The organism is Brevibacterium moorei (assembly GCF_024580735.1).
Classification (GTDB): domain Bacteria; phylum Actinomycetota; class Actinomycetes; order Actinomycetales; family Brevibacteriaceae; genus Brevibacterium; species Brevibacterium moorei.
On the sequence record NZ_JANIJX010000009.1, the window covers coordinates 57,672 to 114,371 of the forward strand.

At 67.0% G+C, this 56,700-nt stretch carries 56 protein-coding genes and 1 pseudogene (2 of these 57 running past the window's edge); 25 read left to right on the forward strand and 32 right to left on the reverse strand.

What is annotated here, in order from left to right; translation table 11 throughout:
* On the forward strand, positions 1–165 hold the 3' end of the coding sequence (locus NQ034_RS07765; protein WP_257048097.1) for a TRAP transporter large permease. The gene continues 1,116 nt to the left of window position 1, outside the view; only the last 165 of its 1,281 coding nucleotides appear in the window; the start codon falls outside the window, past its left edge; its stop codon occupies positions 163–165.
* 110 nt (positions 166–275) lie between these two features.
* Here the strand turns inward: NQ034_RS07765 and NQ034_RS07770 are convergent, their stop codons facing one another.
* Positions 276–542 carry an FCD domain-containing protein gene (locus NQ034_RS07770; protein WP_257048098.1) on the reverse strand — a complete coding sequence of 89 codons (267 nt, stop codon included), beginning with the start codon at positions 540–542 and terminating at the stop codon, positions 276–278.
* A 181-nt stretch (positions 543–723) separates the two neighbouring features.
* On the opposite strand from NQ034_RS07770, the gene NQ034_RS07775 reads away from it, so the two are divergent.
* Positions 724–1,989: an MFS transporter gene (locus tag NQ034_RS07775; protein WP_257048099.1), complete on the forward strand. Its 1,266-nt coding sequence runs from the start codon at positions 724–726 to the stop codon at positions 1,987–1,989.
* Positions 1,990–2,007: 18 nt separating this feature from the next.
* Here NQ034_RS07775 and NQ034_RS07780 read toward each other — a convergent pair whose 3' ends face one another.
* Both NQ034_RS07780 and NQ034_RS07785 read right to left on the reverse strand, forming a co-directional pair.
* Positions 2,008–2,445, reverse strand: a complete 438-nt coding sequence (locus tag NQ034_RS07780) for a hypothetical protein (protein WP_257048101.1) — start codon at positions 2,443–2,445, stop codon at positions 2,008–2,010.
* Positions 2,446–2,476: 31 nt separating this feature from the next.
* Positions 2,477–3,373, reverse strand: a complete 897-nt coding sequence (locus tag NQ034_RS07785) for a LysR family transcriptional regulator (protein ID WP_257048102.1) — start codon at positions 3,371–3,373, stop codon at positions 2,477–2,479.
* 96 nt (positions 3,374–3,469) lie between these two features.
* Here NQ034_RS07785 and NQ034_RS07790 point away from each other — a divergent pair, with 96 nt between their 5' ends.
* From NQ034_RS07790 to NQ034_RS07820, 7 genes and pseudogenes are all read left to right on the forward strand, one after another.
* Positions 3,470–4,801, forward strand: a complete 1,332-nt coding sequence (locus NQ034_RS07790) for an MFS transporter (RefSeq protein ID WP_257048103.1) — start codon at positions 3,470–3,472, stop codon at positions 4,799–4,801.
* Between the two features lie 36 nt (positions 4,802–4,837).
* Positions 4,838–7,192 (forward strand): annotated as a pseudogene (locus NQ034_RS07795) (arylsulfatase).
* Between the two features lie 8 nt (positions 7,193–7,200).
* Positions 7,201–8,175, forward strand: coding sequence for a formylglycine-generating enzyme family protein (locus NQ034_RS07800; protein ID WP_306439911.1), 975 nt, complete (start codon positions 7,201–7,203; stop codon positions 8,173–8,175).
* A 9-nt stretch (positions 8,176–8,184) separates the two neighbouring features.
* Positions 8,185–9,507, forward strand: coding sequence for an alkyl sulfatase dimerization domain-containing protein (locus NQ034_RS07805; RefSeq protein WP_257048106.1), 1,323 nt, complete (start codon positions 8,185–8,187; stop codon positions 9,505–9,507).
* A 105-nt stretch (positions 9,508–9,612) separates the two neighbouring features.
* Positions 9,613–10,422: an ABC transporter ATP-binding protein gene (locus NQ034_RS07810; RefSeq protein ID WP_257048108.1), complete on the forward strand. Its 810-nt coding sequence runs from the start codon at positions 9,613–9,615 to the stop codon at positions 10,420–10,422.
* Positions 10,422–11,462, forward strand: coding sequence for an ABC transporter substrate-binding protein (locus tag NQ034_RS07815; RefSeq protein ID WP_257048109.1), 1,041 nt, complete (start codon positions 10,422–10,424; stop codon positions 11,460–11,462). The genes NQ034_RS07810 and NQ034_RS07815 overlap by 1 nt, the downstream gene beginning before the upstream one ends.
* A gap of 10 nt (positions 11,463–11,472) precedes the next feature.
* Entirely contained in the window at positions 11,473–12,375 is a 903-nt protein-coding gene (locus tag NQ034_RS07820) for an ABC transporter permease (protein ID WP_257048111.1), read from the forward strand.
* A gap of 44 nt (positions 12,376–12,419) precedes the next feature.
* Here the strand turns inward: NQ034_RS07820 and NQ034_RS07825 are convergent, their stop codons facing one another.
* Positions 12,420–14,150 (reverse strand): HNH endonuclease signature motif containing protein, encoded by a 1,731-nt coding sequence (locus NQ034_RS07825; protein ID WP_257048112.1) that lies wholly within the window; start codon positions 14,148–14,150, stop codon positions 12,420–12,422.
* A 229-nt stretch (positions 14,151–14,379) separates the two neighbouring features.
* Positions 14,380–15,255 carry a phosphodiesterase gene (locus NQ034_RS07830; protein WP_257048113.1) on the reverse strand — a complete coding sequence of 292 codons (876 nt, stop codon included), beginning with the start codon at positions 15,253–15,255 and terminating at the stop codon, positions 14,380–14,382.
* Between the two features lie 141 nt (positions 15,256–15,396).
* Here NQ034_RS07830 and NQ034_RS07835 point away from each other — a divergent pair, with 141 nt between their 5' ends.
* The 6 genes from NQ034_RS07835 (at position 15,397) to NQ034_RS07860 (ending at position 22,621) form a co-directional block, all read left to right on the forward strand.
* The gene (locus NQ034_RS07835; protein WP_257048115.1) at positions 15,397–16,797 is read left to right on the forward strand and encodes an MFS transporter; all 1,401 of its coding nucleotides are present in this window, start codon (positions 15,397–15,399) and stop codon (positions 16,795–16,797) included.
* Positions 16,798–16,849: 52 nt separating this feature from the next.
* Entirely contained in the window at positions 16,850–18,370 is a 1,521-nt protein-coding gene (locus tag NQ034_RS16400) for an FGGY family carbohydrate kinase (RefSeq protein ID WP_257048117.1), read from the forward strand.
* Positions 18,371–18,446: 76 nt separating this feature from the next.
* Positions 18,447–20,138 (forward strand): glycerol-3-phosphate dehydrogenase/oxidase, encoded by a 1,692-nt coding sequence (locus NQ034_RS07845; protein ID WP_257048118.1) that lies wholly within the window; start codon positions 18,447–18,449, stop codon positions 20,136–20,138.
* Entirely contained in the window at positions 20,138–21,655 is a 1,518-nt protein-coding gene (locus NQ034_RS07850; RefSeq protein ID WP_257048119.1) for an FAD-binding oxidoreductase, read from the forward strand. Before NQ034_RS07845 ends, NQ034_RS07850 begins: the two co-directional genes overlap by 1 nt.
* Before the next feature lie 45 nt (positions 21,656–21,700).
* Complete coding sequence (locus tag NQ034_RS07855) at positions 21,701–22,264, forward strand: glycerol-3-phosphate responsive antiterminator (protein WP_257048120.1); 564 nt, start codon at positions 21,701–21,703, stop codon at positions 22,262–22,264.
* Between the two features lie 42 nt (positions 22,265–22,306).
* Entirely contained in the window at positions 22,307–22,621 is a 315-nt protein-coding gene (locus NQ034_RS07860) for a putative quinol monooxygenase (protein ID WP_257048121.1), read from the forward strand.
* Positions 22,622–22,656: 35 nt separating this feature from the next.
* Here NQ034_RS07860 and NQ034_RS07865 read toward each other — a convergent pair whose 3' ends face one another.
* From NQ034_RS07865 to NQ034_RS16205, 9 genes are all read right to left on the reverse strand, one after another.
* Positions 22,657–23,754: a pyridoxal-phosphate dependent enzyme gene (locus tag NQ034_RS07865; RefSeq protein WP_257048122.1), complete on the reverse strand. Its 1,098-nt coding sequence runs from the start codon at positions 23,752–23,754 to the stop codon at positions 22,657–22,659.
* An 80-nt stretch (positions 23,755–23,834) separates the two neighbouring features.
* Positions 23,835–25,088, reverse strand: a complete 1,254-nt coding sequence (locus NQ034_RS07870; protein ID WP_257048123.1) for an ATP-binding protein — start codon at positions 25,086–25,088, stop codon at positions 23,835–23,837.
* A 119-nt stretch (positions 25,089–25,207) separates the two neighbouring features.
* Positions 25,208–26,170, reverse strand: a complete 963-nt coding sequence (locus NQ034_RS07875) for a sugar kinase (RefSeq protein ID WP_257048124.1) — start codon at positions 26,168–26,170, stop codon at positions 25,208–25,210.
* Positions 26,167–26,802: a bifunctional 4-hydroxy-2-oxoglutarate aldolase/2-dehydro-3-deoxy-phosphogluconate aldolase gene (locus NQ034_RS07880; RefSeq protein ID WP_257048125.1), complete on the reverse strand. Its 636-nt coding sequence runs from the start codon at positions 26,800–26,802 to the stop codon at positions 26,167–26,169. Before NQ034_RS07880 ends, NQ034_RS07875 begins: the two co-directional genes overlap by 4 nt.
* A gap of 39 nt (positions 26,803–26,841) precedes the next feature.
* The gene (locus NQ034_RS07885) at positions 26,842–27,747 is read right to left on the reverse strand and encodes a cyclase family protein (RefSeq protein WP_257048126.1); all 906 of its coding nucleotides are present in this window, start codon (positions 27,745–27,747) and stop codon (positions 26,842–26,844) included.
* Complete coding sequence (locus tag NQ034_RS07890; protein ID WP_257048127.1) at positions 27,747–28,916, reverse strand: pyridoxal phosphate-dependent aminotransferase; 1,170 nt, start codon at positions 28,914–28,916, stop codon at positions 27,747–27,749. Before NQ034_RS07890 ends, NQ034_RS07885 begins: the two co-directional genes overlap by 1 nt.
* Before the next feature lie 12 nt (positions 28,917–28,928).
* Positions 28,929–29,450 (reverse strand): VOC family protein, encoded by a 522-nt coding sequence (locus NQ034_RS07895; RefSeq protein ID WP_257048129.1) that lies wholly within the window; start codon positions 29,448–29,450, stop codon positions 28,929–28,931.
* A 10-nt stretch (positions 29,451–29,460) separates the two neighbouring features.
* Positions 29,461–30,186 (reverse strand): amidohydrolase family protein, encoded by a 726-nt coding sequence (locus NQ034_RS16200; protein ID WP_373567199.1) that lies wholly within the window; start codon positions 30,184–30,186, stop codon positions 29,461–29,463.
* The gene (locus NQ034_RS16205) at positions 30,072–30,830 is read right to left on the reverse strand and encodes an amidohydrolase family protein (RefSeq protein ID WP_373567198.1); all 759 of its coding nucleotides are present in this window, start codon (positions 30,828–30,830) and stop codon (positions 30,072–30,074) included. The genes NQ034_RS16200 and NQ034_RS16205 overlap by 115 nt, the downstream gene beginning before the upstream one ends.
* Before the next feature lie 169 nt (positions 30,831–30,999).
* On the opposite strand from NQ034_RS16205, the gene NQ034_RS07905 reads away from it, so the two are divergent.
* From NQ034_RS07905 to NQ034_RS07925, 5 genes are all read left to right on the forward strand, one after another.
* Positions 31,000–31,419, forward strand: coding sequence for an ATP-binding cassette domain-containing protein (locus NQ034_RS07905; protein WP_257048130.1), 420 nt, complete (start codon positions 31,000–31,002; stop codon positions 31,417–31,419).
* Positions 31,389–31,811, forward strand: coding sequence for an ABC transporter ATP-binding protein (locus NQ034_RS07910; protein ID WP_257048131.1), 423 nt, complete (start codon positions 31,389–31,391; stop codon positions 31,809–31,811). The genes NQ034_RS07905 and NQ034_RS07910 overlap by 31 nt, the downstream gene beginning before the upstream one ends.
* The gene (locus NQ034_RS07915; RefSeq protein WP_257048132.1) at positions 31,808–33,349 is read left to right on the forward strand and encodes an ABC transporter permease; all 1,542 of its coding nucleotides are present in this window, start codon (positions 31,808–31,810) and stop codon (positions 33,347–33,349) included. Before NQ034_RS07910 ends, NQ034_RS07915 begins: the two co-directional genes overlap by 4 nt.
* Entirely contained in the window at positions 33,346–34,128 is a 783-nt protein-coding gene (locus NQ034_RS07920) for an ABC transporter substrate-binding protein (protein ID WP_257048133.1), read from the forward strand. The genes NQ034_RS07915 and NQ034_RS07920 overlap by 4 nt, the downstream gene beginning before the upstream one ends.
* Positions 34,129–34,206: 78 nt before the next feature.
* Entirely contained in the window at positions 34,207–34,422 is a 216-nt protein-coding gene (locus tag NQ034_RS07925) for a hypothetical protein (protein WP_257048134.1), read from the forward strand.
* Positions 34,423–34,456: 34 nt separating this feature from the next.
* On the opposite strand, the gene NQ034_RS07930 is transcribed toward NQ034_RS07925, so the two are convergent.
* From NQ034_RS07930 to NQ034_RS07955, 6 genes are read right to left on the reverse strand one after another with little or no spacing between them, the layout of a single operon-like run.
* Positions 34,457–34,858, reverse strand: coding sequence for a PIN domain-containing protein (locus tag NQ034_RS07930; protein ID WP_257048136.1), 402 nt, complete (start codon positions 34,856–34,858; stop codon positions 34,457–34,459).
* Complete coding sequence (locus NQ034_RS07935; RefSeq protein ID WP_257048137.1) at positions 34,852–35,103, reverse strand: type II toxin-antitoxin system Phd/YefM family antitoxin; 252 nt, start codon at positions 35,101–35,103, stop codon at positions 34,852–34,854. The genes NQ034_RS07930 and NQ034_RS07935 overlap by 7 nt, the downstream gene beginning before the upstream one ends.
* A 52-nt stretch (positions 35,104–35,155) precedes the next feature.
* Positions 35,156–36,115 carry an Lrp/AsnC family transcriptional regulator gene (locus NQ034_RS07940; protein ID WP_257048138.1) on the reverse strand — a complete coding sequence of 320 codons (960 nt, stop codon included), beginning with the start codon at positions 36,113–36,115 and terminating at the stop codon, positions 35,156–35,158.
* A 42-nt stretch (positions 36,116–36,157) separates the two neighbouring features.
* Positions 36,158–36,586, reverse strand: a complete 429-nt coding sequence (locus NQ034_RS07945) for an immunity protein CdiI family protein (RefSeq protein ID WP_257048140.1) — start codon at positions 36,584–36,586, stop codon at positions 36,158–36,160.
* A gap of 11 nt (positions 36,587–36,597) precedes the next feature.
* A complete protein-coding gene (locus NQ034_RS16405; RefSeq protein ID WP_257048141.1) occupies positions 36,598–37,212 on the reverse strand; it encodes a PaaI family thioesterase in 615 nt (204 codons plus the stop codon).
* Positions 37,213–37,230: 18 nt separating this feature from the next.
* Positions 37,231–39,048: an ABC transporter family substrate-binding protein gene (locus NQ034_RS07955; RefSeq protein WP_257048142.1), complete on the reverse strand. Its 1,818-nt coding sequence runs from the start codon at positions 39,046–39,048 to the stop codon at positions 37,231–37,233.
* A gap of 154 nt (positions 39,049–39,202) precedes the next feature.
* On the opposite strand from NQ034_RS07955, the gene NQ034_RS07960 reads away from it, so the two are divergent.
* From NQ034_RS07960 to NQ034_RS07970, 3 genes are read left to right on the forward strand one after another with little or no spacing between them, the layout of a single operon-like run.
* On the forward strand, positions 39,203–40,201 hold the full coding sequence (locus tag NQ034_RS07960; protein ID WP_257048143.1) for an SIS domain-containing protein: 999 nt from the start codon (positions 39,203–39,205) through the stop codon (positions 40,199–40,201).
* Positions 40,202–40,220: 19 nt separating this feature from the next.
* The gene (locus NQ034_RS07965) at positions 40,221–41,087 is read left to right on the forward strand and encodes a PfkB family carbohydrate kinase (RefSeq protein ID WP_257048144.1); all 867 of its coding nucleotides are present in this window, start codon (positions 40,221–40,223) and stop codon (positions 41,085–41,087) included.
* 32 nt (positions 41,088–41,119) lie between these two features.
* On the forward strand, positions 41,120–41,845 hold the full coding sequence (locus NQ034_RS07970; RefSeq protein ID WP_257048146.1) for a GntR family transcriptional regulator: 726 nt from the start codon (positions 41,120–41,122) through the stop codon (positions 41,843–41,845).
* 7 nt (positions 41,846–41,852) lie between these two features.
* Here the strand turns inward: NQ034_RS07970 and NQ034_RS07975 are convergent, their stop codons facing one another.
* Positions 41,853–42,452, reverse strand: coding sequence for a PaaI family thioesterase (locus tag NQ034_RS07975; RefSeq protein ID WP_257048147.1), 600 nt, complete (start codon positions 42,450–42,452; stop codon positions 41,853–41,855).
* Positions 42,453–42,495: 43 nt separating this feature from the next.
* Positions 42,496–43,107, reverse strand: a complete 612-nt coding sequence (locus tag NQ034_RS07980) for a DUF4352 domain-containing protein (RefSeq protein ID WP_257048149.1) — start codon at positions 43,105–43,107, stop codon at positions 42,496–42,498.
* Between the two features lie 139 nt (positions 43,108–43,246).
* On the opposite strand from NQ034_RS07980, the gene NQ034_RS16410 reads away from it, so the two are divergent.
* Together NQ034_RS16410 and NQ034_RS07990 are read left to right on the forward strand one after the other, a co-directional pair.
* Positions 43,247–44,503: a sensor histidine kinase gene (locus NQ034_RS16410; protein WP_257048150.1), complete on the forward strand. Its 1,257-nt coding sequence runs from the start codon at positions 43,247–43,249 to the stop codon at positions 44,501–44,503.
* Between the two features lie 18 nt (positions 44,504–44,521).
* Entirely contained in the window at positions 44,522–45,199 is a 678-nt protein-coding gene (locus tag NQ034_RS07990) for a response regulator transcription factor (protein WP_257048151.1), read from the forward strand.
* A gap of 27 nt (positions 45,200–45,226) precedes the next feature.
* Here the strand turns inward: NQ034_RS07990 and NQ034_RS07995 are convergent, their stop codons facing one another.
* The 10 genes from NQ034_RS07995 to NQ034_RS08040 all read right to left on the reverse strand — a co-directional run.
* Positions 45,227–45,907: an AroM family protein gene (locus NQ034_RS07995; protein WP_257048152.1), complete on the reverse strand. Its 681-nt coding sequence runs from the start codon at positions 45,905–45,907 to the stop codon at positions 45,227–45,229.
* Entirely contained in the window at positions 45,907–46,854 is a 948-nt protein-coding gene (locus NQ034_RS08000; protein WP_257048154.1) for a DUF1177 domain-containing protein, read from the reverse strand. The genes NQ034_RS07995 and NQ034_RS08000 overlap by 1 nt, the downstream gene beginning before the upstream one ends.
* A 46-nt stretch (positions 46,855–46,900) precedes the next feature.
* The gene (locus NQ034_RS08005) at positions 46,901–47,974 is read right to left on the reverse strand and encodes an S-methyl thiohydantoin desulfurase domain-containing protein (RefSeq protein WP_257048156.1); all 1,074 of its coding nucleotides are present in this window, start codon (positions 47,972–47,974) and stop codon (positions 46,901–46,903) included.
* Between the two features lie 3 nt (positions 47,975–47,977).
* A complete protein-coding gene (locus NQ034_RS08010; protein ID WP_257048158.1) occupies positions 47,978–49,618 on the reverse strand; it encodes an OPT/YSL family transporter in 1,641 nt (546 codons plus the stop codon).
* A gap of 101 nt (positions 49,619–49,719) precedes the next feature.
* On the reverse strand, positions 49,720–50,937 hold the full coding sequence (locus NQ034_RS16415; RefSeq protein ID WP_257048159.1) for a helix-turn-helix domain-containing protein: 1,218 nt from the start codon (positions 50,935–50,937) through the stop codon (positions 49,720–49,722).
* A 1-nt stretch (position 50,938) separates the two neighbouring features.
* Positions 50,939–52,252 (reverse strand): M18 family aminopeptidase, encoded by a 1,314-nt coding sequence (locus tag NQ034_RS08020; protein ID WP_257048160.1) that lies wholly within the window; start codon positions 52,250–52,252, stop codon positions 50,939–50,941.
* 129 nt (positions 52,253–52,381) lie between these two features.
* Complete coding sequence (locus tag NQ034_RS08025; protein ID WP_257048161.1) at positions 52,382–54,427, reverse strand: LPXTG cell wall anchor domain-containing protein; 2,046 nt, start codon at positions 54,425–54,427, stop codon at positions 52,382–52,384.
* A gap of 205 nt (positions 54,428–54,632) precedes the next feature.
* Positions 54,633–55,037 carry an META domain-containing protein gene (locus NQ034_RS08030; protein ID WP_257048162.1) on the reverse strand — a complete coding sequence of 135 codons (405 nt, stop codon included), beginning with the start codon at positions 55,035–55,037 and terminating at the stop codon, positions 54,633–54,635.
* Between the two features lie 57 nt (positions 55,038–55,094).
* A complete protein-coding gene (locus tag NQ034_RS08035) occupies positions 55,095–56,414 on the reverse strand; it encodes an MFS transporter (protein ID WP_257048163.1) in 1,320 nt (439 codons plus the stop codon).
* 47 nt (positions 56,415–56,461) lie between these two features.
* Positions 56,462–56,700, reverse strand: the final stretch of a protein-coding gene (locus tag NQ034_RS08040) for an FMN-binding negative transcriptional regulator (protein ID WP_257048164.1). 373 nt of this gene lie beyond the right edge of the window; the window shows 239 of its 612 coding nt (coding positions 374–612); its start codon lies beyond the right edge, outside the window; its stop codon occupies positions 56,462–56,464.

Here is a 56,700-nt window from a genome sequence, read left to right on the forward strand (position 1 = left end):
GTGGGGCTGGTGCTGTTCGTGCTGTCATCGGTCACGAAGTATCCGGTGACGACCGTGATCAAGGGCGCCGTGCCGTTCTTCATCCCGATGCTCGTGACCCTGTGCCTGATCTCCTTCATCCCGATGATCAGCCTGTGGCTGCCCGGGACGCTGGGACTGGGGTAGGGCCGAGCTGAGCACATCCCATACGGAAACCTGCAGGCCATACGCGTATACGCGTATGGCCTGCAGGTTTCCGTATGTTCTGGGCTCCGCGCGGGGCCCCACGCCCCGGCTCAGCGGATGCTGGCGATCGAACGGTCCCTGACATTGTCGATATGGGCGGCGATGGCAGCCATCGCGGTCGCCGTATCCCCGGCGCGCAGCGCACGCAGGATCGCCTCGTGCTCGATGACCGCCTCCCTGACGTCATCGGGCCCGCTGTGGGCGCTTTGGCGCATCCGATTGGTCAGCGCGCCGATTCCGGTGCCGGAGAAGGTGGCCAACTGCTGCTTCGGCGGGGCGGACGGGACGACGCTGTACATCTGCGCCTCGACCAGCATCTACCGCATCCGCACGAACGCGCGGGACGCGCGCACGCTGGCCTACGGATGAGGCGGGGCCCGACACGTACGGGCCCGGCGGGTGCATAATAGTCGGTGGCCCTCATCCGGTGGGGTGCGTACGAGCCAGCCCTCCGGCGGCTGAGCCCATTTCCGCATTCCGACCGTGAAAGGCCCCCGCATGCCCACGCCCGAACCCGCCGCCACCGAAGCCCGGCCCCCGGCGAGCACACCCATCGTGCACGATCCGAAGTACCAGCGCAAGGCCATCGTCGCCGCGGCCGTCGGCTATGGCCTCGACGGATTCGACCTGATGATCCTGAGCTTCGCGCTCTCCGGCATCATCGCCTCCTTCGGCCTGACCGACGTCCAGGCCGGTTCCCTGTCGACCATCACCCTGCTGGGCGCGGTGGTCGGCGGCGTGGTGTTCGGCGCCCTGGCCGATCGCCTGGGCCGGGTCAAGGTGCTGACCTGGACGGTCCTGCTGTTCGCCGTGTTCACCGGCCTGTCCGCCGTTGCCCAGGGCTACTGGGACATGGCCGCCTACCGATTCGTCGCCGGGATCGGGATCGGCGGTGAGTTCGGCATCGGCATGGCCCTGGCCGCCGAGGCCGTGGCCAGCCACCAGCGGGCCCGCGGCACCTCCTGGGTCGGGGTGGGCTTCCAGCTGGGCGTGTTCGTCGCCGCCATCGCATCCGGTCCGGTCATCGCCCTGTGGGGCTGGCGGGCCCTCTTCGTCATCGGCATCCTGCCGGCGATCGCGGCCTTCTTCATCCGCCGCGGGGTCGATGAGCCGGAGCACTTCACCCAGGCCAAGGCCGCCGGAGAGCTGGGCGGGGCGTCGTTCGCCCACCAGGTGGGGGAACTGTTCAAGGACGCGCGCACCACCCGGATCACCATTGCGATGATCATCCTGACGACCGTGCAGAACTTCGGGTACTTCGGCATCATCACCTGGCTGCCGAACTACCTGGCGACCTCCCTGGGCCTGGGCGTGACCAAGGGATCGCTGTGGACCGCTGTGACCGTGGCGGGGATGCTGTGCGGCATCCTGATCTTCGGGGTGCTGGCCGACAAGCTGGGCCGCCGACCGGCGTTCTGGATCTTCCAGGCGGGCGCGATCGTGTCCATCCTGGTCTACAGCCAGCTGACCGGTCCCACGGCACTGCTGGTGGGCGGCTTCTTCATGGGCGCCTTCGCCAACGGCATGCTGGGCGGTCACGGGGCCCTGCTGGCAGAGCTCTATCCCACGCACGTGCGGGCGCTGGCGCAGAACCTGCTATTCAATGTGGGCCGGGCCCTGGGCGGGTTCGCCCCTGTGGTCATCGCGCTGCTGGCCGGTTCGGTGGGCTTCGGCGCGGCACTCGCCTTCCTACCGATCATCTACGTTGTGCAGTTCCTGGCCATGTTCATGCTGCCCGAGCGCAAGGGCCAGACCCTGGCCTGAGGACTGCATCCGGGGTGTCTAGTCCTCCGCGGTCTTGGACTCCAACGCCTCCTGTGCCACACCGAGGAGGCCCGCCCCGGCAACCATCCACGGGCGTGGCCGGCGAACCCCGGCGCGGCGCAGTCCGTGTTCGATCCAGCGGTCGAGGTAGACCGTCAGCAGCGTGCCTCCGGCGCCCAGGACGGACCCCATCCCGGCTGCCACGGCAATGATGACGGGGGAGGGTATCGGCCGTTCCCCGGACGGTTCGGTTTGAGGGGAATCGGGCGTGGGGGACTTCTCCCAGGACTTATCCGGGTTCACATAGGCCACTGTCCCGGCGAGGGCTGCTCCGCCCATGGCCCCCACCGCCGCGGCCAGGGCCAGGCGGCGACCGCGGAGCCGTCCGAAGGGGATCATGGTCGAGGCCGCATAGGCGGAGCCGACGACCAGGGCTTTCGTCGTTCGTCCACTCACGTGCATGCTCCGACCCTAACAATCCGGGCGCTTATTCCAAGAGGTGTGGGGCTATCGCCTCGCGCACCAGGTCGCGGAACCAGACATTGGGTCGGTGTGCGTCGAGGATAGTGGGCCACACCAGGGAATAGTCGATGAGCGTGTCCTCCATCGGCAGGTCGACGACCTTGATCCGCGGCGAGGACCGGGCGCCGTGCCAGCTCAGCGCCACTAGGTTGTTGCCCGTTACCAGTGAGTGCAGTGCCGGTGTCGTCTCCAGGACGATCCGGGTGTTCAGAGTCAGTCCCAGGGCGGCGAGCTCGGCATCGATGAGTTCGTGGATGAGGGCCCTGCGGATGACGATATTGGGCAGGGCCGCGAACGCCTCGATGCTCAGTCCTGCATGGACGCGCGCGTCGTCGATGCCGGCCATGAGGCGGAAGCGCACAGTGCCGATTCGTGCGCTCGACATGCCGTTGGGCACACGCCTGGTGGGGACCATGGCCACGCCGAAGTTCTTCCGGTCGAGGAATCGGACCATATTGGCATCTGTCAGCGTCGACGGGGCCAGGGTCGCCGCCGGAGCGAGTTCGTGCAGGCGGGTGTAGATGTCGTGCAGGGTCACCGCATTGATGAAATCGGGCAGCAGCAGATTGAACTCCCCGGATTCCGTGGCAGGGTCGAAGTCGTCGGCCAGCAGGCGGTTCTCCACGGTCCCCATGAGTTCCTGAGCGATGGGCAAAAGGCGTTCGGCCTCGGGGGTTAAGACCATGACCCGCCCGGAGCGGTAGAGCAGTTCATCGGCGAATACGGAGCGCAGACGGCCAAGTGCGTGTGAGCAGGCGCCCTGGGTGATCCCCAGGCGCACGGCCGCTGCAGTGACGCTGCGTTCCTCCAGCAGGGCGTGCAGGGACCGGATGAGGTTGAGGTCCAGATTCGATACATGCATTCAGTACATACTAGCTATTAACTATATGCACTGGTTTTATATGTAGTCCGCTCCTAGTCTGTGGTTATCCAATTTCTTCAACGACGCAGGATTGAGATGACTTCCGTGCAGAGTTCCACCGGTGCCATGCGTGCCCGGACCACTTCCGCCCCGGCTCCGGCCAGGCCCGTGAGCATGGGCAGGGCCTGGGCCGTGACCGTCATGGTCGTATTGCTCATGATGATCAACTTCGGCGACAAGGCCGTCCTGGGCCTGGCCGCAGCCCCTATCATGAAGGAGCTGGGGATCAGCGCCGCCCAGTTCGGCGCGATCTCCTCCAGTTTCTTCTTCCTCTTCAGCCTCTCCGCCCTGTTCGTCGGCTGGCTGTCCAAGCGCTTCTCGACCTTCTGGATCCTGCTGGTCCTGGCCCTGCTGTGGTCGATCACCGCGACCCCGATCATCTTCGCCGCAAGCCTGCCGATGCTCTACCTGAGCCGGATCTCGTTGGGTGCGGCCGAGGGGCCCACCAGCCCGATGACGGTCCATGCGGTGCAGAAGTGGTTCCCCGCCCGCAGCCGCGGCCTGCCGACTGCGATGACCCAGATCGGTTCGGCGCTGGGCGTCGCGATCGCCTCGCCGGTCCTGGGATACTTCATCGCCGTCCACGGCTGGCGCAGCGCCCTCGTCGTCCTGGCCATCGCCGGCGTCGTCTGGGCTGCGGCCTGGCTGTTCATCGGCAAGGAGGGGCCGCTGGAGACCCTGGCCGCCGCGGATTCAGGCGATGTGGCCAAGGACGCCCAGGCGGACGTCCGCGTGTCCTTCTGGAAACTCCTGTTCAACCGCACCACGGTGGGCCTGATGCTGGCCGGGATCGGCTGCTACTGGTTGGTCGCCGGCGGCATCGCCTGGATGCCCAGCCTGCTGGAGGCCAAGGGCTTCGACTTCACCCACGCCGCGCTCATCGCCGGCCTGCCATCGGTGGTCTCCGCCGCCTCCATGCTCATCATCCCGCCGGTCCTGGACCGGATGGTGTTCCGCGGGCGCAGCCAGCGGGCCTGCTACGGCGGCGGCCTGGCCGTGGTCATGGTGATCTCAGCGCTGTGCCTGTTCCTGGCCCCGGCCCTGACCGGCGGCGCCCTGGTGGCAGCACTCGTCATCGCCTTCGGCATCGGCGGGGTGACATTCCCGCTGACCTTCCTGGTGCTGGCCCAGTACAGCCCGGTCAAATCCCGCGGCGCCCTGCAGGCCACGACCACGGCGGTCGTCACCTTCACCGGCGTCATCGCCCCCGCCGCGATCGGCGCACTGCTGACCTCGGCCGGGTCCATGGCCGCGGGCGCGAACACCGTGTTCCTGGTCTCCGGGGTCCTGGTCGCCGTCTGCACCGCCATCGGCGTTCCCTTGATCCATCCCGCTGCCACCATCGCCAAGCTGGGCGTCAAGGCCTGACCGGCACCCACCGTACAAACAAGCGAAAGGCAATCCGTGTCCAATCTCAAACACATCGCGCCCGCCCCGGCCGAGGCCCGCAAGCACCTGCCGATCGCCGATGAATGGGGCCCGGTCAACACCTCGCGGGACCTCGCCGGGGCGCAGACCGTCGGCCTGGGCTCGGCCGCCCGTGACCACGCCGGACCCAATGTCCTCATCGTGCTGCTCGACGATATGGGTTTCGGCGCCAGCTCGCCCTACGGCGGGCCCTGCCGGATGCCCACGGCCGAACGCCTGGCCGAGTCCGGCCTGCGCTACACCCGGTTCCACACCACCGCACTGTGCTCGCCCACCCGGCAGTCTCTGATGACCGGGCGGAACCATCACGCGGTCAATATGGCCGGCATCACCCATATGGCCACCTCGGTCCCCGGCTACACCTCCGTGCGGCCCAACACCGCGGCGACTCTGCCGGAAGTGCTACGCCTCAACGGTTACGCCACCGGGGCGTTCGGCAAAATGCACCAGACCCCACAGTGGGAATCGACCCCGGCGGGGCCCTTCGACCGCTGGCCGACCGGGGAGGGCTTCGAGAGGTTCTACGGTTTCCTCGACGGGGAATCCGACCAGTACAACCCCCTGCTCTACGACGGCACCGTGCCCGTGGAGAAACCGGACGACCCGGACTACCACTTCAGCGTCGACATCACCGATCACGCGATCGACTGGGTGCGGATGCAGAACACGCTGGCCCCGGACAGGCCGTTCTTCTGCTATCTGTCCTTCGGCGCCACCCACGCCCCGCACCACGCCCCGCAATCCTGGATCGAGAAGTACCGGGGCCGCTTCGACGCCGGCTGAGACGCCGAACGCGAACGCATCCTTGACTCCCAGCAGGCGCTGGGCGTGGTGCCCGAGGCCGCGGAACTCACTACCCGCCACGCGGAGATCCCCGCCTGGGCGGACTTAAGCGACAAGGAGCGGATGGTCGCCGCCCGGCTGATGGAGGCCTACGCCGGCTTCGCCGAACACACCGACCACCAGGTGGGCAGGCTGCTCGATGCTCTCGAAGGGATCGACCGGCTGGAGAACACACTGGTCTTCTACATCCTGGGCGACAACGGGGCCAGTGCCGAGGGCGGGATCCACGGCACCATCAACGAGAAGGCCTCGCTCAACGGCGTCCACCATTCGCTGGACGAGGTGATCGAACGGCTCGACGAGATCGGTTCCGAGACCTCGTTCAACCACTATCCGGCCGGCTGGGCACACGCCATGGACACCCCCTATCAGTGGACCAAGCAGGTCGCCTCCCGCTGGGGCGGCACCCGGGTGGGGATGATCGTGCACTGGCCCGCCGGGATCGGGCAGGTGGGCGGGGTGCGCAACGACTGGCGCCACGTCAACGACATCTATCCGACCGTGCTCGAGGCCCTGGGTCTACCCGTGCCGGAAACGGTCGCCGGAGTGTCCCAGCAGCGCCTCGACGGCACCAGCATGACCGGTACCTTCGCCGCGGACACAGTGCGGGAATCCGGGGTGGTGCAGTACTTCGAGATGTTCGGCAACCGCGGCATCTACGCCGACGGCTGGTCGGCCTGCACCAAGCACGGCACACCCTGGTCCAGTGCGGACACGCCCGCCTTCGACGATGACCGCTGGGAGCTCTACGCCCCAGACGACTGGACCCAGGCCCACGACCTGGCGCAGGAGATGCCGGAGAAACTGCGGGAACTCCAAGAGTTGTTCGACCGCGAGGCCGTGGCGAACAAGGTCTACCCGCTCGACGACCGCCGCAAGCAGCTGTTCAATCCCGATATCGCCGGCCGGCCCGATCTGGCCCGCGGCCGAACCCGGATGCGCCTGCACCCGGGGATGCGCCGGCTCCCGGAATCGGCGATCCCCAATGTCAAGAACAAGTCCTTCGCCGTCACCTCGACCGTCACCGTGGGTGAAAGCGCGGACGGGGTACTGCTGAGCCAGGGGGACCGGTTCGGCGGCTGGTTGTTCCACCTGGACGCCGGCCGGCCCGCCTATACGCACAATTACTTCTCCACCGAGATCTTCACCGTCGCAGCCGAAACCGTGCTGGCGCCGGGCGAGCACGAGTTGCGGATGGACTTCACGGTCGATCCCGACCCCGGGTTCGGCCGCGGTGGCACCGTGGTGCTCACCGTCGACGGTGCCGAGGCCGCACGCGGGCGGGTGCCCAAGACCGTCCCGTTCATCTTCTCCGGCACCACCGATGTGGGTTGCGATACCGGTAGCGGGATCATCTCCGGCTACCGGAGGGCCCAGGGCGGTTTCACCGGGTACATCGAATACGTGGACGTTCAGATCTTCCCCGACGCCGGCGCGCTTCCCACCCCGCCTCAGAAGGTCAGGCAGATCGCGGAGACGATCCAGTGAGCGGGACTCTGGGTAGTGGGCAGCCCGGCTGCTGCTGTGGGTCCGCGCGCCCGGTGGGCGCCGCGGCCGCGGAAGAGCCTGTCCCGCCCGAGGTGACAGCGGCACCTGCCGCGACCTCGGCGCAGGTGGGACTGCTCGCCCTGCCCGGTGGGGAGTTCGCGATGGGTGACGCCCACGGCGACGGGGACGTAGCCGACGGCGAGGCGCCACGCCACGCGGTGCGGCTGAGCCCCTTCTCAATCGGCGCCACGACCGTGACGAACACCGAATTCGCCGCCTTCACAGCGGCCACCGGTTATGTCACGACCGCCGAACACTACGGGTCCTCGGCCGTATTCCACCTGCTGCTGGGACCACAGTCGCAGGTATTGGGTCGCGACCCGCAGATCCCCTGGTGGTGCGAAGTGGCCGGTGCCCACTGGGCCGCACCCGAGGGCGCCGGCTCCGATATCGAGGACCGCTGGGACCATCCGGTGGTGCACGTGAGCCACGCCGATGCCCTGGCGTACTGTGCCTGGTCGTCAACCCGCCTGCCGAGCGAGGCCGAATGGGAGTTCGCCGCGCGCGGCGGGTTGAACGGCCGCCGCTACCCCTGGGGCAACCGGCTGTTGGGGTCCAGTGACACGCCGACCGAGAGCGTCTGGCCCTGCAATATCTGGCAGGGAGAATTCCCCAGCCGCAACACCGCAGCCGACGGGTACACCGGCACCGCCCCGGCGGATGCCTATGCGCCCAACGGCTACGGCCTGTACAACACGGTGGGCAATGTGTGGGAGTGGTGTGCGGACTACTTCGACCCCGCCTACTATCCGCGCTCGCCCGAGCAGGACCCACCCGGCCCCGCCGAGGGCCAGCGGCGGGTGATGCGCGGTGGGTCGTTTTTGTGCCACGACTCCTATTGCAACCGCTACCGGGTCGCCGCGCGCTCGTCGAACACCCCCGAATCATCCGCCTCGAACATCGGCTTCCGCGTCGCCCGCTGAAAGGAACATATGACTGTGACACCCGCGAAAGAACTGCTCGCCTACGCAGAATCCGCCTGGTCTGGTACCAGGCCCGTGGCCGCCACCGGCAGTGCCGCCTATAAGGAGACCGGCCCGCATCGGGTGGCCGATGGAGTGTGGATGTGGCCGGCTTTCGGCAATGTCCACATTTTCGACACCTCGGAGGGTCTGCTGCTGTTCGATGCGGGGGAGGCCCGTGCCGCGGATGCCCTGTATGCGGCGATTCGGGAACTGACGGATCAGCCCGTGCACACCGTCGTGTACTCCCATGGGCACATCGACCATGTGTGCGGGGTCGAGTTGTTCGACGCCGAGGCCCGGGTCAACGGTACGCGTCCGCCGCGGGTGGTGGCCCAACAGAATGTGGCCCACCGGTTCCGCCGTTATGAACGCACGGCCGGTTACAACACTCGGGTCAACCGGCGGCAGTTCGGTTCCCCGGAACATGCCTTCCCCGATCACTTCCGGGCGCCGGACCTGGAGTATGCGGACTTCTTGAGCCTGCGGTTGGGGGACCTGGAGATGCAGTTGCATCATCGGCGGGGTGAGACCGACGATGCGACGATCGGGTGGGCACCACAGCAGAAGATCCTGCTGACCGGTGACTTCTTCATCTGGGCCGCGCCCAATCCCGGCAATCCGCAGAAGGTGCAGCGTTATGCCTGGGAGTGGGCGGGGGCGCTGGAGTGGATGGCAGGGTTGGGCGCGGAGGTCCTGTTGCCGGGTCATGGGGCGCCGATCTTCGGGGCCGAGCGGATCCGGCAGGCGCTGACGGATACCGCCGAATACCTGTCCCATTTGGTCGATCACACGGTGGACGGGATGAATGCGGGGGCGGACCTGGAGACGATCGCGGGTTCCTTTGCCGTGCCGGAACATCTGCGTGAGAAGCGGTACTTGCAGCCCAGTTACGACGAACCGGAGTTCATTGTGCGCAATGTCTGGCGGCTCTACGGGGGTTGGTGGGATGGGGACCCGGCCCGGCTCAAACCGGCTCCGCGGGCCGAACTGGCCGCCGAGGTCGCGGCCCTGTCCGGCGGACCTCAGGCCCTGGCCGACCGGGCAGTTGCCCTGTTGGAGGCCGGTGAGCACCGCTTGGCCGCGCAGTTCGCGCAGCTGGCGGGTGACTCCTCGGGCGAGGTGAGCCGCGCCGTCGACGAGGCGCGCCTCACGGTGTTCACGGAACTCGTGGCCGCCGCGACCTCGACCATGTCCAAGGGCGTCTACCGCTGGGCCGCCGCCGAATCCCTGGCCCGCCTGGACGGGGTGGACGTCTTCACCGCCGTGGCCACCCTCAAGGCGCGGGAGTAAGCATGGGAGGAGGATCATCCGGCAAGCCGCGTTGTGCCGATACCCCCTGGTCTATAAGATCAACCTGACAACTGTCGTGTGAATCACAGATGAGGGGTGGCCCGCATGATCCGACTCGACGATATCGACGTCACATTCCCCAAACCGGGGGACGCGAACGAACAGGTGCATGCCCTGGCCGATCTGAACCTGGAGATCGCCGATCGGGAGTTCGTCTGCCTGCTCGGCCCCAGCGGTTGCGGGAAGTCCACCGCACTGAACCTCATCGCGGGCTTCACCAGTCCCACCTCGGGCACCGTCACCGTCGACGGTGACGCGGTCACGGCCCCCGGTCCGGACCGCGGGGTGGTGTTCCAGGAGGCCACCATCTTCCCGTGGCTCAGCGTCAGGGAGAACGTGGCCTTCGGCCCGAAGCTGGGACGCGGGGCCGACAGGTCCGGCCTGCACGACAAGGTAGACGAACTGCTGGAACGGGTGGGCCTGGCGGGCTTCGGCGACCACCTGCCCAGCGAGCTCTCCGGCGGGATGCGCCAGCGCGTGGGCCTGGCCCGTGTGCTCATCAACGATCCGCCCACCCTGCTGATGGACGAGCCCTTCGGCGCGCTGGACGCACAGACCCGCATCACCATGCAGGAACTGCTGCTGGAGTTGTGGGAGCGCAACCGCAAGACCGTCCTGTTCGTCACCCACGATATCGACGAGGCCCTCATCCTGGGCGACCGGGTGGTCGTGATGACGGCCCGCCCCGGCAGCATCCGCAGCATCATCGAGGTGGACCTGCCGCGCCCGCGCAGCTACGACATGATCACGGATCCGGAATACGTGGCCCTGCGCCAGCGGCTGTTCGAGGAACTGCGGCAGGAGGCCCAGCGCGCCGATGAGCTCATGGGCGTGACCCACGGGGGTGAGCACTGATGGCCGCGACCCGCAGCATCGTGCCGCGCAACTGGATCGCCCGGCTGGTCATCGCCGTCGTCCTGCTGGGCCTGGTCGTCGCCGGCGGCCGTGTCTACGGAGCGGCATCGGGGGCAGCCGGTGAGAACCGGATCCGCCTGGGCTGGGTGTCCTCTGCCACCTGGGGTCCCTGGCGCACCCTGGACAAGGAACTCCCCGATGGCATCGACGTCGAATACGTCCAGTTCAAGAGCTCCAATGATGTGCTCACAGCACTGTCCAACGGCTCCCTGGACATGTCGCCGGTGGGCTACAACAACGTCGCCTCCCTGCTGACATCGGCCAAGCCCCGTCTCAAGTTCGTCAGCGGGATCTCCTCGCGCGGCTCGGTGTTCTTGGCCCGCAAGGGCTCCGGGATCGAGGACTGGGACGACCTCAAGGGCAAGAAGATCGGCGGGGTGCGCGGCTCGACCCAGTACGTCAATATGACCGCGGCGATGAAGGCACGCGGGATCGACGTCGACAAGGACACTACCTTCGTCAATATGCAGGCTTTCCCGGATATGAACCTGGCCCTGCAACGCGGCGACGTGGACGCCATCACCACCTTCCCGCCTCTGTCCGGCGAGGTCCTGGCGGCCGGCTACGGCTCCACGGTGCCCACGATCCAGAAGTCCCTCTATGAGGGGTCCTTCGAGGTCAGCAGCGGAATCGCGGCGACCGATTCCTTCCTGGAGAAGGATCGGGACAAGGCCAAGACCGTGGTCGAGGCCTATATGAAACGGCTGGACGAGCTGCAATCAGATCCGCAGAAGTGGCAGGACGACTTCGCCACCACCTCGGGCGGAACCGGTGCCGGAATCGCCGATGCCCTCAAGGAGGGTCACTTCAAGGGCGTCTACGAGATGCCCAGTGAGGACATTCTGCGGGTGCCCAAGGTGCTGACGACCATGGGCATCATCGACAAGGACACCAGTGGCGACCTGTTGGGCTACCTGGACTATTCGCTGCTCGAGGAGATCACCGGGAAACCGGCTGACCAACTGGGCAAGACGGACTGAGGAGGGCGTCATGGCATCTGCGAAGAAGACACAGACGAAGAACACGCTGGCGAAGAAACAGTCCGCTTCCACCGCCATCACCGGCAAGGTACGGCCCGGGCGGTCCCGGCTGGCCGGCAACCTGAGCGCGGTGGGCCTGGGCCTGATCATCCCGGTGATCATCGCGATCGTCTGGGAGGTCGCCGGGCGGATGCACTGGATCGCCAACGGCCTGTTCCCGCCGTTGAGCCTGTGCGTGGCGGCCCTGGCCGACTGGGTCTTCGGACTCCACCTGTTCGGCGATCAGTTCAACCCCTCGACCGTGTACTCGGCCTCCTGGCTGGTGCACGTGGGGGCATCCGTGGGCCGCGTGCTCATCGGCTTCCTGATCGGCACGCTGCTGGCGATCGCCTTCGGCGTGATCGCAGGCGTCAGCCTGCACGGGCGCCGGATGATCGACCCGACGATCAACGCGATCCGGCCGATCTCCGTGACCGGCTGGGTGCCCCTGGCGCTCATCATCTTCGGCATCGGCGACAAGCCCGCGGTGTTCTTAACGGCCCTGGCGACCTTCTTCCCCGTCTACGTCAACACCCTGGCCGGGGTGTCCCGGGTTGACACGGGGCTGGTGCGTGCGGGGCGGATGTTGGGCGCCAAGCCGGCTGAGCTCATCATGAAGATCGTGCTGCCCGCGGCCTCGCCCAGTATCGTCACGGGCCTGCGAGTGGCCACCGGCATCGCCTGGACCACCGTGGTCGTCGCGGAGATCCTGGGTGCGAAGTCCGGCGTGGGCTATGTGCTCATCGATTCCTACAACCAGTTCCGCTTCGACTATGTGATCGCCGCGATGGCCACCCTGGGCCTGTGCGGCTACGTCACCGACCGGCTGCTGCAGTGGGTCTTCGCCGACGCTCTGCGCTGGTCGGATAAGTAATGACGCGATGAATGCGCTGGGCGCTTCAGTGCCCTGACCGGGATTCAGAAGGGTGGGACGTCGGTGTCGTCGGCATCGGTGCCCGTGTCTGTGGCGTAGGACCCGTGGGTGCCCCATGGCGTGCCAGAACCCGGTGGGTCAGCGCTCGGCGAGGTCGTGTCCTGTGAACCTGATATCCCTGGCGGGTCGGGCGGGTCGGATTCCGTCTTCCAGTCCGGTGGGGAGAAATCCTCCGGCACCCACACCGGCGGCAAACCCGCAGCGTTCCGCGCGGCACTCACATCAACCAGGGCAGCCGTGAACCGGGAATGGAATAAGGGTCGCTGCTCGATATCGACATGCCGGGGTGGAATCCACGCCGGCAAACCGGCGATCAGTTCAGCCCTCCACCCATGCTGGTCATGCCACGTATGGTGGAACCTGCACGCCAACGTCAGATTCGACACCGTCGTCGGACCACCCGAGGACCACGGGATCATATGGTGGGCATCGCACCACCCCACCGGCATATCACATCCCGGGAACGTACACCCCCGATCCCTGGCGGCGATAAGTTCAACCTGCCGGCGGGTAGCAAACCTGCCCGCACTCCTGACCGTGACTTCCCGAGTACCCGGCTGATTGGCCTGGAAATACACGAGAGCACCCGGAGACAAGGCTTCCAGATCCTGCAACCCGATCGGACCGGCAGTGGATTCGACCTCCGCCTTGCCCTGCGCGTACTCTTCGGCAGTCGCGGTGACGATCAAAGCCATACCCGCACCCTGCGGACCCGAGGCCGCTGCCCGATCGATCAGTGTGGCGAACATGTCATGCCGCCGGGCTCCATCGGGCCGCTCCCGATACCCAAACGGATGCGCAGCCTTCGCACTAGGATGTCCATCCGCGGTTACCGCATTCGATGGCAGATCACCGGGCGGCAGGTCATCGGATGCTTCGTCGGCTGCGGCGGAGTCACCGCTCGTGTCCTGTTCGGGTTTCTGCCGGTTCGTCAACAAACCATGCAACTTCCCACCCGTCACCGGATCCAACAAACCCGTCAAACTCCACGCACCATTACGCCTGGGTGTCACCGTCACATGGAACTCATCAACCAACGGCGGAACCTCGGCGAAACGCCCATCAGGATCCAGGTAGGCTCGAATCCGAGAACCCAGGACACGAATCTGGGCCACATCAACACTCGGCACCGTGTCCACCAACAACCGTTCGGCCGTGGCGTGGTGGACGTGCCGGACCGGGCGGGGGATCTTCTCGATCTCCCGGATCACCGCCTGCGCCTGATCCACCGACAGGCCACCACCAGCCAACGCGTGGGCAACATCAGGGTAGACCGGTTCCAGCCGGGCACCCGTGAGAGACCGGCCCGCCCCGATCGCGCGTGCGAACCGCACCCGCCGCCGGGCGGTCGCCCCATCGATCTTCAACAGGCGAGTCAACAGGGCTGGAAGAGTCTTCGCACCATAATCGGCCGTGGACACCTCGTGTTCGGCACGCGCCACCACGACGGCCTCCGTCGAGGCGGTCACCCGGGATAAGTATTCGATTCCCTTGAGCATCAGGAGCAGGTCGGAAGCGTCGAGGCTGGGATCCGTGCCAACACCGGCACCCAGACCAGCGAGTGACTCACTGGCGTGGACGAGTTCCGGAGCAATCTCCTGCAGACGCTCCCAATCCTCGGGGGTCAACAAGGGATCGGCCGGGCGGGCGAAGACCTCGGTGTTCTTGTCGTCATCGGGGGAACCCGCGCGTGGGAGGGTGGAATCGATGGTCATGACCTCTTCCCTCCTCCCGTATCCCAACCGAAACGCCGGCCGGACTGGCTACACACGTGTGTGCTTGATGAATGTCGGGGAAGACGAGTCGTGAAACCGAAGGGACTTCAGTGTCCGGATCGGGTTTCCTGACCTACCTCAAGTGTAGCCCAGGCCACTAAGGAAGGGAAGGGTTTAATCGAAACTGGTTTCCGATGTTTGTCTCATTGAATCGTATGACTGGCACCGCTCAGCCCTCCGTGGCCTCCCGCAAATCCGCCTCCGTGAATTCCATGACCGTGGCGAAGGCGCCCAGCGGTACCACCGAGTGCAACAGCCGGTCGGGATAGACGTGGACCAGGTTGTAGCTCTGCCCGCCGTCGACCCCGTTGGCATAGGGGAAGACCACCTGCAGGTCCTCGGTATAGCAGGTCGCAGCGGCCACGGACACGGGAATCGATCCGGCGAAGGTCGAGGTCGTGGCATAGTGCAGGTGCCCGGCCAGCACTGCGCGCACATCGGTGCCCGCCACCACCCGTTCCAGCCCGGCGATATCGTGCAGTTCGATCGAGGCTCCCACGCCCAGGGGGCTGGGCAGGGGCGGATGGTGCATGGCCAGTACGGTGCCCTCGGGGGCCGGCTCGGCTAGAACACTCGCCAGCCAGTCCAGTTGGGCCGCGGACAACTCCCCGTAGTCCTCGCCGGGCACCGAGGTGTCCAGGGCGACGAGGCGCAGCCCGCCGAGCATATGCACGCGGTCCAGGGGTGCCTCGGTGCCGGGTAGATCGAGAAGTCCGCGGCGCAGGGCCGAACGGGAATCGTGGTTGCCCATCAGCCACAGCACCTGCGCCCCGAGCGATTGCGCCACTGGTTCGACCAGGGAGCGCAGTCGGGCATAGGCGGCGGGTTCCCCGGCATCGGTCAGGTCCCCGGTGAACAGCAGGACATCGGGTGAGATCGAGGAGCGTTGGACCCGTGCGAGTAGCCCGGCCAGGTTCGCCAGCGGGTCGATGCGACCCAGTAATGGCCCGGCTGCGGTGATGTGGGTATCGGAGATGTGCAGGATCGTGTGATCCGGCGGACCGAACTGGCCGGTGAGGAACTCGGCGCGGGTAGGGTTGAGCATCCCCTAACTATGCCCTATAGTTGCGATCCGTAGGGCAAGAATCTTAGACCTCCTACCAGTGGTCGGATGCTGCCCTTTTTTCAACCCTCATCCTCATTCCTTGTCCGGCCCTGTGGAGGTCCACGACAAGGAGGTCACACTATGGCGGTTGTCATCCGCGGAGTCGGCGACGTTGCCGACTACATCGATGCGCGCCCCGGGATCCGGGGACGCGCCGGCATCATCTGGTGGTTGCTGCTGGGCGGTCTATTCCTAGAGGCCCTGGCCAATTCGGCGATGAGCGCGGGCCTGAGCCCCATGACCAAGGACCTGAGCCTGTCCGCGGGCCAGGTCGCCCTGCTGACATCGCTGTCCTCATGGGTCGCGCTGCTGTTCAACCCGATCGGCGGCGCCGTCGCCGATCGGATTGGCCGCGTCCCCCCGCTGATCGCAGCGAAGATCTTCGCTGTTCTCGGCTCGGTCCTGGCCTTCACCGCCGCCGGTGTGTTCCAGGTCGCGGTGGGCCGCGTCTTCGTCGGCATGGCCTATGGCATCGACTTCGCCATTGCGATGGCGATGCTCGCCGAGTTCACCCCCAAGCGCTTCGCCGCACGCCTGAACACCTGGCAGGGCATCTGGTACACCGCGGTGTCGCTGAACCTGGTGCTGGCGATCATCTTCTACCAGGTGGGCACCGGTGACTCCATCTGGCGCTACCTGCTGGCCGTGTGTGGCCTGGTCTCCCTGGTGCTGCTGGTCCTGCAGTGGAAGTTCCTCGTCGAATCGCCCACCTGGCAGGCCCGCCGCGGCAAACTGGCCGGAGCAGCCAAGTCGATGTCGAAGGCCTACGGCGAAGAATTCGTCGCGGGCGAGGTCGCCCCGGAAGAACAGGGCGCACCCGTGGCCAGCAAGGGCCTGAAGAATCTGGCACTGATCTTCCGCGGCACCTACTTACCGCGCACCATCCTGGCCGCCACCGTGCAGCTGGTCCAGTCCATTCAGTACTTCGGCGTCGGCTGGTACCTGCCGATCATCGCCGTCGCCCTGTTCGGCAGCGACTTCGTGTTCAACTCCGTCGGCTCCCTGGTGTTCAACGTCTTCGGTATCATCGGTGGCTTCGCCTCGGCCTGGCTGTCGACCAAGATCGGCCAGCGCATCGCCTCGAAGTGGGGCTTCCTGATCGTCTTCGTCATCCTGGTGATCTTCGGCTTCGCCTATGACAAGCTGCCGATGTGGCTGGGCTTCGTGCTGCCATCGCTGTTCATCTTCGCCCACTCGATCGGCCCGGCCGCCAACGGCAAGTCCCTGTCGTCCCTGTCGTTCCGCTCCGAGGTCCGCGCCACCGCCAACGGCTTCATCGGCGCGATCGGCGCCCTGGGTGCGGCCCTGGGCCTGTTGGTCTTCCCGCTGCTGAAGGAATCGCTGGGCCTCGGTCCCACCTTCCTCATCGTCGCGGTCTTCCCGCTGGCCGCCTTCATCATCTGCGCCGTCATCAAGTGGGAGCCGACGCGGGCTGCGACGAACGTGGACGAGGAAACGGACGCTCCGCAGTTCGCTGCATGAGCGCAACCGCATGAGTAACGGAGAACCCGGAAAGATATAGGAAGAACCAAGCGTGTCAAGCAATCCGACCCAGCGCGGCATCCTCGCCATCGACGAGGGAACGACCGGCACCCGCGCGGCCATCGTCACCGAATCCGGCGACATCCCCTACATCTCCTACCGGCAGCTGGAAACACACAATCCGGCTCCCGGCGTCGTCGAGCAGTCCTTCGAACTGCTGTGGGACGTCACCTTGGAGGTGCTGCGGGACGCCCATGCGCGCGCCCGCGACCTGGGGATCGAGCCGGTGGCCGTCTCGGTGGCCACCCAGCGGGCCACCTCGGGCCTGTGGGATGCGGCGACGGGTCAGCCCTACGGGCACGCGATGGTCTGGCAGGACACCCGCTACGCCGAGAAGCTGGCGGAATACGCCGGTGACTGGGACGCTCAACTGCGGCGGACGACGGGCCGACCCGCCGGGGTGCGCTCGCCGTACCTGTGGGCAGCCGAACGCCTGCCAGAACCCGAGGTGGCCCGGGCGCTGGAACACGGCACCCTGCGGTTCGGGACGGTCGACACCTGGCTGACCTGGAAGCTCACCGGCGGTCGGACGTACATCACGACGCCCACCAATCTGGCCGCCTGCGGCGGCTACGATCTGAGCCGTGATGCGTACCTGCACGACTGGATCGCCGCCCTTGGCTTCCCCGTCGAACTGCTGCCGGAGATCACCGACGACGGGGCGACCGAGCTGGGCCGCCTCGCCCCGGAGATCCTGGGTGCCGAACTGCCGATCCGCGCCGTGATGGGCGACCAACACGGCGCGATCCTGGGCCTGGGCTGCTTCGACGCCGGACAATCCACCTGCATCCACGGCACCGGCAGCTTCATCGACCAGATCCTGGCGAGCCGCGCCGCACTCGACGTCACCGTGCCCCAGGCCGTGACCGGCACGGTGGGCTGGCGGGCCGGCGCCACGGTGCCGGCGGTGGAGAACTTCACCGCCGCCACCGGGTCCGCGTTGAACTGGCTGTGCCGCGAGATGCGCATGTTCGTCGACCCCCTGGAGATCACCGAACTGGCCTCCCGGGAGACCCTGTGGACGGGTACCGCGCCCCGCTTCGTGCCCGCGCTCACGGGGATCCGGCTGCCGGTGATCGACACGCGGGTGCGCGCCTCGATTTCCGGGATGGACCTGTCCACGACCCGTGGCGAGGTGGCCGTCGGCATGCTCGAGGGGATCGCGCAGTGCGTGGCCCAGTCGGTCGACGCGAACGTCGCGGTGGCAGGTGTCCGCCCCGATCGGCTGTGCGTGGGCGGGGGACTGAGCCAGTCCGATCCGCTCGTGCAGATGCAGGCCGACCTGACCGGAGTGCCGATGCTGCGCTACCCGGACACGGACAAGGCCACTCTGCGCGGGACGTCCTTCTTGGCCGGGGTGGGCCTGTTCTGGGACTCCCTGCCGGACGCCGCGGCCGCCATGGGCCGCCCGCAGGTCTTCACACCGCAGCTGACGGACGACCAACGGATCGAGCGCACGGATTCCTGGCGGGCCTTCGTGGACCGCCAGCGCGCGGCCCTGGACGCAGCCTGATGCCCCATAATTTTCCACAAGCCGTCTACGCAGGTTCTACGGACCGGTAGTTCACAGGAACAGTAAGGAGACTCGGATGGTTTCGCTTCCGGGAAGAAAAGTCAACGACGCGCGCGCGAAGATGGTGCTGGAGAACCCCCTGGGCTTCAGCCGGCGCGAAATGCTCGACGAACTGGAATCGAGCGTCTACGACGTGGTCATCGTCGGCGGCGGCATCACGGGCAGCTACGCGGCCCTGGACGCGGCGTCCCGCGGTTTCAAGGTCGCGCTGATCGAGAAGGACGACTTCGCCTCGGGCACCTCGTCGAAGTCCTCGAAGATGGTCCACGGCGGCCTGCGCTACATCGAACAGGGGAATCTGCCGCTGGTGCGCCACTCCCTGCTGGAGCGCCAGCGCCTGCGCAACAACGCCCCGCACCTGATCCAGCGCCTGCCCTTCCTGTTCCCCGTGCTCACCGACAACGGCGTGTTCGACCCGCGCCTGGCCGCCGGCTTCGAGGCCCTGCTGTGGACCTATGACCTGGCCGGTGGGTGGCGCGAGGGCGTCCTGCACCAGAAGCTGGCGCCCAATGAGGTGCTGTCCCACTGCCCGACCTTCAAGTCCGAGCGCCTGAAGTACGGCTTCATGTACTACGACGCGCGCGTCGACGACGCCCGCCTGACCCTGACCGTGGCGCGCACCGCCGCCTACTTCGGCGCGACCGTGCTCAACCACGCGAAGGTCTCCGACATCCGCCGCTCCGGTGGCAAGATCTCCGGCGTCGAGGTCGAGACCTCCGACGGCCGCAGCCTCAGCGTGCGCTCCAAGACCGTGGTGATGGCCACCGGCTCCTGGCTGCGCGACTGGCACGGCGCCCACCCGGACGCCGATGTGCCCCCGATCCGCCCCGCCAAGGGCGTGCACATCGCGGTGCCGTGGTCCAAGATCCGCAACGACTGCACCGTGACGATCCCCGTGCCCGGCCGCGCCCGCCGCGCCACCATCACCCGGTGGGGCGACATCGCGCTGCTGGGCACGACCGACGACGACTACCAGGGCGATCTGGACAACGTCTACTGCACCGCCGATGAGCGCGACTTCCTCATCTCGGGCACCCGCACGGCGCTGAACACGGACCTGGACGCCGACGATGTGCTCGGCTCCATCGCCGGCACCCGCCCGCTGACCGCCACACCGGGCGGGAAGTCCGTGGACGTCAAGCGCAACCACGAGATCCGCATCGACTCCGACGGCCTGGTCACCGTGGTCGGCGGCAAGCTGACCACCAGCCGCCACATGGCCGAACAGACCATCGACGCAGTGGCCAAGGTACTGGACTCCAAGGCGCGCACCCGCACCGTCAAGCAGCCGCTGCTGGGCGGCGCCGGCTACGATGCGCAGTCCACCACCGCCACCGGCGGCCTGGTCGCCCACCTGGGTGAGCGCTACGGCAACGAGAGCCACTTCGTCGCCGACATCATCGAGCACGAGGCCGGCGCCTCGGCCCCGCTGGTCGAGGGCCTGCCGTACCGCACCGGTGAGGCGGTCTACGCGATCCGCCGCGAGATGGCCACGACGATCTCCGATGTGCTCGACCGCCGGATGCGCGCCCGCCTGCACGCCCGCGACGCCTCGGCCGCGGCCGCCCCCGCAGTGGCCGATCTGCTGGTCGCCGAAGGCGTGACGGACCGCGCCGGCGCCGATGCGCAGCTGGCCGACTACCTGACCGGGATCGAAGCCGAGAAGACCGCCCTGAACACCTACGTCAACGACAAGGAATATGCCTGATGCTCAGCAAGGAAGCTCTCAAACGCAAGTACAACCGCGGCGACTACACCGTGGGCGCGCACACCGTGCCCAAGTTCGCCCGTGAAGCCGCACCCGAGGCCACCACGGCCCGGTTCCAGACCTCGGCCCTGCCTGCCGGCTTCGTCGAGAACCTGGCCGGCCTGGCAGGCGTGACCGAGGTCGTCACCGAGGCCGCTGCCGTCACCGCCGGCGTGCGCGACTGGTGGGCCGGCACGATGATCGCCGAAACCGATCACCGTGGCCAGTACCCCGACACCGTCATCGTCAAGGTTTCCTCCGTGGAGGGAATCCAGGCCGTGCTGGCGGCCGCGAACGAGGCCGGCGTGCCCGTGACCGCCTCTGCCGCCCGCTCCAATGTCACCGGTTCGGCCCTGCCGGCCGCCGGCGGCGTGGTGCTCGACGTGCTGGCCCTGGACCAGGTGCTGGACTTCGACGAGGAGAGCCAGATCATCACGGTCCAGCCGGGCATCTTCGGCGACATCTTCGAGCAGTGGCTGCAGGACCGCGGCTTCACCGCCGGCAACTGGCCCTCGTCCTTCGGCATCTCCACGGTGGGCGGCTGGGTCGCCTGCCGCGGCGCCGGACAGCTGTCCACCCGCTACGGCAAGATCGAGGACATGGTCGTGGGCCTGGACGTCGTGCTGGCCGATGGCACCCTGGTGTCCACCGGCGGCAGCCCGCGCGCGGCCGTCGGACCGGACCTGAACCAGGTGTTCACCGGCTCCGAGGGCACCCTGGGCGTCATCACCTCGATCAGCCTGCGGGTGCACCGTCTGCCCGACTACACGAAGGCCCTGGCCTTCGGCTTCCCGAGCTTCGCCGCCGGCCTGGACGCCTGCCGCGAGATCCTGCAGCGCGGGGCCAACCCCGCCGTGCTGCGCCTGTACGACGAACTGGAATCCGGTGTGCAGTTCGGACACGGGGAGACCAACGTCCTGCTCATCGCCGATGAGGGCAACCCCGTCATCATCGACGCGGTCATGGCTGTCGTCGCAGACGTGTGCAAGGACGCCGTGGTGCTGGACCAGGACACCATCCTGGAGACCTGGCTGGACACCCGGTACCTGACCGGCAAGTCCGCCGAGGGCTTCAAGGCCAGCGCCGGTTTCGTTGCCGACACCCTGGAAATGGTGGCGCCCTGGTCGAAGCTGCCCGGCATCTACGAGCGCGTGGTCGCCGCGATCAACGCGGTGCCCGGGACCAATGCCGGTTCGGCCCACCAGTCGCACGCCTATGTCGACGGGGCCTGCCTGTACTTCTCGCTGCGCGGCACCGTCGAACCCGATGAGCGCCAGGCCTGGTACGACCAGGTGTGGCAGGCAGTCAACAGCGTGTTGATCGAGGAGAACGCCTCGATCAGCCACCACCACGGCTGCGGGCTGCTGCGCTCGCCCTATGTCGCGGATTCGCTGGGCACCGGTTTCACCGTGCTGGCCGATCTGAAGAAGGCCCTGGATCCCAAGGGGATTCTGAACCCGGGTAAGTTGGGGCTCTGAGTAGAGTCCTACACGGTTGAGGCTAAGCGGATAGAGGTGGGCGCGATGGCCCTGGAACAGATCCTGCACGACAATCCGGTGATCGGCACGCTGTTCGGCGAGGCCGGCCTGGAGGAGTTCTGTGCGGCTCCCACGCGTTTCAGTTTCGTCGCGAACCTGCCCCTGTCCCGCCTCGACCACGTGTTCTCGCGCCTGGCCGAGGCCCCGACGCTGCCGCTGCTCAACGTCGATTCCGTGGCCGGGCTGACCGCCAACGCCGACGGCCTTGACTATCTCAAGGGCGTCGGCGTGCCCGGTGTCGTGTCCACGCACTCCCAGACCGTGGCCCGGGCCGCGGGGATGGGGATGCTGGCCGTGCAGAAGGTCTTCGTGACCGACCGGTCGAACCTGAAGAGGGCGGCGGCGACCGTGAAGGCCAGCCATGCGCACTTCGTCCAGCTCATGCCCTGGCCGGTCGTGCCGTTCGTGGACAGGGATTTCCTGGAGCAGCTGGGGCCGTTCATCGTGGCCGGTTTCGTGCGCACCGAGGACGATATCCGCCGCGCCTTCGATCTTGGGGCACTCGCGGTGTCGACCAGTCAGAGCGAGCTGTGGGATTTCACGCTGTAAGTTCCGTCATCAGGCTGTAAGCCCGTAAGAAGGAGAGACACAATGACCGATGACAAGACCGCCGGACAGACCGCGCATTTCCTAGCGCTGGCCCACTACTACCCGGCCGCCGGCAACGAGGCGCGGGTGCTCGAACTGCTGGTCGAACTGACCGAGGCCAGCCGTCGGGAGGCCGGCAATGTGTCCTACGATTTCTACGCCCCCGGCTCGAACGCCGGCGAGATCCTCATCGTGGAGCGCTATGTCGATGCCGATGCGTTCACCGTGCACCGCGAGTCCGAGCACTTCGCGGCCATCGGCAAGGCCAAGATCATCCCGCTGCTGAACAACCGCGTGGTCGAGGAATTCGCCATCTGAGTGGTTGAACGATCTGCGCTTGCGATGCTTGAGAGCTAGTCGAGAGGGTTCGCGTCGATGCTCTCGGTGATCGTCAACACCAGCGTGCTCGTGGCGTTCACGCCCAGGTGACGGCGGCGCTCAGCGGCGTCGTCACCGAGTAGGGCACGTTGGGCTCCGGCCAGGGCCGCGGCGCCACAGGGTCCGGCCGCCACCCCGAACTCGGCGAGTCGGTGCCCGGCGGCCACGGCCTCGGCGTCTGCAACGGCCACCGCGGCGTCCAAACCGTGATGAATGAATGGCCAGGCAAGCGAGGACGGCGTCCCGCAGTTGAGCCCCGACATGATGGTCCCGGGCGTATCGACCGAAACCGGTCGACCCACACGCAGGCTCGCCGCAACGCAGGCCGCATCGCTCGGTTCGACGGCGATCACAGCGGTCCCCGGCACCGCGTCGCGTGCGCGGTAGTGTGCGAGCGCCGCTTGCAGGAGGGAGCCGACTCCGGTGGGCACGAACACCGCATCCGGCTCACCGGCACCCAGGATCCCGAGCTGTGCATCGAGTTCTGTGAACATGGTCGTGTAGCCCTCGACGATCCACGTCGGCACATCCCGGTAGTCGTCCCAGGCGGTGTCCTGCACCAGGACATCGCCCTGTTCGGAGGCCGAGGCCGCTGCGGCCCGCACACAGTCGTCGTAGCTGCCCGCGACCTCGACGATCTCCGCGCCCTCTGCCCTGATGGCCATGACCGCGCTGGGATGGACGCCTCCTGCCGGGATGAAGATACGGGATGGATGGCCTGCCAATCGGGCGAAGTGCGCCACCGCACGGCCGTGGTTGCCATCGGTGGCCGTGACCACGGAGACCCGGTCCCGCGCGTCGCCGCTGCGCGACTCAAGGGCGCGATGCAGCGCCCATGATGCACCCAGCGCTTTGAACGCGGGCAGGCTGAATCGGTTGGACTCGTCTTTTGCCAGGACACGGCCCACGCCCAGCTCCTGTGCCAGCTCCGGCAGATCGACCAGGGCGGTGGGCGCATAGCCGGTCAGGCCACGATGGAATTCGTATGGCGCCGAGGGTACCGGATCGCACGTCCAATCGATATCCCGCCGGTTGGGCTGCCAGTCCGGTTCAAGGCTCTGTGCGTTCGTCATACATGGAACCCTAGCGACTCACCGCGTCGGACCCGGAGGCGAAGGCGGCCAGATCCTCGCGGGTGGGGTAGCCCTCCCAGTTATGGCGCAAGTGCCGTGATCGGAACGACGTGCACACCGTCTGGCCGGCGGCCGGCCGCCCCGGCAGACGTCAGCACGATGAGCGCGCCGGGGTCCCCTTGTTTCTTCGTGTCGACGCGTTCTGCAAATTTCAAGAGGCCGGCAGCTGCCCGATCGGCATCGCGCGGATTCAGTTTGATCTCTATACCCGCCCACTGCCCACCGGGCAGCGTCACGATCGCGTCGACTTCATTGCCCGACTCGTCGCGCCAGGTCTCGACGCGCCCGCCAAGCATTTGCGCATATACACGTAGGTCGCGAATGCACAGGGCTTCGAAGTGGAAGCCCGCGGCGTTCAGATCGTCGAGCAGGTTCTGGCTCGTCACGCCAAGTGCAGCCGTCCCAATGGACGGGTCGACAAAGTAGCGAGTCGGTTTGGACCGCAGCCGAGTCCTGGACCTCATGTGCGGCTGCCATGCCTCGGAATTGTCCAGCAGTCGCAGCCGCTCCAAAGCGTCCAAGTGGCTATACAGTGTCGAGGCCGCTACGGGCCCGCGGTCGCCGCCCGCGTCCGCACCGATTGCGGTGATTGCCGGGCTCTGCCCCACGTAGCGGCCCAGCGAAGCCAGTATGCGGGTCAGCGTACGTGGATCGCGCCTACCAACGAACTCCGGGATATCAACTTCGACGATCTGCCGCAGGTAACCGGTCAGCCAGCGGCGAGCGCTGGGTTCGTCGGCGTCGAGCAGGTCGGGCCATCCGCCAACGACGATGCGCTCCATGAGCTGCGGAATAGTCATTCCGTTGTCCCGGCCGGTCTGGGATTCGCCGTCGAGCAATGCCCGTAGGGATACCTCGCCGTTCGAGTGCTCGGACTCGAACAGGCTCATGGGTCGCATGCGCAGTACGCCGAAACGACCTGCGCCGGAATGCCTATTCACATCATCGCGGGGTGTGGCGGAGCCTGTCAGTAGATAGCGTCCCCTTTCACGGCCGGCCGAGTCAACGGCACGTCTCACCCGGTTCCACAACGCGGGTACGACCTGCCACTCGTCGAACAGAATCGGCGTGGGCCGATCGAATAGGTAGTCCGTGTTCAAGTCCACGGATGCACGAGCAGCGTCATCGGCTTCCATATCAAATTCTGTCGCCGCGATCTGCCGGGCCGTCGCGGTCTTGCCGCAAGCTTTGGGGCCCTCGATGAGAACGGCGCCCGTCGACTTCATTAGTTGGGTGAGTTCCGCGTCAGCGACTCTCGTCAGATACTGGTTCATACCTTAAGGCTACACTTTACGAAGGTTAAACACTATAGTTTGCGGAAACTGGATCAGTCATTTTGCGAAAGTTGAACACTACAGTTTGCGGGTTGTGCGTCTGGGCGCCATGAGAAGTCTCAGCGACTCACCGCGTCGGACCCGGTCGTGAAGGCGGCCAGGTCCGCGCGGGTGGGGTAGCCCTCCCAGTCGCCGTGGCTTAAACAGGCGAAGGCGCCGACCTGGGCGCCCAACTCCAGGCACCGGGCCGCGTCCAACCCGTCCAGCCGGGCATCGATGAAGCCCGCGGCGAAGCCATCGCCTGCACCCACCGTGTCGACCGCTGCCACGGGCACCGCGGGTTGGAAGATCGACGTGCCGTCCACCAGCGCATGGGCGCCATTGGCCCCGTCCTTGATCACGGGCAGGCCCGAGCCCAGCTCTGCCAGGCCGTGCAGCAGGCACTCGATGTCCGACTCCTTGGAACCCAACACCAGCCGGGCCTCCTCCGGCCCGGCGAAGACGATATCGGCCAGTGCAGCGAACTCACGGTAGACCGGCCGGGCGTCATCCTCGGTCCAGAGTCTGCCGCGGTGGTTGACATCGAAGGACACCGGCACGCCGGCCGCACGGGCCACCCTCGCGGCATGGAAGGCCGTGTCCCTGGCCGATTCCGAGATCGCCAGGGTGATGCCAGTGATGTGCAGGGCCCCTGCCTGGGAGATCAGATCGTCCGGCACATCGGCCGGTGTCATGCGCGAGGCCGCCGAACCCTGCCGGTAATACGTCACCGACTGCCGCCCCGGCAGGGGAGTGGTCTTGACCATCAGACCCGTGGGCGCGTCCTTAGAGGGTTCGGCGACAACAGCGGAAACCGATTCCGCGCGCAGCTCCCGCATGATGAGCCGGCCGAAGTCGTCGTCACCCACCCGGCTGATCCACGCGGCCGGCCGGTCCAAGCGCGCCAGAGCGATCGCGAAGTTCGACTCGGCCCCACCCATGCCCGCGACCAGCGCGGACCCGGGGGCCAGACGTCCGGCCTGCCCCGCCCGGATCAGGCCCATGGTCTCGCCGATGCTGACGACGTGCCGGAACTCCATCATGCGTTCAGTGCCGCCACGAACTCGGCGGTGCGGGCCCGCAGTGCGTCCACCGAACCACCCTTGAACACGTCTCCCAGCAGCGGACCGCCCACGCTCACGGCCGGCGCCCCGGCCGCCAACCAGGCCCGGGCCTCGGCCAGGTCGACGCCGCCCGAGGGGATTGCCTGGAGTCCGGGGAACGGTCCCTGCAGATGCTTGTAATAGCCCGCGCCCAGGGTCTGGGCGGGGAAGACCTTCACGGCATCGCAGCCCAGTTCCAGGGCCAGGGCGACCTCGCTGGGGGTCATCACACCCGGCAGGGCCGGCACACCCGCGGCGTGTGCTGCGGCGACCACGGACTCATTGAGATTGGGCGCCACCACGAACTTCGCACCCCCGGCAGCCGCGGCGCTCGCCTTTTCGGCGGTGCGCACGGTCCCCACGCCCAGCAGGGCGTCGGGGAACTGCTCGACCAGTTCCGGTAGGGCCTCAAGAGTGCCAGGCGTGGTCAGCGTCAGCTCGATCGCCTCGACCCCGGATTCGACCAGGGCGGCGACGACGGGACGGTAGGCATCGGCGGAAGACGCACGCAGCACGGCGACGATCCTGCGTCCGTCGAGGGAGGCGATGATGCTGGGGGTGGCGGCTGACATGATGCTCCTGACGCTTGGATTATTTGATGACGATCGGGTTCACGGGCCCACCGGACCCATGGCGCAGGCGCAGGGGGCTGCGACGTAGAAGGCCTCGTAGACACCGTCGGCGGCGCAGTCGTTAGCCCAGTCCTCCAACCACAGGGCCTCGTGGAACAGGATCCCCAGATTACGCTGCAGCACCACGTGCAGCGGATAGTCCGCTGCCACTGTCGACGAATGTGCCTGCTCATTGCACAGGGTGTCCGTGCCAAGGCCCGCGATATCGAATTCGTCGAGGAAGTCCAGCAGCTCCGGCTCGAAACTGAGCCCCGGCTCGTCCACCGGTTCCTCCACCGAGAAGAACGGCGCCGTGCCGGTGCGGATCAACAGGGTGTCCGCGGCCTGCACCCGGGTGCCCTGGTGTGCCAGGGCGGCTTTCACCTCGGCGATGGTGATGTGCTCACCGCGTGGCACGCGTTCGGTGCCGCGGAAGCGGGGCAGGTCGGCCAGCACGGCGCGACCCACCACGCCGCGGGCGGCAACGGCGGCGGTATCGGCATGCTCCAACCCACCATTGGTGGACTCAGCCGGCACCCCGGCGTAGAGCGTGTCCCCGGCGTAGGCGTGGCCCAGTGCGTCGATGTGCGTGGTGCCGTGGCAGGCCAGCATGATCGTGTCGTCGGTCGAGCGCATCCCGCCGGGCACCTCGGCCACGTGCCCGGACACGTAGTCCGCGTGCTCGCGCAGCATCCGGTGCTCGGTGGCCGGCCGGCCCTCGAGCACGGCGTCGCCGGCGGCCGAGTTGAGCACCAGCGCCAGCGAGTACCGCTTGCCTGTGCGGATCGCCGAGGCCGCCCGCAGGACGTTGGCCGCGTCGAGCAGATTCGCCCGGCCCAGCTCATCGCCGGCCGGCCAGCGGTCCCACTGCCGGGGCCCGGAGAAGAGTTCGCCGCCCAGATCCATTATTCGATGAGTCCGGAGTTGATGATGCGCCGGATGCCCTCGGTCAGGTCCGCTTCCGAAGAGGCCAGGGCCAGGCGGATCGCGCTCTTGCCCGAGGGCCCGAAGGCCGGTCCGGGACCCACCGCGACGCCGTGGTCGATCACGAGCTTCTCCGCGATCTCCTGGGCATCTCCGTGCGTGTCCACCCACAGGTAGAAGGCGCCGTCCGGGGCGGTGACGTCGATGCCTGCATCGGCGAACAGACGTTCGGCCAGCTTGGCGCGCTCGCCGTAGCGGGCACGCGATTCGGTCACGAAGTCCTGCGGGCCGGTCAGGGCCTCCAGGGCCGCGTACTGGGCGGGGGTGTTGACGCAGGAGACCACGGGCTCCTGGATCTTCGTCAGCGCATCGGTCAGCGCATCGGGCACGACCAGGTAGCCCACGCGCCAGCCGGTCATCGCATACGTCTTGGAGAAGGAGTACACGCTGATCACGCGACTGACCGCGGGGACCTGCTCGTCGGACAGGCCCAGCGCCTCGGCTTCGATCCGGCCCATGGAGACCATGGTGCCGTTGAAGACCAACTGGTCGTAGACCTCGTCGGCGAGGATCCACAGGTCGTGGGCCGCGGCGAAATCGTAGATCTCACGCAGATTCTCCGCGCTGAGCAGGGTGCCCAGCGGGTTCGAAGGCGAGTTGATCATGATCGCCCTGGTCTCCGGCGTCACCATCGCTTCGAGCACCGCCACGTCGATCGCACCGGTGTGCGTATCCATCGGGTAGAGCTGTTCGGTGACACCTAAGATCTTGGCCATCATCGAATAGTTCGGCCAGCTGGGGTCGGGGATCATGACGGCGTCCCCGGCCTGCGCGACACTGGCCAGGACCGTGAACAGGCCCTCCACCGCGCCATTGGTCACGACGATGTTCGACCAGTCGGCCGGCACCCGGTTGACAGTGGTGACCTTGTGCGCCAGGGCCTTGCGCAGGGGCACGATGCCGGCGTTCGGCTCATAGTGCGTGTGGCCATCGGCCATCGCCTTGGCGGCTGCCGCATTGATGTTCGCCGGCGTATCGGCATCCGGTTCGCCGACCTGCAGAGTGATGGTGCCGGGCCGGGCCGCGGCCAGTTCGCCGATCCGGCGGATTCCGGAGGCCGGCATGTCCGCGATAGCGGGGGAGAAGTACATGTGGTCAGTCTCTCATGCGCGGTCTTCGGTGTTCGCGGCTGCCACGGCGTCCGTGTCGGAGGCGAAAACGGCGTCGGCCGGGGGCGCGGTCTCCTCCTCTTCGGGGTGCACACCGAGCTTCTTGGCGAAGCGCACCAGGTAGCCGTCGGGGTCCTGCACGAGGAACTGGCGGTAGCCGCGGGCCAGACCGTCCTGCACGGGCCATTCCTCGCTCATGTCCTCGAAGATCGGGTAGCCGGCTGCCACCAGTTCATTGCGCAGCGCGTCGGGGTCGTCGATGAAGATCTTGAAGTTGATCCCGCGGCCCAGCGGTGGATCGAAGGGGCCGGTGGACCAGTGGCGGGTGGCCTGACAGATCATGATCTCGGCCTCGCCGATGCGCAGGTAGTCGTGCGCCTCGCGGTGCATGACGACCTCGCTGGGCAGCAGGTCGACCCAGAAGGTCCGGGATTTGGCGATGTCGAGGACCATGAGTTCGGGCACCAGGTGGCTGCGCCCGCCGTCGAGGTCGAAGGGCTGGATTTCATCGGTCATGAGGGCTCCTTTAGAAGACGTTGAAGTCGTTGACGAGTTCGATCTGGCGGGTGCGCGCGGCGGACACGACGCGGTCCACGTCCACGGTCAGGACCTCGCCTGCGGACACGACGGTGCGCCCGTCCACCAACACGGTATCGACATCGTGGCCGGTCGCGCCATCGACCAGGTAGCTGAACGGGGTGACCGAAACCGAGGCGTCGACGCTGTCGAGGTCGAGCAGCACGATATCGGCCCTGGCCTCGGCCGTCAGCTGGCCGATCCGCCCGGCCATGCCCAGCGCGGCGGCGCCGCCGCGGGTGGCCATCTGCAGTGCCTCGTCGGGGGCGATCGCGTCGAGTTCGTGGACCACGGGGCCGTAGGTGTACTGCTGGCCCATGGTCACACCCGTCGCGATGCGGAACATGTCGAGCATCCCCTGGCTGGTCGCGGCGCCGTCGGTGCCCAGACCGATCGGGACGCCTGCGCGCCAGTATTCCAGGGCGCGCGGGGTGCCGAAGTTGTAGTTGTTGCGGCAGTGGGCCACGCTGGGGCCGTGCTCGCGGAACTTCTGCACGTCCCAGGGGGTCGCGTAGACGGCGTGGGCGGCGTGCAGGGTCTCATCGAACACGCCGAGGTCGATCAGGAAGTCGATGGGGCGCTTGCCGTAGCGGGCCACCGCGTAGTCGATTTCGTCGGTGCCCTCCAACAGGTGGGAGTGGACCTTGGCGCCGCGGGCCAGGGCCTCGGCGTGGATCGTGGTGATGAGCTCGGGGAACAGTTCATGATCTGGCGCAGTGCCATGGATCCGGTGATCAGGCCGCCGGCGGGGTAGTCCTCGACCAGGCGGATGTTCTCCTCGATCGCCTCGTCGGTGGTCATCCGCATGGATTCGGGGATCTCGGTGGAGTCGTCCAGAGTGGACCGGCCGATCATCCCGCGCATCCCGGTGGCCAGGGCGGCGCGCGCCGTGTGGTGCGGGTGGGGGCCGCCGGCGTCGTAGAAGGTGGTGGTGCCGTGGGCCAGCATATTCGCCGCCGCGAGCTGCATGGACAGCTCCATGTCCTCACCGGACAGGTTCGCCTCGAAGGGGATGAGGTAGCGGCGCCACACCGGCCATTCCTGCTTGCCCTTGCGCTGCAGTTCGGGGAACAGGCCCTTCATCATGGTCTGTGCGATGTGGGTGTGGGCGTCGATCAGGCCCGGCATCGCCAGGCGGTGGCGTCCGTCGATGACCGCGGCGGCGGTATAGGCGGCTGCGATGTCAGCGGCTTCGCCGATAGCGGCGATCGCGCCGTCTGCGATCGCGATCGAGCCGTCCGCCAGGACGGTGCCGGCGTCGTCGAAGGTGACGATATAGGCGTGTTCGACGATGGTGTCGACGGTTTTGGGTGCGGTCACAGGGCGGCTCCTAGGAATATGCCAATACATGTGTATCGATGGCAAGAGTTTGTCAGCTCAGCCGGTAAGACGTTCAATAGTTGCCAGGATAGCAACGGCGAAATATGCTATGCAACACCAGTCATCGCGCCTTCACGGCACCCTCTTACCGGAGATTTCGGAGTCCTTCATGGCGACAGACCGCCCCACCCCTGTACCTACCAGCCCGGGCGGCAATGCGCCCGGCGTCCAGGTGAATGACCTGGAGAAGGTCTTCCACACCCGCTCCGGCGACGTCACAGCGCTGACCGATGTGAGTTTCGCGATGAGCCGCGGCGACTTCGTGTCCATCATCGGACCATCGGGCTGCGGTAAGTCCACCGTGATGCGCGTCCTCGGTGGCCTGGACACGGAATTCTCCGGCACCGCCACGATCCACGGGCAGAGCCCCGACGCGGTCCGCCGGGCCCACCGGGTGGGCGTGGCCTTCCAGGATTCCGCGATGATGCCCTGGCGCACGGTGCGGGGGAACCTGGAACTGCCGTACAAGATCGCAAGGGAAACCGTGGACACCCCCGGGTGGACGAACTGTTGGAATTGGTGGGCCTGAGCAATTTCGCCAAGGCCTACCCCAGCCAGCTCTCCGGCGGCATGCGCCAGCGCGCCAGCATCGCGCGCGCCCTGGTCCGTACCCCCGAGGTGCTGCTGCTCGACGAGCCCTTCGGCGCCCTGGACGATGTCACCCGCCAGCGGATGAACTTCGAACTCCAGGACATCTGGCTGGCCTCCCAACCCACCACCCTGATGGTCACCCACTCGATCCCCGAGGCCGTGCTGCTCAGTGACCGCGTCATCGTGATGAGCGGGCGCCCCGGCACGATCGCAGCAGTCTACGAGGTCCCGATTCCGCGTCCGCGCACCGCCGAGACCCTGCGCAGCCCCGAGTTCCACCGGGTCGTCGACGAGATCTCCGACATCCTGTTCGGCGAGGACGCACAGTGACCCGCCTGGTCCGCACTACCCGCTATGCGGGCGTACTGGTGCTGGTCGTGGTGGTCTGGTGGCTGACCGCCCTGGCCTTCGAATCGCGCGGCGGGGTGGTTCCGGGACCCGGCGCCGTGTTCAGCCGGCTGTTCGCCGACGGCTGGGACTTCTACGGCCGCAATCTGCTGGCCACCCTGGGCGAGGCCGCCCAGGGCTTCGTCTGGGGCAACGGCCTGGCGATCCTGCTGGGGGCGCTCACCGCGTTCTTCCCCGTGATCAGGCCCTTCGTATCCCAGCTGGCGCTCTTCGCCTACAGTGTGCCGATCGTGGCGATCGGCCCGATTCTGGTCACCGCCCTGCACGGGCGCACCCCGATGGTCGTGCTGTCGGCCGCCGCGGTCCTCTTCATCACCCTGAACAACGTCATCGACGGCCTGGCCATGAGCGATAAGGGCACGCTGTCGATCGTCGACTCCCTGGGTGGGTCGAAGGGTCAGAAACTGCGCTTCGTGCGCTGGTGGTACGCCCTGCCCAATCTGTTCTCCGGTTTGAAACTGGCAGTGCCCGGTGCCCTGATGGGTGCGATCTTCGGTGAGTACCTGGGCCGGGTGGACAACGGGTTGGGCGTTGTCCTGGTGCGTGCCCAGAAGGAACTGGAGATCGACCGGGCCTGGGGCATCATCGTCGTCATGGTGCTGGTCTCGAGCATCGGGTATGCGATCGTCGCGTGGATCGGCAAGCGCCTGCTGCGCTGGGCTGCGGACATCACGCTCGTGCAGTCCAGCCCCGATCAGCGGATCTGGGTCAACGTCTTCGGCATCATCGGTTCGGCCATCGTGCTGGTGGCGATCTGGTGGGTGGGCATCGGCCTGGCCGATATGAATCCGGTGATCGGCAAGTCCCCGCTGGACGTGGCCGGCTACCTGTTCTCCTCCGACCCCGCCGGCCGGGCCGAGGTCTTCCACAATCTGTGGATCACCCTGGGCGACGCCGGGGGTGGGTTCGTCGTCGGCATCGTGTTGGCGATCCTGTGCGCCCTGTTGGCCACCCGCGTGAGCTGGTTCGCCGACCTCATCATGCCGATCGCCATGATCCTGCGCGCAGCCCCCCTGGTGGCGATCGCCCCGATCATGTTCATCGCGATCGGCCGGTCCTACACTGCGGTGACGGTGATCGTCGCGATCATCGTGTTCTTCCCGGCCTTCCTCATCATGCTCGAGGGCATGGCCACCGCGCCCAAGGCGCTGCTGGGGATCGTCGACTCGCTGGGTGGGAAGTCCGGTGCGCAGACGCGCTTCGTGGTGCTGCCGGCCTCGATTCCGTATCTGTTCTCCGCTCTGCGGGTGACCCTGCCGAACGCCATTATGGGTGCGCTGATGGCCGAATGGCTGGCCACCGGCACCGGCCTGGGCGCCGCCTTCATTCAGGACGTCACCAAGTTCAACTTCGCGGGTCTGTGGTCCGGCGTCGTGTTCGCCACCGCCGCGTCCGTGATCCTCTATGCGCTGGTCGATTTCATCGAAATCGCCTACCGCCGGTCCAGGAGGCTGGTATGAAAATCTTCTCCAAGCGTCGGGGCCTGTCCCTGGGCGCTCTGCTCACCGCGGGCGTCGTAGCCCTGACCGGCTGCGGGTCCGTGGCCGACACCAGCGAATTCGGCGAACTCTATGTGCGGCTGTCCTGGCAGAAGGACATCACCGCGGCCGGTGCCTACTTCGCCGACCAACACGGCTACTACACCGACGAGGGCTTCTCCAAGGTGGAGCTGCTGTCGGGCGGCCAGGCCTCGCCCCCGGTGGCCAGCGACGTGGTGCAGGGCAATGCGCTCTACGGCATCGACGGGCCGGACTACGCCGCCCAGGCGATCAAGGCCGGCGCCCCGCTGTCGATCGTGGGCTGCCAGTACCAGGAGACGCCGATCGCGGTGATTTCCGCTGCCGACTCCGGGATCGCAGGGGCCAAGGACCTGGTGGGCAAGAAGATCGCGGTCCAGGACGCGAACCAGCCCGTCATCCAGGCGATCTTCGAGGCCAATAAGATCGACCCGAAGTCCGTGACCGTGGTGCCCTGGCAGGGTGATGCGACGACCCTGGCCGGCGGCGAGGTCGACGCGGTGCTGGCCTTCGGGCCGGAGTACATGGTGGCGCTGAACAACATCGGCTTCGACTACCGGCGCGATCTGGTCAGCCAGTTCGGGATCCACAATATGACGTACTGCTATGAGGTCACCGGCGATGCGCTGAAGACCAAGCGGCCGCAGATCAAGGCGGCGCTGAAGGCCGAGGTGCGCGGTTGGCGCGACGCCCTGGCAGATCCGGACCAGGCCGCGGACTAGGCCCTGCACACCTACGGCAAGGACCTGGGACTCGATGCGGATGCGCAGAAGAAGATCCTGTGCGCGGATTCGCAGATCATGGTCACCGATGAGACCCGTAAGAACGGGCTGTTCACGATGAGCGAGGAACAGATCGAGAAGAACATGGACTCGCTGGCCCAGTCCGGGTTCGGCGATATCAAGCGCGAGGACCTGTTCGACACCTCCTTGCTCGACGAGATCTACCGGGAGAACCCGGAGCTGAAGGAAGTGCCGCAGGTCGGGTGCAAGCCCGCCGACATGCTCGACCACTGAGGTCGTTCAAGCTACACCTACAAGTGGCGGGTAGTCATTCGAGTACGGGGTCGTAGGTTTCGTAGCCCAGCTGTTCTGCGACTGCCGCCATCGTGTGGTCGTGTGTAGCAACAATGGCATCGAGGCCGGTCTGGATGAGAGCGCCGAGGTGGAGGGCGTCCAGTGTCTTGATGTGGGGGACGATCGACTCCGCTGCGGTGAATGTAGCCGGTGACATGGGGATGGTTCCTACATGGTCGAGAACGTCGTCCCTATGGCCGACCGGTAGATCTTCACGGCGAAGAACCCGTGTCATTTCGGTTCTGAGCAGGCGCGATGCGATGATCGTCGTGTTCTCTGCGCCGGCGGTGTCATCGAACCAGCCGGCTGCGGAGGGGGAATGCCCCAGGAGGATTCTGAGGGCGACGGAGGTATCGAGATAGAGGTACTTCACCACTGGCCCTTGGCGTCCTCGATCAGGGCATCGATATCGGCGGCCGTCTTGAGCTTGACGGGGCGGATACTGCGCGTCTTGGCCGGACCTGTTCTCTTAGGTGGAACGAAAGGAAGAGCGTCGGTAGCGGGAACAATGCGACCGACGACGCGATCGTGCCGCGTGATGTCGTAGGTGGCGCCTTCCTCCACGGCTTCGAGCATCCGTGTGGGGTTCTGGCGGAGTTCGCCAACGCTGATCGTGTTCATGTTCTCAAGGTAGGTTATTTGTCTACCTCTGTCTAGAGATGGGCTTCAGCGGTCACCACAGGCCGGTGTCCTTGACGTTCTGTGAGTAGTAGTCGACGCGCACATCGGCGACCCGCTCATCGGCCAGCACCGCGTCGATCGCGCGGGTCATCTCCGCCTGGTCCGCGGCCAGGAACTCGACGGTCACGGCGGCAGGGCCGGTCACCTCGGACACCCAGGAGGTTGCCGGGTGGACCGCCAGGGTGCGGGCCAGGCCGCCGGCGTCGCGGTGCACCCGGATACTGACCCCTGCATAGTAGTCCAGGCCCAGGGCCGCGGGCTTGACGCGGCACTGCATGCGCACGCCCGGTGAGCTGAGCAGCCGGTTGACGCGGCGGCGGGCGGTGGACAGCGGAATGGCCACGGCCTCGGCGATCTGGGTCAGGGTGGCGCGGCCATCGGCGCGCAGCACGTGCAGGATCTCCCGGTCCGTATCGTCCACCGCCTCCAAGGCGGTGCCGCCCAGCCACTGGGTGGGGGAGTGCTCGGCCGTGGCCGAGGTCCCGGGCAGCCGGAAGGTGCTGGCCGAGCGCGGGCCGATATAGGAGCGCATGACGATCGCCGACTCCAGTGCGTCGACGCCCGGCCAGGCGCGGATCTCATCGGTCAGGGTGAGGAATTCGGCGGGCGTGGCGCAGTTGATCTGGGCGACGGCGGTGCGCCCGTCGATGGTCAGGGTCGCCCAGTTCACTCCGTGTTTGGCCGCCAGGCGCACGCCGATGTCCGTATGCAGTGCGCGCGAGTGCAGCCACAGGAAGCCCACGACTGACTGGTCCAGCAGTGCGGGGTCGACCAGGGCGGTGATCTGCACGGTGTCGGAGTCCAGGAGGTGGGCCAGGCACCGGCGCGCGGTGGCGTATTCGATGCCGGCGGCCTCGGCGATCTCCGTTGCCGTGGCCCGCCCGGATGCGCGCAGACAGGCGACGATCCGCAGGTCCGTATCGTCGAGCAGGGGAACGGCGTGGTCTTCCATAGTGGTGTTCAGCCTATATCGCTTCTCGCGCGGGGCCCGTGCTCAGGACCAGCGCTCGTCCCTGACGACGAAGTCCGGGCCCAGTTCGCGCCGTAGGCGCTCGATCACCGCATCGCCGCGGCGGCACCACTCATTGCGGTTGGCCTCGGCGTCCCATACGGCGTCGCCGGTGTCGTCGAAATCGTAGTGCGCCGTCCAGAACTCCATGAGCCGATGCGAGAGACGGCCCAACTCCGCGGACAGTCCCAGGTCGGCCGACTCGAGGTTGTAGAGGGGGTTGCCGGTCTCCCAATAGGGTGAATCCTGGCCCCACTCCTCGAAGAACCGGATCGTTCTGCGCCCCTGCGCATCGAGCACCGGCTCCTCGCCGTCCTCCGTGCCGGTCGCGGAGCCATCCGGGTCGCCGGCGTTGAAGACCTCCCCGCTGAGCGGGGCATAGGCGGACCACCGGTCCTCGGGTTCCCGGCCCATCGGCTCGGTCCCTACTTCCCGAAGTCAGCTGGGTCGCGCGGTGCGATCCACAGGCCGTGGGCCCTGGCGGTGATCTGCCCGCCGGCTGAGACCTCGGCGGCCATAAAGCGTTTGCGGCCCTCCTCGCGGTCGATCCAGCCGCGGAACACCAGCGGTGTGTTCAGGGGAGTGGCGGCGTCGTAGGTGATCGTCAGCTCCCGGGTGTAGGACGGGCGGCGCCCGCCCACATGGGCCGCGGCACCTGCGACCTGGTCGAAGCAGGCGGCGATGATCCCGCCGTGCACGCGGTTCGGCGGGCCCTGGTACTGCAGGGGCAGGGAGGCCTCGCCCACGGCGATATCGCCCTCGTAGCGGATCGGCATGGGCGGGGCGATCGGATTGCGCGCCGAGGCGATCGGGTTGATGCCCGTGGACACGTAGACCGACTGCGGGAACGGATCGTCGACCGTGACGTCCTGCGGTGCCGCCGAGGTCCGGGCCAGCTCCGCAGCTACCTCGCGCACGCGGCCCGCCAGAGCCGCATCGTCGTCGAGCGTGGTCAGCGCTGCGGTGAGTTCGCGGGTCAGGCGGGCCGTGTGTTCGGCGTACGGTGTCGTTGTCAGGGGGTATTCAGTGTCAGTCGTCACCGTTCATTTGTATCACCGTCACTTCCAGGTCCAGAAGTTCCAGAAGGCGTTCGGTGCGACCGGGATGGAGCTGACGCCCTGCAGGGACTCCTTGTTCGCCACGATTTCCGGGAACTGGAAGATCGGCAGGCCGAAGGCGTCGTCGACCATGTTCTTCTCGATCTGGCCCTGCATCTCGATTTGCTTTGCCGGGTCGGTCTCCGTCAGCAGCTTGTCGTAGAGGCCGTCGACGGTGGTGTTCTTGTAGCCGCTGGTCATCTGCTGGCCATTGGAACGGTACTTCTGGTCGGTCTGTGACACGCCCAGGTGCTCATTGCCCCAGCCGTAGAACACCGCATCGTACTTCGAGGTGTCGTCCATGTTCTCGCTCCACTTGGCATCCGCGCCGTCGATGACCTGGAAGCCGGCGGACTCTGCGGACTCCTTGATCAGCTGGAAGATCTGCTCACGGCGGGCATTGCCCTTGGCGTAGAGGATCCTGACCTTGGGTTTGGATGCCCCGGCGTCGGCCAGCAGTTGCTTGGCTTTGTCCACATCGGTGGAGCCGTAGGTCGATTCCATGCCGTTGGCCGCGGTGACCTTGCCGTAGCCGTCCGATCCGGGCACCTGGGTGTAGGAGTTGCGGACCGCGGCATCGTCCTTGAGCGGCTTGATGATCGTGTCGACGATCTTCTGCCTGGGCAGGGCGGACAGAAACGCCTGGCGGACCTTGAGCGCCTTGGCCCTGTCTCCGCCGTGGGTCCTCGGGTCGAAGGGACCGCCGTTGTCCATTACCAGGTCGATGTGTTCGAAGGTGTCGGAGTTCTGCACATTGACCTGGGTGCCGTCGATGCCCTGGACCGATTTGAGGATGTCGGCGGTCGCCTGCGGGTTGATCAGGTCGACCTCGCCGTTCTGCAACGCCTGGACGGCGGCCGTGGGATCCTCGTTGTAGCGGAAGGTGACGGTCTTGAAGTCGGACTTCCGTTCGCCCTCGTAGTCGTCGCGCCGGGACAGCGTGAGGAACTGGCCCTCCTGGTATTCGGTCATCTGGTAGGGACCGGTGTTGACCAATAGGTCCTTGTCCTCGGGTAGCTTGGTGAAGCTGTACCCGGTGTTCCAGAAGGTCGCGACCTTGTTCAGCGCGGCGTTGTCCTTCTTCCTGAAGGCCTCGGTCAGGGCCGCTGCGGCCTCGCTTGGGTCGTCGACGCCCAGGGCCTTCTTGGCCACGATGTGCGCCGGATTGCCCGAATCCTGCAGGGTCAGGTTGACGTCCCAGTCCGCGAAGGGCTTGGAGTATTCGACGGTGACGGTCTTGCCGTCCTCGGACACCTCCGGGAACTTCTTGATCAGGGCCAGACCCTGATCGTTGGCGTTGAAGACCACGTCGTTCGCGCCGACCTTCTTGATGCTGCCGTCGTCCTTGGTGGCCTTGCCCAGGTCGATGGTGTTGAAGTTGCCGCTGCGTGCGCCCCAGGCCAGGATCATGTCCGCGGCGGTGTAGGGCACGCCGTCGGACCACTTCGCGGTGTCGGCGATCGTGTACTTGACCTTCATCGGGTTGTCGGAGATCTTCTCGACGGTGCCGAAGCTCGTGTTGTCGTGGAGTTTGAGGTCGTCACCGTAGTACTTGAATGAATCGCTCATGAAGTAGGTGACGTTCTGGTTGGCGGTCGCCGAGGTCGTGGTGGTGTGGCCGTTGAGGGAGAAGAACGGCTGGTTCCACATGATCTTGACTTCTTTGTCCTGGTCCGCCGCAGCAGCGCCCGAACCACTGTTGTTCGGCGTACATCCGGTCAGGGCCAGGCTCAGCGCCGCTATGGCGGCGATGCCCGATGTCAGCAGATGTTTCTTCACGGGAGTGTCCTTACTGTGTCCGAGGGGCTGATGCTTTTACATAACGTCTTATAAAGGTATACCATTGATTGTGACACAACACACCGCTGATCCCAAGCACTTTCCAGTGATGACTTTTCAGCGACCCGAGTAGATCCGAGCAGGAGACGGAACCATGAGCGACACCGTGCACCCCACCGACATCATCGAAGCCCAGCTGGCCAGAGCGATCGCCGCCATCACAGCCAAGACGGACATCAAGAACGTGTTCTTCGCGGCCTGCGGCGGCTCCAACGCCACCTTGCAGCCGGCCGCCTACACGCTGCAGGAACAGACCGGAGAGGTCTCGGCGCTGGCGCTCAACGCCCGCGAATTCACCACCCGCGCGCCGAAGGCCCTGGGCCCGCACAGCCTGGTCATCACCTGCTCGCATTCCGGCAACACCCCGGAGACGGTCGCCGCAACGGAATTCGCCAGGGCGGCGGGCGCCACCACCATCGCGCTGACCAATCTGGAGGGCTCGCCCCTGGACGAGGCCGCCGAATACACGATCTTCTACCAGCACGGCGAGGGCAAGCAGTACGCCTACACCGGCAGCCCCCTGCTGTACCGCCTGACCTGGGCGATCCTCGACCACGTCAACGGCACGCAGATCGCACCGGCGGCCGACGCGGCAGTTGCGGCATTCGACGACATCGTCGCCGCCACCACCCCCGGATACGTCGAGCAGGCCGATAAGTGGGCGTTCGCGCACCGCCGCGATGAACTCATCTACACCCTGAGCTCCGGGGTGAACTATTGGCAGGGCTATTCCTTCTCCATCTGCTTCCTGCAGGAGATGCTGTGGGTCCACTCGCAGGGGATCAACAGTGCTGAGTACTTCCACGGCCCCTTCGAGATCACCGATTTCGACGTGCCCTTCATCGAATTGCTGGGTCTGGGCGAGGCCCGCGCGATCGATCAGCGCGCGCACGACTTCGTGATCCAGCACGCCGACTCCGTCGTCACCCTGGACGCCGCGAGCTGGGACCTGTCCGCTGTGGACGAGGCCCTGCGCCCCAGCTATGCCCAGCTGGTCTTCGGCCCCGTGCTGCGCGTGTTCGCCGACGCCCTGTCGGACCACCGCGGCCACCCGATGTCAGTGCGCCGCTACATGTGGCGCATGGAGTACTGAGGGGAAGGCGGGCACAGTCATGGCAGACGTCCTGGGGATCGGCGATGCGGTCGTCGACATCTACCGCGATCGGACCACCGCCTACCCCGGCGGCAATGCTCTGAACGTGGCGGCCTATTCGAGGCTGTTCTACGGTTCGCTGGCGGGTTTCGCCGGGATACTGGGCACCGACGGCTACGGCGACCATGTCGCCGACACGCTGTCTGGCATCGGCGTCGACGTGTCGAGGATCCGGCGGGCGGTCGGTGAGACCGGGCGCACCCTGGTCGACCTGGCCGCCGACGGCGACCGGGTGTTCCTGGCCTCGAACCGGGGTGGGGTGCAGCACGACGTGCGGCTGCGTCTGACCGATGAGGACATGGAGCTGGCGGGGGAGTTCGCCGCCGTGCACACCTCGATCGACTCCGGGATCGAACCCTATCTGCCCCAGCTGGCGCAGCGGGCCACCGTGTCCTACGACTTCTCGGAGCGCTCCTACAAGCCGATGGACATGACCCTGCTGCCGCATGTGGAGTGCGCATTCGTGTCCGCCAGCGGGTGGAGCCCGGAAGAGCGCACGGAGTTCGCCCGCGCCTGCTTCGCCCACGGGGCCACGGTCCTGGTGCTCACCGCAGGTGCCGCCGGAGCCCACGGGTACACGGCGGACGGCGAGTTCTACGCCCCGAGCCACGCGGTCGAGGCGGTGGACGCCCTGGGCGCCGGCGATGGTTTCATCACCGGTTTCCTGCATTCCTGGACGGCCGCGCACGACCCCGTCGCAGCTCTGGCGGCCGGAGCCGAGGCCGGGGCCAGGGCCTGCGGGTACCGGGGTGCCTTCGACTGCGGCACGCCGGCCAGTACCGCCGAGATGGACATCATGCTGGCCACCAACCCGCACATCGCGTAGGGGCCGGAACCCGGTAGGGCACAATGGCAGGTGTGAGCACAGTGCAGCCCGGCATCCCCCGTTATCTGCAGATCCGCAATGATCTGCGCGCCAGGATCGACGCGGGTGAGTTCCAGAACGGGCAACTGCTGCCGGCGGAGCCGAAGCTGCAGGAACACTACGGGGTCTCCCGCATCACCCTGCGCAAGGGGGTCGAGGAGCTGGCGAAGGAGGGCTACGTCTCGAAGCAGCCGGGACGCGGCACCTTCGTCACCCACAGCTCCTTCACCACCAGCCTGATGACTCTGGGCGGGTTCGGGAAGCTGCCGGAGAAGTTCCAGGGAACGCCGCGGCGCCGGGTGCTGGAGAAGCTGCGCGAAGGCGCCGATGTCCGGGTCGCCGCCCTGTTGGAAGTCCGGCTGGGCACTCCCGTGGTGGGGCTGCGCCGGCTGCTACTCGACGGGGAAAACGTCATCGCCTACGACGTCACCCACTATCCGGAGCTGCTGCTGCCGGGCTTTTTGGACAAGATCGACGACGACGTGTCGACCTTCGCCGTGCTGGCGGCCGACTACGGCTATGTGGAGACCACCTCGGGCGGCACGATCGGCGCCGAAGTCGCTACCGGGACCGAGGCCGAACTGCTGGGGGTGGCGCTAGGGGATCCGGTCCTGCGCATCGACAAGGTGGTCAGAGCCGCGGCGGGAGCCGATGCTGGAACGCCGATCGCGGTGTCCTCCTTCCGCGTCGACCCCTACCGCGTACACGTGGAGTTCTAGGGGGTCCCTACAGCGCTGGGAAGGCGATCGGGTCGCGCGGGGAGATCCACAGCCCGCGCGCCCGGGCGGTGACCTGTCCACCTGCTCTGACCTCGCCGGCCATGAAACGCTTGCGCCCGGACTCCGACTCGATCCAGGCGCGGAACTCCAGGGGCGTATCCAGGGGAGTGGCCGCATCGTAGGTGATCGTCAGCTCGCGGGTGAAGGCCGGGACCCGGCCGCCCACATGGGCGGCGGCGCCGAGCACATCGTCGAAGCACAGGGCCACGATGCCGCCGTGCACGCGGTTGGGCGGGCCCTGGTACTGCAGGCCCAGGGTCACCCGGCCCACCGCCTGCTCGCCGTCGAAGTCGACGTCCACGGGTGGGGCGATGGGGTTGCGGGCCGAGGTCACGGGACCGCGGCCGGCCCCGAAGACCGTGCGGAAGATGAGCGGATCGTCGACGGTCACGTCCTGCGGGGCCGCCGCGGCCTCGGTCAGCCGGGAGGCGATTTCGGCGACCCGGCCGGCCAGGGTGGCGTCATCGGATTCGGCGACGAGGGCCGCGGTGAGTTCGCGGGCTAGCCGCGTCGTGTGCTCAGCGTAGGCGGAGGGCTCATTGATCATACGTTCGTTCTATCAGATCGAGCCCCTCCGCACAGCCGAGCCCCTACTTGGTCAGGTCCACCGCGATGGGGGAGTCGAACAGCCCGCCCTGGAACTCCAGCGTGGTCGGAATGACCTTCTTGGGAACGTCGAAGACCACGATGCCCTTGTTCGTGTTGCCCGGGTTGATCTGCTCGAACAGGGCGTTGGAATCGGAGATGTAGGCGGCGGCCTCGGAATCGGCGGAGTACTCCGTGCCCTTGGCATCCTTGAGCTTGACGTCGGTGTCGGAGAAGTATTCCGCGGAGTCGCCCACGTTCTTGATCGTCATGTTCACCTGGACGAACCGGCCCTGGGCCTTCTTGCCGATGTACTCATTGCCGACCTTGGTCTTGTCCTTGCCCACCTTGGTGACGGTGACCTGGAGGTTCCCGCTGGTCACGGCGTCGCCGACCTGCGCGGACTTCTGAGCGTCCTTGCCGGAGCCCGCCGCGGACCCGCCGGACGCGCTGTCGGAGCCACCGCCGAGAATCGAGGCGCACGATGCGATGACGACGATGAGCACCACGATGATCAGGCCCAGGCAGCCGAACCCGGCGATCTTCTTGCCCTTGCCCTTCTTGGGCGGGATCGGTGCGGGGTAGGAGGGGTAGGGGTTCGGGGGAGGAGTGGTCATGGCCGATCCGTTTCTGTTCGGGTTTCTCTTGCCCCTCAAGACTCGCGGTCCGGCCGGGCCCCGCACATCCTTCGATCGGTCCCACCCGCCCGACCGATCGGAGGATTCCCGTGTCACCGGGCCCGGTTAATCTGGAGGGGTGACCCCTGAATCCACGACCGGTGTACCGCCCTGGCTGCGCCAGGGCGGCCGCATCGTCCTGGGCATCCTGTACTTCTTCCTGGCGATCTTCCTCTCCGTCTTAGGCGAGGCGAATGCGACCGGCCATACGACGTTCTTCTGGGCGCCGGACGCCGCGAGCGAGCCGATCGCCCTCGAGATTCTCCTGTGGCTGACCTCCATGATCCTGTGGGGCAGTGTCTTCCTCCGTTTCCGGGTGCCCTGGCTGACGTTCGCCGCGGGAGCCGTGCTGGCGCTCATCGGCATGGACTACCTGCTCATGCTCATCGGCACCCACCAGCTGGTGCGGCGCGGTACCCGCCGGCAGGCCGGCATGAGCGCTATCGCAGCAGCGATCGTCCTGGTCTTCACCGTGATCCGCGACAGCCTGCGCGATCCTCTGAACACCGTGGTGGGGGCGCTGTTCGTCCCGATGGACTCGGATCCCGGAATCACCTCGGCCGATGCCCTGGTCACCCGCGGCACCACCGCTAGCGTGCTCGCACTGCTCGCCCTGGCCTGCTATGGACTCAGCGTGGGGATTGGCTATCTGCTGCGCGCCAATCGGCGCGCAGCGCTCGAACGGGGCAGGGCCACCGATGCCCGCGAGGAGCTGGCCCGCCGCGGGGAACGCGATCGGTTGGCCCGCGAACTCCATGACTCGCAGGCCCACCGCCTCTCCCTGATGTCGATGCAGGCATCGGCTCTGGAACGCCGGGCCGGTGATACCGCCACCGCCCAGGCCGCTGCGGCCCTGCGGGGGCAGGCAAACGAGGCACTGAACGATATGCGGACCCTGGTGGGTGGGCTGCGCTCGAATCCACGCGCCGCCGGCGCCCCGCCGACCGCTGCGATGAATGGGATCCCCGACCTGGTGGCGAATGTGCGCAAGACGGGTACCCCCGTCGATGCGATGATCATGGTCGACCGGGCGAAGCCCGCGAACGCGGTGTTCGAGAACTCGGTGTACCGGATCGTGCAGGAGGCGCTGACGAACGCGGCCAAACACGCTCCCGGAACGCCGATCAGCCTATCGGTGACGGCGGACCCGGAGCGGGGCGCGCGCATCAGGGTGGCCAATCCGTTGGCGGCCGTGGGAGCCCAGGTGCCCGGCGGGGGCAATGGGCTGACCGGGATCCGGGAACGGGCACAGCGGCTGGGCGGCCAGGTGTGGATCGGTCCGTTCCAGGGCGAGTTCATCGTCGACGCGACTCTGCCGTGGCCCGGCGAGGGCTGAGCCGACTATGATCTTCGGGTGAGTCCGCGAATCCCCGAACGTCCCGCCCCGGTGCGGGTGCTGGTCGTCGACGACGAGCCCATGGTGCGCAACTTCGTGGGCGGCTACCTGGACACGGTCCCGGCCATCGAGGTTGTGGGAACCGCCGCCAACGGGGCCGAGGCCCTGGAACAGTACGCGCTGCACTACCCCGAGGTGGTGCTGATGGACTTGGCGATGCCGGTGATGGACGGGTTCGAGGCCACCGCCAGGCTGGCGGCCCTGGCCCCCGCACCCACGATCGCAGTGCTCACCACTCTGGACGCCGGCGATGACGTGGCCCGGGCGGTGGCGGCCGGAGCCGTGGGCTACATCTTCAAGAACGAGGACCCACAGGCCCTGGCCGCAGCGATCCTGCGGATCGCCGCGGGCGACGGCTTCATGTCCGGTGGTGCCACCGCCACCCTGCTGGCGCAGATCCACCGCGACACCACGCTGGTACAGCGCTCCCAGGCCCGCGAACGGGTGGCCCTGCTGTCCCCGCAGGAGTTCGAGGCCGCGAAACTGGTCATCGAGGACCTGACGGACCAGCAGATCGCCGCGCGCATGTTCCTCTCGGAGACCACCGTCAAGAGTCACCTGAAAAGTGCCAGGCGGAAACTGGGCGTGGGCACCAGGACGGGCCTGGCGCTCGCCGTGGATCGCGCGCTGCGGTAGGCGGGACGGGACAGTACGAACCGGCGGCTACTCCAGCCCGGCCACGTATTCCGGGACGGCCCGCTGGGGCAGGATGATCGGCAGATCGGGTGCGCCGGCCTCGGCCAGGGCAGCCGCCAGCGCCTCCCGGTGTTCGGTCCGGAAGCCCATGCAGTCCAGGACGACCCCGATGGGTGTGCCGTCGCGCAGAACGGAACGCGCGACCTCGGCTGCGGGGAAGGGCTGATAGGGCGAGGCCGAGGAGAAGCTGCGGCGCTGCGTCACCGGCTCCCACTTGCCCTCGAGGAAGGGCCGTTGTTCTGCCGCCGGCATCACCACGTGCAGGTGCGCCCCCAGACCCCCGTCCACCACGGCCCGCCGCAGCACCTCATCGGGGAAGATCAGCGGCACCGGTGAGCGCAGGCCCTCGAAGGTGCCCGTGCACAGCACGACGATGGCGCTGCAGTCCCCGGCGATCTCGTCGATGCGCTGCTGGAGTCCGCGGGATACGGCGGACTTGAGCACCTTGACCTCGGTCCCGTCGGCCATCCGGGACACGTAGACCGTGTGCCCGGCGGCGACGTCGTCGGGTCCCGGCGCGAAATCGCGGTGCACGGCATCCAGGCTCAGCCCGTCCAGGGCACCGCCCTCGACGAAGTCGAACCCGGCGAAATTGCCCGTGATGTCGACTCGCGGGGACTGTCCGATGGTCAGCAGGCCGATGGTCATCAGGCCTCCTTGTACAGGTGGCCCAGCGAGCCGTAGAGGCGCTGCAGGATCGCGACCTCATCGTCCTTGACGAAGTGCACATCGCCCTTGCCGAAGCCCTTGGCGACTTCGATGGCGAAGCGCACGGCATCGGCGATGTCGATCTCGTGGCTGGCCCCGGTGGCCGAGCCCGGCACCAGGGATTCGGTTGTGATGGCCACGCCCACGACCGGCACCTCGGCGGCAGTGGCCGGCTGCACGATGCTGTTGACGTGGTGGACGCCATTGCCGTACGGGGTGATGTCCTGATTGGTGATCGGGAAGGTCACGGCGGGCCGGCCGGTGGCGATCTCCAGAACGTCGAGCAGGTCATCGGGCACTGCCATGACATAGCCGTCGAGGATCGCCGGGGTGATGGAGATGCCCTTGACGTTGACCAGCTTATTGCCCTTGGTCGTGTCGATGGACAGGATCGCGTCCATCGCCTCATCGACCTCGTGGCGGTTCATGATCCCCATGTCCACGGGGGAGTCCATGAATTCCACGGGCTTGTGCGGGCGGGTCGGGGCGTCGGGGCAGACGTGGGTGGCCACGATGACGTCGCCGGGCAGCCGGTCGCCCAGTTCGGCCATCCGGACCAGCTTCCAGGCGGTCGCGATGGCCGAGGCCGCTCCGTCGCCGTCCGAGGTGAAGCCGATCCGGGTGGGCCTGGCACCCAGGCCACCCAAGCGGCCGATGACGCCCAGGGTCCGCGCCGAGCCACCCGCGGCCTTGCCGTCGGTGCCCTTGATCGTGACCTTGACGAAGTCGGTCGAGCCCTTGTCGGTGCCGACCGGCTGCACGCTGACGGCGACGATTCCCTGGGCCGAGGCCTCGGGGGCGGCCGCTGTGAGTGCCTGGGCGACCGCCTGGCCGCTGGCCTGCGGGGAGTCGAGGATTTCGAGTGTGTCCAGTACCTGCTTGAGCATGATGTCCTTACTGTGGTGGTGAAATGGTGCTGTGTCGGTGAACGGCTTACTGGTGGGCCACGATCGGCTTGCCGAGTATGGGTTCGATCCCCGCCAGCAGATCGGCGTCGAACATGCTGGCGCCCAGGCGCAGCCGCGATTTGTCCGCCGTGATGACGGTGAGGGACTGTCCCCGTTCGATTCTGGCGGAGACGACGGGGGCACCGGTTTCGGTGTCCAGGGTCATGATGAGGTCGGGGAAGGTCGCCAGGCGCTCGCCTGCGAGCTCGGCGGTCATGTACTCGTTCCAGAAGGTCAGTTCGCAGTTGCGCGAGCCATCGCCCAGGGTTACGGTGCCCACGTCGAAGCCGCCCTCCTGGCGCAGCTCGACACCGTCCACCGTGCCGGTGAAGCACACGTTCCCGCCCAGGAAGTCCACGACATTGGCGATCTTCTCGGCCCCGGTGGTCCCTGCCAGGTGGGCCCGGCCCAGGTCGATGGCGAAGCCGATGCCGCCGGCCGCGCCGTATTCGCGCACCCGCTGAATGCTCACCGGGTTGCGGCACACGCCCACCATGCCGCCTGCGGTCACGGACAGGGCGCGGACCGCGGCGGCGGCCGTGTTCAGGTTGCCCGCCACGTGCCCGGTCAGGGCCGCGGTTCCGGCGCCGCCGGCGAAGGCCTGGACCGAGGTGTACTCGGGCTCCTTCTGCAACTGCAGGGCGCCCATCACCCCGGTGGGGTGGGCCCTGCCGTTCGAGGGTGCGTCGAGGACCGGCAGGCCAAGGGCCGCCGCCTGCAGCCAGCCGTTGATGGTGGTGGCGGGTCCGTTCTCATTGGTCATCAGCGCGGCCAGTTCGCCTTCGACGGCACCTGCCAGTTCGCGCACGCTGGCGATCAGCTGGGCCTCGTCGATATGGGCCGCGGCGGCCGAGGGCGCACCGACCAGGGCCACACAGGCGACTGTGGCCAGCGGGCTCAGCTCGTCTAGCGATACCAGGGTGGGTGCGGGCAGGTGGCCGTCGAAGATCTGCTCGACGCGGGCCAGGCCGTCGGCCAGATGGCCGCCGCCCCCGCCGCCGAGGACGCCGCCGCCGTAGACCGCCGCGATTCCGTCTTCGCGGGTCAGGGTTCTAGACATGTTCTACCGTGCCTTCCAGAGTGAGGAGAAGAAGCTGTACAGGGCGTCGCCGGCGATGAAGCCGGCTGCCAGGGTGAAGGACATGGCCTCACCCTTCTCGCCCCAGATTTTGAGGATGATGAAGCGCAGGACGATGCCCACGAGCACCGCCCAGCCGGCCAGCGGGTTGACGATGAGCAGCCCGGTGGCGAACATGATGCCGACCTGGCGCTTGGGTCCGCCGATCAGCTGCACGATGGCCCCGGGGATCGCCCAGATGAGCAGCTGACGGCCCACCTCGCCGCCGATCCCGTGCTCGATCGTGGTGGCGAAGACCTTGTCGACCGGCGGGATGAGTCCCTGGGAGAACAGGGTGTCGTGGGCGATGGCCACGACGACGAAGGCGACCACGAAGCCCACGATGCCGGCCTTGAGCTGCTGGCGGCGACCGTAGATCTCCTCCTGGACGCTGACGCCGCGGCGGATCAGGGCACCCGTTTTGAAGTCGTAGCCCATATCTGCGAAGGCGGGTCCGGAGGCCGCGACATAGCCGGTGAGCAGCGCCAGGGCCACCGGTGGGAAGCCCAGCAGCAGACCCAGCATGAGCGAGATGAGGGTGACGGCGAAGGCGGGGAACCAGCCGGAGTGCATGGCGGCGATGCCGACGATGATCTCGTGGCAGAAGGTGATGACCCCGGCGAAGATCACGAAGCCCACGATCACCAGGGGTGACATGTGGCTGATCAGCCCGCCGAGCAGAGCCAGGATCAGGGCGCCGGCCATGAACAGCACATTGCCGGTCAGGAAGGCTTTGCGGACGTCGGATTCGCTGCGGGTGGCCTCGGTCCGGCCCACGCCCTTGACGCTCTCGGCCTTGGCCGCATCCTGGGCGGCACTCTGCTGGGTGGCGCCCTGCCGCTTCTTCCGTCCGGCATTGATCATCATGAAGACGAACTGCAGCAGGGCCACCAGGCCCGCGCCGATCATCATGCCGTGCGGGATGTAGAGGGCGTTGATGTCGATGCCGAACCAGGGTTCGGCGTAGCCGTTGACGACCAGGCCGATGCCGAAGAAGGCCAGGGCCCAGATATTGCCGATGAAGGCCACACCGAAGGCGGACATGGAGATGCCCAGCGAACTGCCGATCAGGCCCAACACGATGCCGGCGCCCAGCAGCCAGGCCTTCTTGCCGCCCTGATCGCCGGCCTTCATCGCCTCGGCGGTGGCCACACCGGAGGGCCAGGATTCATTGGCCGAGAAGAAGCGTGAGTCGAAGACGCGGTAGAAGATGAAGACGTCGATGGCCAGGGCGATGCCGGAGCCGATCAGCAGGGGCCAGACCAGCTGGGGCAGCCCCATGGCGTACGGGATGCCGATCGGCAGCAACAGGCTGTTGGCCGCGCCGAAGGTGGCCGAGGAGATGGTCGTCTGAATGAGGTTCTGCGATTCCATCGAGCGGAACTGCTTGAACCAGCCCAGCGGGATGCGGGCGATGATCATGGCGATGAGAACGCCGATGATCGAGGTGTTCGGGGTGACGCCCAGCTGGGCGATCAGCTGCATGCCGATGATCGATCCGAACACCGCGACCACGATCGACACGATCACGAAGACCGTGTTCTGGGTCCGTTTCGACACGGTCCCGGTGAGGGTGTTGTCAGTCATACCGGCCACGCTAGTGGTGTGGGCCCGGCCACTGATATGCCCGGAACGGGGAAAATCCCGCAGCCCGATTTCCCGGGTGGGAAACCAGGATTACGCGGGTGTTACTCCAGCGGGGACTCCGGTAGGAATGTCAGGTACAGGATGATCTTCGCGGGGAAGGCCGGCAGGTCCAGGCCGGTGATCTCCGCGATTCGGTGGAGTCGGTGGTTGACGGTGCGCCGGTCCACGGCAAGCCGTGCCGCGGTGTCCGAGGCATTGCACTCGGATCCTGCATAGGCCGCCGCGGTCGAGGCCAGGATCGGGTCGGCGGCCGTGAGTACCGTGCGGATGTGCTCGGCATAGCGGGTGAAGCCCGCCCCGCCACGTTTGAGCAGGGCCAGGGACTGCAGACCGCCGTCGCCGCGGGTGAACACCCTGGTGCGGTCGTGATCCGGCGGGGCCATGCTCAGTAGCGCCCTGGCCTCGGCCTCCGCTCGCTCGGTGCGTTCGGTGCCGTCGGAGATGACGCCGAGCCCCAGGTTCAGTCGCCAGCCCAGGTCCTGCAGGGCCGAGCGATAGAGCGCTTCGAGGGCTGCAGGGTCCATCGGCCGGGCGAAGCGCAGCTGCTGGACGAGCTCGATCCGGTCGGCGGAGTGGACGATGTGCGAATCCACGGTCTCCACCGGCCCTCCGGCGGCCAGCAGGGCGCTCTGCAGGGCCAGGCCTGCCAGCCGGGCCACCGATTCGTGGTCGAGGATCCGGTCGGCCGGATGCCCGCCCACGCCCGCGGTCAGGGTCGTGACCGCACAGCCGACCGCGTCCTCGGCCCCGGAAGGGACGGCGGGCGCGTCGGGATGCCGGAATTCGTTGAGCCGGCCCATGACGAGCATGAACAGCTTGTCGCCGAGGATGGCGACCAATCGGGTCGCGGTGTTGTCCTCGGTGCGCGGGACCGGCGTGGGCAGGCGCGAGTTGACCAGGTGGACGAAGGCGAAGATCTGCCCGTGATAGGTCAGCGGGATGATCGTGCGGCGGTATCGGAAGGACTGGTCGCCCGGGATCGCGATATAGGTCCGCCCCGAACGCGACCAGATCCGCAGGGACTTCTCGAACCCGGCGACCGAGGGCTGCGATAACGGTGTGAAGTCCCACCGCCAGTCGTCCGGGTGCGGTGCCGAATGGGTGAACAGCAGCCGCCCGGAGACGTCCTCGATGTAGACCGCGCCGGACAGCGTGCGCACCAGGTAGTCCAGGGTGGGGGTCAGGTCCCGGTAGGCGGGCAGGCGCAGCTCGGCCTCGATGCGGTCTGCGTCTACCGTCGCCTCATCGCCTACCGTCACTTCACCGCCTGAAGGCCTGTGCCAGGGCGTCGTGCAGGGCCGCGATATCGGCCACCGCGCACATCTCGCGGGCCGAGTGCATCGACCACAGGGCCGGTCCCACGTCGACGGTGGTGACGCCGAGGCGCTGGGCGGTCAGTGGGCCGATCGTGGTGCCGCACGGCATCGTGTTCTTCGAGACGAAGGGCTGGGAGTGCACGCCGGCGGCCGCGCAGGCGCGCTCCCATACGGCGGTGCCCAGGGCGTCCGTGGCGTAGCGCTGCTGCGCGTTGATCTTCAGCAGGGGGCCGGCGCCCAGGTGCGGGCGCACGACCGGGTCGTGGTGGCCGGGGAAGTTCGGGTGGACCGCGTGCCCGGCATCGGAGGAGATGCACACGCTGGCGGCGATGGCCCGCAGATAGTCCTCGGCCGGACGGGTGGAACCCGGGTGCAGGGCCTCGACGATGCGGTGGGTGATGTCGGACAGGATGGGGCCCGAGGCCCCCGAGCGGGTGCCTGAGCCGACCTCTTCGTGGTCGAAGGCGGCGAGCAGGGCGACCGAGGTGATGGCATCCGGGTCGACCGCGGCCAGTGCCGTGACGGCCGGGTAGACCGAGGCCAGGTTGTCCAGGCGCGGCGAGGCCAGGAATTCCCGGTGGGCGCCGAAGAGTGCGGGCCGTTCGGCCGGGATGGTGTGCACATCGTAGCCGGCGATCTGCTCGGCCGTGACTCCGGCGGATTCGGCCAGCAGGCCCAGTACCAGGGAGGAGGCGGAGGCGTTGTCGGCCGATCCGGTGATGTGCTCCAGGCCGATGATCGGCTGGGTGTGCTGCTGCTTGTCCAGCATGAGCTTCTCATTGGCCGAACGGTCCAGGTGGATGGCCAGCTGCGGGATGCGGCCGATCGGTTCGGTGTGGGCCAGGACGACGCGGCCGTCGGTCAGGGCCAGGCGGCCGGCGAAGCACAGTTCGCGGTCCAGCCAGGAGTTCAGGATGGGTCCGCCGTAGATCTCCACACCCACCTGGTTCGCGCCCTCGTGGGTGAAGTCGGGCAGGGGCTTGAGTTTGAAGGCCGGGGAATCGGTGTGGGTGCCCACGATTGTGAATGCGGTGGATTCCGGGAGCGTCGACGGGATCGCCCAGGCCGCCAGGGAGCCCTCGCGCACCACGACATAGCGTCCGCCCGGCTCCAGGTCCCAGGCCCGCGTCTCGTCCAGCTCCGTGAAGCCCGCTGCCACCAGGGCGTCGCGCGCGGTGGCCGCCGCGTGGTAGGAGGTGGGGGAGCCGACGACGAAGTCGATGAGGCCCTGGGCGTGTGATGTGGGTGCGGAAGTCATACACGCATTCTAGGCACAGTGGTCCCGGGCACAGGGGTGGTGTTGGACCTGAATGCGCAACGGGGCCCCACTCCGAGGAGTGGGGCCCCGTTCTTCCGAGGTGATCAGATCACCTCAGAACGAAGAAGCTCAGTTCTTCTTGCGGCGGGCCAGGAAGACCGTGGCAGCGCCGACCAGGATCAGTGCGATGGCACCGCCGACCAGCGGGGCCGAGGTCACACCGGTCTTGGGCAGTTCGTTGCCGTTATCGCCCGAACCGTTGTCGTCCGAGCCATTGTCGCCGGAGCCGTTGCCGTTGTCATCGTTGTCGCCGCCGTCACCGGGGTTGGCGTCGCCGGAGACGACCTGGAACGAACCGGTCAGCGACTCATTCGCGGCCTTGGCATCGGTCTGGGGCTGAGCCTTGACCTTGTACTTGCCGACGTAGACCTCGGGGTCGTTGCCGCTGGTGCCGTAGACCTTCCACTGCGCGGTGCCCTTGGCATCGGCGGTGGCGGTCAGCTCGTAGGGCTTGACGTTCTTGCCCGAGGGGGTCACCGTGAAGGCGACCTTCTGGCCCTTGTTCAGGTTCGCCACCTTGAGGGTGACGCCCTTCTTCTCGTTGACGAAGTTCTTCGCCGAGACCTTCTTCGGGTCGATCGTCAGCTTCGGATCGGCCTTCGGAGCCTCAGTGGTCTGCGTCGGCTTCGAGGTCTGCGTCGGTTCCGTGGTGGGAGCCGAGGAGGTGGGAGCCGGAGTCGTCGGCGCGTCCGTGGTCGGCTTCTCGGTAGGAGCCGTCGTGGTCGGTGCCGGCGAGGTGGGCTCTTCGGTGGGAGCCGTGGTAGTGTCCGTCGGCGTCGGGGTCGTCGGTTCCTCGGTGGGAGCCGTCGTCGTGTCCGTCGGCGTCGGGGACTCCGGAGGAGTCGTGGTGTCGCCGTCCGTAGTCAGTTCGACCTTGTGGCCCTTGGCCTCGAGCTGCTTAACGCCCTGATACAGTTCAGCGGTCCACAGGAACGGCTTCTTGCCGTCCTCTGCGGGCGAGCCGCCGGAGACAACGCCGACGGCCTTGTCGCCCATCATGACGGCGCCGCCGGAATCGCCATGCCAGGCCTCTGCATCAGAGGCGAAGCCATAGACGATGTGCGATTTATGGTTGTTGTCCTCGATGTTCGCGTAGCCGTCGACGATCTGCACATTGGACCTGTCGGTGCCGATTGTGCCGGTCTTCTTGCCGGTGGTGCGGCCCGAACGCCAGACGGATTCACCGAGGTCGTCTTTGGTAACGTCGCGGATGCCGGTCACGGGTTTGGTATCCTTGGCCAGATTGTCCTCGTTCTTGGCGTCGTTATCATTCCAGTTGGTGGTGACACCGGGCTGGTTCAGCTTGACGTCACCGTCGACTGCCAGCAGGCCGAAGTCCTGGGAGTTATCCGGATTAGCTTTGGCCGTGTCAGCGTTCGGTCCGTACTGGGAGTAAGTGACTGTGCCGAAAGGCAGGGGCTTGCCGGTGGCGTCACCGTCAAGAAGTCCAGTGCTGCCTTCCTCGCCCGTCACATATTCGGACGCGGAAGGGGCCTCACGGAAGACGTGCTTGCCTTCGGCGCCGTCGGTGCAGTGGCCTGCAGTGATGACGATCGGCTTGCCGCCTTCGGTGGCATTGAAGCCAGTGGAGCAGATGCCACCCTGGACGGTGTTATCAGAGTTTTCCTGTGTCGCGACGATATAGCCGGCACCATTGACCAAGTCATAAGGGCTCTTGCCATTGGAGACGGCTTTAAGACCTTCTGCCTTCTTGTCGAACTTGGCTGAGGAGGTTGTTGCCCCGTAGGCCGAATAGCCCTTGGAACCGATGAAGCTGACCTTGAGGTCCACCTTCTTCTCATCGGCGTAGGCCTTGAGGGCCTTGACCTCATCGCTGTCGGCCTTGAGAGCCTTGTCGGTCGACTGGACGACGACTGCGCCGTCCTTGCCGAAGCCGACGGCAGCGATCTTGGAGGCCTTGGCCGATTTCGTGACACCGGTCTTGGTGTCTGCGGCGAATGCCTTGCTGGCGGCCTTGGCGAATTCAGGATTGCCGCCTTCGCCGCCTGCGGCAGGAGCCGCCATGGCGGGTGCAGCGATCATTGCGGAGCCCGCGGCCAGAGCCGCGGCCGCGCCGATGGCGGCAAGTTTCTTCCCCGGTGTGGGAGCGTGCATGTGTTCAGTCCCTTGCAAATCGTTAGCAGGTTGCTTGGTGCTAAATGCAGCTACTTCCGTGGTGCGAATAATGAAGTAACGTCTTTACGGGGACCAAGTCTGGCACGGACTGTTACCAAAACGCAACCTGATTTCTAAGAAATCTCACAGCCTGAACACGTACGCCGCTCGGCAAGAGGGGTTGCCGGCTACGGGTGTGGGCTACTCAGTCGGCACGTGTCAGGGTGCCGATCTCCTTGCCCTTGCCGTCCTTGACGATCATGCGCTGGCCGTCGATTTCGACGGCACCGGTCTTGCCCAGCCATGTGTCCACTCCCGTGCAGGCCATCAGCGTACTGGGGTCGCGCTTGATCTTCGCTGCGGAGCCGTCCAGAGTGTATTCGCCATTGACGCCATTGCAGCCGTCACTGCCCTCGAGTGTGCCTTTGCCGTCGCTATCGGGAGAGGTGAATTCCAGATAGGCATCCTTCGGATCCTCGGCCTTCCACTTGCCCTCGATGGTGGGTGCCGAGTCCCCTCCGGAAGACGAGGCCGCGCCACCGCCGCCACAGGCCGTCAGGGCCAGTGCGCAGACTGCGCCCAGCGCGAATACGATCATGCCGCGTTTCATCTGTACTCCTCGAATGGGGTGCATCGTGCGTCCAGCCTAATGGCGCAGCCTGTGCAATCAATCAAGCACGGTTGCGTGCGCTGCCCTGCGGCTTCGGCGGATCGACGTGGCCAAGAGGATGGTCACACCCAGTCCGCCACAGGCATAGGCCAGGAACACCGAGGGGACCCCGGCCTGGGCCGCCAGCAGCAGACCGGTCAGCTGCGGGGCCAGGATCGCACCCAGCCGACCGAAGCCCATGACCACGCCCAGGGCGGTGCCGCGCAGATGGTCGGGATAGGCCTGGGCCACCGCGCCCATGACCAGGCACTGGGTGCCGTGGGTGCCGATGCCGGCGGCGACCATGCACACGTAGATCATGCCGGTGCTCGGGCGGGTCAGCATGAGCAGCAGGCCCAGCACGCACACGGCGGCTGCCACCGCGGCGGTGGGTACGGTGCCGAAACGCACCGAGGCCCAGGCGGTCAGCACGCTGCCGCCCACTGCGCCCAGGTTGAGCGCCAGGCTGAAGGTCAGTGCCGACCCCAGCCCGTAACCGGCCTGGGTCATCAGATTCGGCAGTTCGGTACCGAGCCCGAACCAGACGAACAGGCAGCACAGGAAGGCCAGTGAGAACACGATGGTGGTGCGGGCGAAGCCGCTGCGGAACAGGGCGCCGTAGCCGGAACCGGCATCCGAGCCGGCCGCGGCGAGTTCGGCCGAGGCCCCCGCCGCCACGCGCTGCGCCTGCACCCGGGCGGGTGCCCCGGTGGTCGAGACATCGTGTCCGGCGCGTCCCAGGGCTGACACTCCCCACAGCAGCAGGGGCAGGGCGACGAGCATGACCAGGAGCGGCAGGAAGAACATGGGCCGCCACCCGGCGGCCGGGATGACGCTCAGGCCGATGAGCGAGGCGGCGGAACCGCCCACGGGCACGCCGGACATCATGATCGTCGTCATCACCCCGCGCAACCGGGCGGGCACCAGGGTGGTGGCCAGCGCATTGGTCGCCGGCATCACGCCGCCCAGGCCGAGGCCCGCCAGCAGGCGCAGCAGGCCGAAGGCGAAGACGCTGTCGACCAGGCCGCAGGCCACGGTCGCCAGGGTGAAGAGCAGGGTGCAGGCCACGATCGTGTGGACCCGGCCCAGGGCATCGGACAGCCGGCCGGCGATCAGTGCGCCGATCATCATGCCGATGAAGGCGACGGAGCCCAGGGTGCCCGCGGTGGCCTGGGTCAGACCCCAGTCCTCTTGCATGAGCACGGGTTTGACCGCGCCGAAGACGATGAGGTCGTAGCCGTCGAAGACGATGACCAGCCAGCAGGCCAGGACGGTCAGAACGGCGGGAATGCGGGGACGGGTGGCGGACGTTGGAGCGTCCACGGCAGTGGTGTTCACAGAGACGGAGCTTAGCACGACCTAAGCAATCAGGATATAGGGTGGGCTCAGAGATTGAACTCGCTGCTCATTGCCCTGGCCAGCGGCGCATTCGCATAGGGGCCCGTCCCCGCCAGGTGCTGCACAATCGAGCGGACCGTTGCCGGGTCCTTGTCCTGGCTGAGCTTGTTCTTCCCCCGGAAACGCTTGACGCGGATGCGCAGTCCCGTGGTCGCCGCCGCGACCCGCCTGGTCATCGCCTCGTCCAGGCGCAGGGAACTGGGAGCTTCGACCGGGGCTTCGAACT

Coding starts and splice junctions, on each gene's coding strand:
- NQ034_RS07995 (WP_257048152.1), bottom strand. CDS start 45,907: ATGACCATCGGCCTGCTGACCATCGGACAGTCCCCGCGAGTCGACATC.
- NQ034_RS07785 (WP_257048102.1), bottom strand. CDS start 3,373: ATGCATGTATCGAATCTGGACCTCAACCTCATCCGGTCCCTGCACGCC.
- NQ034_RS07775 (WP_257048099.1), top strand. CDS start 724: ATGCCCACGCCCGAACCCGCCGCCACCGAAGCCCGGCCCCCGGCGAGC.
- NQ034_RS08025 (WP_257048161.1), bottom strand. CDS start 54,427: ATGCACGCTCCCACACCGGGGAAGAAACTTGCCGCCATCGGCGCGGCC.
- NQ034_RS08000 (WP_257048154.1), bottom strand. CDS start 46,854: ATGCTCAAGCAGGTACTGGACACACTCGAAATCCTCGACTCCCCGCAG.
- NQ034_RS07885 (WP_257048126.1), bottom strand. CDS start 27,747: ATGGATCTGGGCGGCGAACTCTTCTCCGGGCCCCGGCAGTGGGACCGC.
- NQ034_RS07960 (WP_257048143.1), top strand. CDS start 39,203: ATGAGCGACACCGTGCACCCCACCGACATCATCGAAGCCCAGCTGGCC.
- NQ034_RS07865 (WP_257048122.1), bottom strand. CDS start 23,754: ATGACGAACGCACAGAGCCTTGAACCGGACTGGCAGCCCAACCGGCGG.
- NQ034_RS07870 (WP_257048123.1), bottom strand. CDS start 25,088: ATGAACCAGTATCTGACGAGAGTCGCTGACGCGGAACTCACCCAACTA.
- NQ034_RS07855 (WP_257048120.1), top strand. CDS start 21,701: ATGGCCCTGGAACAGATCCTGCACGACAATCCGGTGATCGGCACGCTG.
- NQ034_RS07860 (WP_257048121.1), top strand. CDS start 22,307: ATGACCGATGACAAGACCGCCGGACAGACCGCGCATTTCCTAGCGCTG.
- NQ034_RS07825 (WP_257048112.1), bottom strand. CDS start 14,150: ATGACCATCGATTCCACCCTCCCACGCGCGGGTTCCCCCGATGACGAC.
- NQ034_RS07805 (WP_257048106.1), top strand. CDS start 8,185: ATGACTGTGACACCCGCGAAAGAACTGCTCGCCTACGCAGAATCCGCC.
- NQ034_RS07850 (WP_257048119.1), top strand. CDS start 20,138: ATGCTCAGCAAGGAAGCTCTCAAACGCAAGTACAACCGCGGCGACTAC.
- NQ034_RS08030 (WP_257048162.1), bottom strand. CDS start 55,037: ATGAAACGCGGCATGATCGTATTCGCGCTGGGCGCAGTCTGCGCACTG.
- NQ034_RS07895 (WP_257048129.1), bottom strand. CDS start 29,450: ATGACCGATGAAATCCAGCCCTTCGACCTCGACGGCGGGCGCAGCCAC.
- NQ034_RS07905 (WP_257048130.1), top strand. CDS start 31,000: ATGGCGACAGACCGCCCCACCCCTGTACCTACCAGCCCGGGCGGCAAT.
- NQ034_RS07945 (WP_257048140.1), bottom strand. CDS start 36,586: ATGGGCCGGGAACCCGAGGACCGGTGGTCCGCCTATGCCCCGCTCAGC.
- NQ034_RS07965 (WP_257048144.1), top strand. CDS start 40,221: ATGGCAGACGTCCTGGGGATCGGCGATGCGGTCGTCGACATCTACCGC.
- NQ034_RS07935 (WP_257048137.1), bottom strand. CDS start 35,103: ATGAACACGATCAGCGTTGGCGAACTCCGCCAGAACCCCACACGGATG.
- NQ034_RS07875 (WP_257048124.1), bottom strand. CDS start 26,170: ATGATGGAGTTCCGGCACGTCGTCAGCATCGGCGAGACCATGGGCCTG.
- NQ034_RS07830 (WP_257048113.1), bottom strand. CDS start 15,255: ATGCTCAACCCTACCCGCGCCGAGTTCCTCACCGGCCAGTTCGGTCCG.
- NQ034_RS08005 (WP_257048156.1), bottom strand. CDS start 47,974: ATGTCTAGAACCCTGACCCGCGAAGACGGAATCGCGGCGGTCTACGGC.
- NQ034_RS07975 (WP_257048147.1), bottom strand. CDS start 42,452: ATGATCAATGAGCCCTCCGCCTACGCTGAGCACACGACGCGGCTAGCC.
- NQ034_RS07820 (WP_257048111.1), top strand. CDS start 11,473: ATGGCATCTGCGAAGAAGACACAGACGAAGAACACGCTGGCGAAGAAA.
- NQ034_RS07980 (WP_257048149.1), bottom strand. CDS start 43,107: ATGACCACTCCTCCCCCGAACCCCTACCCCTCCTACCCCGCACCGATC.
- NQ034_RS07770 (WP_257048098.1), bottom strand. CDS start 542: ATGCTGGTCGAGGCGCAGATGTACAGCGTCGTCCCGTCCGCCCCGCCG.
- NQ034_RS07925 (WP_257048134.1), top strand. CDS start 34,207: ATGGTCACCGATGAGACCCGTAAGAACGGGCTGTTCACGATGAGCGAG.
- NQ034_RS08010 (WP_257048158.1), bottom strand. CDS start 49,618: ATGACTGACAACACCCTCACCGGGACCGTGTCGAAACGGACCCAGAAC.
- NQ034_RS07890 (WP_257048127.1), bottom strand. CDS start 28,916: ATGTACTTCTCCCCCGCTATCGCGGACATGCCGGCCTCCGGAATCCGC.
- NQ034_RS07835 (WP_257048115.1), top strand. CDS start 15,397: ATGGCGGTTGTCATCCGCGGAGTCGGCGACGTTGCCGACTACATCGAT.
- NQ034_RS07810 (WP_257048108.1), top strand. CDS start 9,613: ATGATCCGACTCGACGATATCGACGTCACATTCCCCAAACCGGGGGAC.
- NQ034_RS07845 (WP_257048118.1), top strand. CDS start 18,447: ATGGTTTCGCTTCCGGGAAGAAAAGTCAACGACGCGCGCGCGAAGATG.
- NQ034_RS07790 (WP_257048103.1), top strand. CDS start 3,470: ATGACTTCCGTGCAGAGTTCCACCGGTGCCATGCGTGCCCGGACCACT.
- NQ034_RS07940 (WP_257048138.1), bottom strand. CDS start 36,115: ATGGAAGACCACGCCGTTCCCCTGCTCGACGATACGGACCTGCGGATC.
- NQ034_RS07920 (WP_257048133.1), top strand. CDS start 33,346: ATGAAAATCTTCTCCAAGCGTCGGGGCCTGTCCCTGGGCGCTCTGCTC.
- NQ034_RS07815 (WP_257048109.1), top strand. CDS start 10,422: ATGGCCGCGACCCGCAGCATCGTGCCGCGCAACTGGATCGCCCGGCTG.
- NQ034_RS08020 (WP_257048160.1), bottom strand. CDS start 52,252: ATGACTTCCGCACCCACATCACACGCCCAGGGCCTCATCGACTTCGTC.
- NQ034_RS07880 (WP_257048125.1), bottom strand. CDS start 26,802: ATGTCAGCCGCCACCCCCAGCATCATCGCCTCCCTCGACGGACGCAGG.